At 67.5% G+C, this 57,671-nt stretch carries 46 protein-coding genes and 2 pseudogenes (1 of these 48 running past the window's edge); 31 read left to right on the plus strand and 17 right to left on the minus strand.

Translation table 11 applies throughout. The annotated features are described in order from the left end of the window. Positions 1-954, plus strand: coding sequence for an IS4 family transposase (locus ACGF4F_RS32175; protein WP_393083396.1), 954 nt, complete (start codon positions 1-3; stop codon positions 952-954). Positions 955-1,393: 439 nt separating this feature from the next. Here ACGF4F_RS32175 and ACGF4F_RS32180 read toward each other — a convergent pair whose 3' ends face one another. The 3 genes from ACGF4F_RS32180 to ACGF4F_RS32190 all read right to left on the minus strand — a co-directional run bounded on the left by ACGF4F_RS32180 (position 1,394) and on the right by ACGF4F_RS32190 (position 5,614). Beyond that, entirely contained in the window at positions 1,394-1,879 is a 486-nt protein-coding gene (locus ACGF4F_RS32180; protein WP_393083399.1) for a hypothetical protein, read from the minus strand. An 87-nt stretch (positions 1,880-1,966) separates the two neighbouring features. Continuing rightward, the gene (locus ACGF4F_RS32185) at positions 1,967-4,633 is read right to left on the minus strand and encodes a glycosyl hydrolase (protein ID WP_393083402.1); all 2,667 of its coding nucleotides are present in this window, start codon (positions 4,631-4,633) and stop codon (positions 1,967-1,969) included. 306 nt (positions 4,634-4,939) lie between these two features. After that, positions 4,940-5,614, minus strand: coding sequence for an RBBP9/YdeN family alpha/beta hydrolase (locus ACGF4F_RS32190; RefSeq protein WP_393083405.1), 675 nt, complete (start codon positions 5,612-5,614; stop codon positions 4,940-4,942). On the opposite strand from ACGF4F_RS32190, the gene ACGF4F_RS32195 reads away from it, so the two are divergent. Further along, positions 5,607-5,945 carry a MerR family transcriptional regulator gene (locus ACGF4F_RS32195; protein WP_393083408.1) on the plus strand — a complete coding sequence of 113 codons (339 nt, stop codon included), beginning with the start codon at positions 5,607-5,609 and terminating at the stop codon, positions 5,943-5,945. The genes ACGF4F_RS32190 and ACGF4F_RS32195 overlap by 8 nt on opposite strands. An 82-nt stretch (positions 5,946-6,027) precedes the next feature. On the opposite strand, the gene ACGF4F_RS32200 is transcribed toward ACGF4F_RS32195, so the two are convergent. The 4 genes from ACGF4F_RS32200 to ACGF4F_RS32215 all read right to left on the minus strand — a co-directional run bounded on the left by ACGF4F_RS32200 (position 6,028) and on the right by ACGF4F_RS32215 (position 9,518). Further along, positions 6,028-7,020, minus strand: coding sequence for a DUF1152 domain-containing protein (locus tag ACGF4F_RS32200; RefSeq protein WP_393083612.1), 993 nt, complete (start codon positions 7,018-7,020; stop codon positions 6,028-6,030). A 308-nt stretch (positions 7,021-7,328) separates the two neighbouring features. After that, positions 7,329-7,682 carry a hypothetical protein gene (locus ACGF4F_RS32205; RefSeq protein ID WP_393083411.1) on the minus strand — a complete coding sequence of 118 codons (354 nt, stop codon included), beginning with the start codon at positions 7,680-7,682 and terminating at the stop codon, positions 7,329-7,331. A gap of 369 nt (positions 7,683-8,051) precedes the next feature. Further along, entirely contained in the window at positions 8,052-9,200 is a 1,149-nt protein-coding gene (locus ACGF4F_RS32210; RefSeq protein ID WP_393083414.1) for a hypothetical protein, read from the minus strand. Between the two features lie 6 nt (positions 9,201-9,206). Further along, positions 9,207-9,518, minus strand: coding sequence for a hypothetical protein (locus ACGF4F_RS32215; protein ID WP_393083417.1), 312 nt, complete (start codon positions 9,516-9,518; stop codon positions 9,207-9,209). Positions 9,519-9,588: 70 nt separating this feature from the next. On the opposite strand from ACGF4F_RS32215, the gene ACGF4F_RS32220 reads away from it, so the two are divergent. Together ACGF4F_RS32220 and ACGF4F_RS32225 are read left to right on the plus strand one after the other, a co-directional pair. Further along, entirely contained in the window at positions 9,589-9,900 is a 312-nt protein-coding gene (locus tag ACGF4F_RS32220) for a hypothetical protein (RefSeq protein WP_393083421.1), read from the plus strand. Positions 9,901-10,067: 167 nt separating this feature from the next. Further along, positions 10,068-10,409, plus strand: a complete 342-nt coding sequence (locus ACGF4F_RS32225) for a hypothetical protein (protein ID WP_393083424.1) — start codon at positions 10,068-10,070, stop codon at positions 10,407-10,409. Between the two features lie 294 nt (positions 10,410-10,703). Here the strand turns inward: ACGF4F_RS32225 and ACGF4F_RS32230 are convergent, their stop codons facing one another. From ACGF4F_RS32230 to ACGF4F_RS32240, 3 genes are all read right to left on the minus strand, one after another. After that, complete coding sequence (locus ACGF4F_RS32230) at positions 10,704-11,072, minus strand: hypothetical protein (RefSeq protein WP_393083427.1); 369 nt, start codon at positions 11,070-11,072, stop codon at positions 10,704-10,706. Then, entirely contained in the window at positions 11,063-11,455 is a 393-nt protein-coding gene (locus ACGF4F_RS32235) for a hypothetical protein (RefSeq protein ID WP_393083430.1), read from the minus strand. The genes ACGF4F_RS32230 and ACGF4F_RS32235 overlap by 10 nt, the downstream gene beginning before the upstream one ends. A gap of 82 nt (positions 11,456-11,537) precedes the next feature. Next, positions 11,538-12,140, minus strand: a complete 603-nt coding sequence (locus ACGF4F_RS32240) for a dihydrofolate reductase family protein (RefSeq protein WP_393083433.1) — start codon at positions 12,138-12,140, stop codon at positions 11,538-11,540. Between the two features lie 582 nt (positions 12,141-12,722). On the opposite strand from ACGF4F_RS32240, the pseudogene ACGF4F_RS32245 reads away from it, so the two are divergent. After that, positions 12,723-13,126 (plus strand): annotated as a pseudogene (locus ACGF4F_RS32245) (DUF6928 family protein); the annotation flags it as partial. A gap of 41 nt (positions 13,127-13,167) precedes the next feature. Here ACGF4F_RS32245 and ACGF4F_RS32250 read toward each other — a convergent pair. Beyond that, positions 13,168-13,410, minus strand: a pseudogene (locus ACGF4F_RS32250) (DDE-type integrase/transposase/recombinase); the annotation flags it as partial. A 47-nt stretch (positions 13,411-13,457) separates the two neighbouring features. Here ACGF4F_RS32250 and ACGF4F_RS32255 point away from each other — a divergent pair. Together ACGF4F_RS32255 and ACGF4F_RS32260 are read left to right on the plus strand one after the other, a co-directional pair. Next, complete coding sequence (locus tag ACGF4F_RS32255) at positions 13,458-13,982, plus strand: hypothetical protein (protein ID WP_393083627.1); 525 nt, start codon at positions 13,458-13,460, stop codon at positions 13,980-13,982. A 115-nt stretch (positions 13,983-14,097) separates the two neighbouring features. Continuing rightward, positions 14,098-14,355 (plus strand): hypothetical protein, encoded by a 258-nt coding sequence (locus ACGF4F_RS32260; RefSeq protein ID WP_393083436.1) that lies wholly within the window; start codon positions 14,098-14,100, stop codon positions 14,353-14,355. Between the two features lie 30 nt (positions 14,356-14,385). Here ACGF4F_RS32260 and ACGF4F_RS32265 read toward each other — a convergent pair whose 3' ends face one another. Continuing rightward, complete coding sequence (locus ACGF4F_RS32265; RefSeq protein ID WP_393083439.1) at positions 14,386-15,906, minus strand: DUF4419 domain-containing protein; 1,521 nt, start codon at positions 15,904-15,906, stop codon at positions 14,386-14,388. Between the two features lie 161 nt (positions 15,907-16,067). Further along, complete coding sequence (locus tag ACGF4F_RS32270; RefSeq protein WP_393083442.1) at positions 16,068-17,123, minus strand: hypothetical protein; 1,056 nt, start codon at positions 17,121-17,123, stop codon at positions 16,068-16,070. Positions 17,124-17,441: 318 nt separating this feature from the next. On the opposite strand from ACGF4F_RS32270, the gene ACGF4F_RS32275 reads away from it, so the two are divergent. From ACGF4F_RS32275 to ACGF4F_RS32290, 4 genes are all read left to right on the plus strand, one after another. Further along, positions 17,442-18,437 carry a hypothetical protein gene (locus ACGF4F_RS32275; RefSeq protein WP_393083445.1) on the plus strand — a complete coding sequence of 332 codons (996 nt, stop codon included), beginning with the start codon at positions 17,442-17,444 and terminating at the stop codon, positions 18,435-18,437. 308 nt (positions 18,438-18,745) lie between these two features. Then, positions 18,746-19,084 (plus strand): hypothetical protein, encoded by a 339-nt coding sequence (locus tag ACGF4F_RS32280; protein ID WP_393083448.1) that lies wholly within the window; start codon positions 18,746-18,748, stop codon positions 19,082-19,084. Between the two features lie 186 nt (positions 19,085-19,270). After that, positions 19,271-19,798 (plus strand): SUKH-4 family immunity protein, encoded by a 528-nt coding sequence (locus ACGF4F_RS32285; RefSeq protein ID WP_393083451.1) that lies wholly within the window; start codon positions 19,271-19,273, stop codon positions 19,796-19,798. A gap of 861 nt (positions 19,799-20,659) precedes the next feature. Then, positions 20,660-21,193, plus strand: coding sequence for a hypothetical protein (locus tag ACGF4F_RS32290; RefSeq protein WP_393083454.1), 534 nt, complete (start codon positions 20,660-20,662; stop codon positions 21,191-21,193). Between the two features lie 192 nt (positions 21,194-21,385). Here ACGF4F_RS32290 and ACGF4F_RS32295 read toward each other — a convergent pair whose 3' ends face one another. After that, positions 21,386-21,562, minus strand: coding sequence for a hypothetical protein (locus tag ACGF4F_RS32295; RefSeq protein ID WP_393083457.1), 177 nt, complete (start codon positions 21,560-21,562; stop codon positions 21,386-21,388). 419 nt (positions 21,563-21,981) lie between these two features. Continuing rightward, complete coding sequence (locus ACGF4F_RS32300; RefSeq protein WP_393083460.1) at positions 21,982-22,413, minus strand: YybH family protein; 432 nt, start codon at positions 22,411-22,413, stop codon at positions 21,982-21,984. Between the two features lie 72 nt (positions 22,414-22,485). Between ACGF4F_RS32300 and ACGF4F_RS32305 the strand changes: the two genes are divergently transcribed. Further along, a complete protein-coding gene (locus ACGF4F_RS32305; protein WP_393083463.1) occupies positions 22,486-23,412 on the plus strand; it encodes a LysR substrate-binding domain-containing protein in 927 nt (308 codons plus the stop codon). 50 nt (positions 23,413-23,462) lie between these two features. Here the strand turns inward: ACGF4F_RS32305 and ACGF4F_RS32310 are convergent, their stop codons facing one another. Then, positions 23,463-24,092, minus strand: a complete 630-nt coding sequence (locus ACGF4F_RS32310) for an LUD domain-containing protein (RefSeq protein WP_393083466.1) — start codon at positions 24,090-24,092, stop codon at positions 23,463-23,465. 217 nt (positions 24,093-24,309) lie between these two features. Here ACGF4F_RS32310 and sigJ point away from each other — a divergent pair, with 217 nt between their 5' ends. The 11 genes from sigJ to ACGF4F_RS32365 all read left to right on the plus strand — a co-directional run bounded on the left by sigJ (position 24,310) and on the right by ACGF4F_RS32365 (position 35,637). Further along, positions 24,310-25,191 (plus strand): RNA polymerase sigma factor SigJ, encoded by an 882-nt coding sequence (sigJ, locus tag ACGF4F_RS32315; RefSeq protein ID WP_393083469.1) that lies wholly within the window; start codon positions 24,310-24,312, stop codon positions 25,189-25,191. Positions 25,192-25,887: 696 nt separating this feature from the next. Then, positions 25,888-26,250, plus strand: a complete 363-nt coding sequence (locus ACGF4F_RS32320; RefSeq protein WP_393083472.1) for a hypothetical protein — start codon at positions 25,888-25,890, stop codon at positions 26,248-26,250. Between the two features lie 153 nt (positions 26,251-26,403). Next, entirely contained in the window at positions 26,404-28,443 is a 2,040-nt protein-coding gene (locus ACGF4F_RS32325; protein ID WP_393083475.1) for a hypothetical protein, read from the plus strand. A 936-nt stretch (positions 28,444-29,379) separates the two neighbouring features. Next, the gene (locus ACGF4F_RS32330; RefSeq protein ID WP_393083478.1) at positions 29,380-30,150 is read left to right on the plus strand and encodes an SDR family NAD(P)-dependent oxidoreductase; all 771 of its coding nucleotides are present in this window, start codon (positions 29,380-29,382) and stop codon (positions 30,148-30,150) included. An 80-nt stretch (positions 30,151-30,230) separates the two neighbouring features. Beyond that, positions 30,231-30,548 carry a quaternary ammonium compound efflux SMR transporter SugE gene (gene sugE / locus ACGF4F_RS32335; protein ID WP_393083481.1) on the plus strand — a complete coding sequence of 106 codons (318 nt, stop codon included), beginning with the start codon at positions 30,231-30,233 and terminating at the stop codon, positions 30,546-30,548. A 182-nt stretch (positions 30,549-30,730) separates the two neighbouring features. Next, positions 30,731-31,357, plus strand: coding sequence for a TetR/AcrR family transcriptional regulator (locus ACGF4F_RS32340; RefSeq protein ID WP_393083483.1), 627 nt, complete (start codon positions 30,731-30,733; stop codon positions 31,355-31,357). Positions 31,358-31,423: 66 nt separating this feature from the next. Beyond that, positions 31,424-31,639, plus strand: coding sequence for a hypothetical protein (locus tag ACGF4F_RS32345; RefSeq protein WP_393083486.1), 216 nt, complete (start codon positions 31,424-31,426; stop codon positions 31,637-31,639). 250 nt (positions 31,640-31,889) lie between these two features. Next, a complete protein-coding gene (locus ACGF4F_RS32350) occupies positions 31,890-32,816 on the plus strand; it encodes an ABC transporter ATP-binding protein (RefSeq protein ID WP_393083489.1) in 927 nt (308 codons plus the stop codon). After that, a complete protein-coding gene (locus ACGF4F_RS32355; protein ID WP_393083492.1) occupies positions 32,813-33,667 on the plus strand; it encodes an ABC transporter permease in 855 nt (284 codons plus the stop codon). Before ACGF4F_RS32350 ends, ACGF4F_RS32355 begins: the two co-directional genes overlap by 4 nt. 21 nt (positions 33,668-33,688) lie before the next feature. Continuing rightward, on the plus strand, positions 33,689-34,966 hold the full coding sequence (locus ACGF4F_RS32360; RefSeq protein WP_393083495.1) for a sensor histidine kinase: 1,278 nt from the start codon (positions 33,689-33,691) through the stop codon (positions 34,964-34,966). Further along, positions 34,963-35,637 carry a response regulator gene (locus tag ACGF4F_RS32365; RefSeq protein ID WP_393083498.1) on the plus strand — a complete coding sequence of 225 codons (675 nt, stop codon included), beginning with the start codon at positions 34,963-34,965 and terminating at the stop codon, positions 35,635-35,637. The genes ACGF4F_RS32360 and ACGF4F_RS32365 overlap by 4 nt, the downstream gene beginning before the upstream one ends. A gap of 203 nt (positions 35,638-35,840) precedes the next feature. Here the strand turns inward: ACGF4F_RS32365 and ACGF4F_RS32370 are convergent, their stop codons facing one another. Continuing rightward, on the minus strand, positions 35,841-36,101 hold the full coding sequence (locus tag ACGF4F_RS32370) for a hypothetical protein (RefSeq protein ID WP_393083501.1): 261 nt from the start codon (positions 36,099-36,101) through the stop codon (positions 35,841-35,843). Between the two features lie 544 nt (positions 36,102-36,645). Between ACGF4F_RS32370 and ACGF4F_RS32375 the strand changes: the two genes are divergently transcribed. From ACGF4F_RS32375 to ACGF4F_RS32410, 8 genes are all read left to right on the plus strand, one after another. Then, positions 36,646-39,432 carry a CBM35 domain-containing protein gene (locus tag ACGF4F_RS32375; protein ID WP_393083504.1) on the plus strand — a complete coding sequence of 929 codons (2,787 nt, stop codon included), beginning with the start codon at positions 36,646-36,648 and terminating at the stop codon, positions 39,430-39,432. A 712-nt stretch (positions 39,433-40,144) separates the two neighbouring features. Further along, entirely contained in the window at positions 40,145-42,850 is a 2,706-nt protein-coding gene (locus ACGF4F_RS32380) for an NPCBM/NEW2 domain-containing protein (protein WP_393083507.1), read from the plus strand. 21 nt (positions 42,851-42,871) lie between these two features. Further along, complete coding sequence (locus tag ACGF4F_RS32385) at positions 42,872-44,896, plus strand: NPCBM/NEW2 domain-containing protein (RefSeq protein ID WP_393083510.1); 2,025 nt, start codon at positions 42,872-42,874, stop codon at positions 44,894-44,896. A 34-nt stretch (positions 44,897-44,930) separates the two neighbouring features. Continuing rightward, on the plus strand, positions 44,931-48,737 hold the full coding sequence (locus tag ACGF4F_RS32390) for a glycoside hydrolase N-terminal domain-containing protein (protein ID WP_393083513.1): 3,807 nt from the start codon (positions 44,931-44,933) through the stop codon (positions 48,735-48,737). A 462-nt stretch (positions 48,738-49,199) separates the two neighbouring features. Then, entirely contained in the window at positions 49,200-50,690 is a 1,491-nt protein-coding gene (locus ACGF4F_RS32395; protein ID WP_393083516.1) for a BNR-4 repeat-containing protein, read from the plus strand. A gap of 397 nt (positions 50,691-51,087) precedes the next feature. Beyond that, positions 51,088-53,241: a glycoside hydrolase family 95-like protein gene (locus ACGF4F_RS32400; protein ID WP_393083519.1), complete on the plus strand. Its 2,154-nt coding sequence runs from the start codon at positions 51,088-51,090 to the stop codon at positions 53,239-53,241. Positions 53,242-53,261: 20 nt separating this feature from the next. Then, complete coding sequence (locus ACGF4F_RS32405; RefSeq protein WP_393083522.1) at positions 53,262-55,499, plus strand: alpha-L-fucosidase; 2,238 nt, start codon at positions 53,262-53,264, stop codon at positions 55,497-55,499. A 197-nt stretch (positions 55,500-55,696) separates the two neighbouring features. Next, on the plus strand, positions 55,697-57,671 hold the 5' portion of the coding sequence (locus tag ACGF4F_RS32410; protein WP_393083525.1) for a glycoside hydrolase N-terminal domain-containing protein. Its footprint extends 1,214 nt past the window's final position; the window shows 1,975 of its 3,189 coding nt (coding positions 1-1,975); its start codon is at positions 55,697-55,699; its stop codon lies off the right edge, out of view.

The raw sequence follows: 57,671 nt of genomic DNA on the forward strand, positions 1-57,671 counted from the left end.
GTGATCGACGGAACCACTCTGGTCGTCGCGGACTCGGCGGCCAACACCAGCCGATACACCAAACACCGCTGCACCAACGGCAGCTCCGGCTACCCGCAGCTGCGGCTGAGTGCCTTACTGACCTGCGGCACCCGGTCGGTGATCGATGCCGTGTTCGACCCGGTCAGCATCGGGGAACTCGACCAGGCCCGGACCCTGACCCGCAGCCTGAAGCCCGGGATGCTGCTGCTGGCCGACCGCAACTACTGCGCCGCGGACCTGCTAGCCACCGCCACAGCGACCGGCGCGCACCTGCTAATCCGCGCCAAAGCCAACCGTCGCCTGCCGATGACCCGCCGCCTGAGCGACGGATCCTGGCTGTCGCACATCGGCACCCTGACCATCCGAGTCGTCGAAGCCCGAATCAGCATCACCACCACCGCCGGCAGCCACACCGGCGACTACCGGCTACTCACCACCCTGCTCAACCCCCACGCCCACCCCGCCACCGAACTGCTCCGGCTCTACCACGAACGCTGGGAAATCGAGACCGCCTACCTCGAACTCAAATCCAGCATTCTCGGCGGACGCGTCCTGCGCTCTCGCACCCCCGACGGCATCGACCAGGAAATCCACGCGCTTCTGATCACCTATCAACTGCTACGCACCGCCATGACCGACGCCACAGACAGCCAGCCCGGCACAGACCCCGACCGAGCCAGCTTCACCACCGCCCTCAACACCGCCCGCGACCAGATCGTGCACGCCGCCGGCATCATCACCGGCACCGTCATCGACCTCGTCGGCGTCATCGGCGCCCACGTCCTGGCCAACCTGCTACCCGACCGCCGCCTCCGCACCAAAACCCGCATGATCAAACGCTCGAACAGCAAATACCAAGCCCGCGGACCGAACATCGACCGACGCAGCTACAAAGCCACCACAAGCATCGACATCATCAGTCCCGACCCTTGACAGCTCCCACCCCGCCCTAACTGAACGGCGTTGGACCTAGGTCGGTGGCGACCACCACGGCCTCATCGTTCCCCCAAATGCGGCGCGAACATCCGCGAGCGCAGCCACTTCAATCTTCGCTGGGCCTACTCATCTCGCACCACTGGCCGCCGTCGGCTTGCACGAGGCGCTTCACCGTCTGCCGGGCTTCGTCCTCGGTGCCGAACTCCCAGCGGAGCACCTTGCCTGTCTCGGAGTCGCCTGACCTGGCGACGACATGCCGCCAGACCTCGCGGGCGAGCCATACGTCGCGCCGGGTCAGCCGGCCCAGCTTTTTGTTCCACCAGCGCGCGCCACATGGTGGATCTTGTTGGAGAGACCCAATTCGGCCGCGGGCCGGCCCGGTGGATCACGTCTGCAGCGTGGTGCGGGAGGTGACATTCGTCAGTAACCAGGGTGATCAGCGCGCGCTGTACACGGAAAGCGCGTGATCGGCAGGGCAGCCGGTGGGGCACTGGGCGGTAGTCCCGGTGACGGTCGCCGTGCTGCCCGGGCGAAGGGTTTCGGCCCGCCTCCCGAGCAGCGCCCAGGTGGCGTTGTCGGTGCGGAGCAGAATCCACTCGCCCGTGCGTCCGACAGTGCCGGTGATGGTCCGGCGCCCGGGGAAGAGATCGCCGGTCCGGTCATCGACAGGCGGGTTCGTCGGCTCGGCCTTCCTCGTGCTGTCTGATCGGGGCGCCTCGCTGAAGCCGGGAGTCGATGGCCGGCTCGCCTGCTGAGTCGGTGCGCCCGCGGGCATCGCGGCGGGTGATGCGGTGGCGGTGCTCGAGGTTGCGACCGCAGTCGAGGCAGACCCGCTGCTCGGGGCGCGGCCGTCGGCGCAGCCGGCGACCGTGAGCGTGGTGGTCACGACGGCCGCGGTGAGCAGGGTCCGCGCGCGGGTCATAGTGTTCCGACGGTACGCCCGCAGGAGCGGTTCCGGGCGGCGACAGGCCCGCCCGACCGGGTCGGGCGGGCCTGTCCGATGCCGTCGTTACAGCGACTTCAGCGGCGTCTTCCAGATGCCGCGCCCGTGGGTGGCGGCGTAGAGGTTGCCGTCGCCGCTGACGTGCAGGTCGAACACGGCGGTCAGCGGCAGGGCGTACTTGGAGGCGCCGGAGTTCGCGCCGACGCGCCGCCAGGTGATGCGATCGGGGGTGGCCCGTCGGTCGGCGACGAGGACGCCGAGGTCGGTGCCGACGACGAGCTTGTCGCCGACCACGACCACGTCCGTGGCGGGCACGTCCGGGAACCCGACGGACAGGTCCGTCCAGGCGACCGAGACGCCGGTGGCGGTCTTGGTGAGCTGGCCCCGGTAGACGTGCTTGACGCCGGCGCCCGGTCCCTCGATGAAGCGCCGGTTGAAGCCGTTGAACACGAGGTAGATGGTGGAGTTGGTGGGGTCGTTCGGGTCGAAGGTCACCGCGTTGGGGTAGCGGTTGGGCAGGCCGGTCATGTCGAGCTCGGTCCAGCTGCCGCCCCAGTTGGTGGCCACGCCCCGGGTGAAGCCGGCGCTGTTGCAGTTGGCCTGGCCACACCAGGCCGCCAGGTAGGTGTCCTTGGCCGGGTCCGCCGGTGCGGCCGGGTCGGCGACGGCGTCCATGCCGACGATGAGCCGGGCGCCGGTGCTGTCCAGCGTGTAGAGCGGCTGCCAGCCGTTGGCGTCGTCGGCGGCGGCCTCCGCCGGGGTGTAGGCGAACGCCAGGTCGTGCCGCCAGAACGAGTTGCCGCCGGCCACCCACCGCTCGCTCGCCCCGTCGCGGACGTTCTTCGAGCCGCGGATGACGCGGAACGGCGCGGTGAAGCGGGCGTTGATGTCCGGCACCGTGACGTCGAAGATCGCCCTGGTGGAGCCGTCGCTCTGCCCGCAGTTGGTGGTCAGCCACAACGCCAGGAAGACGTACTCGTCGAGGATCTGGCAGCCGTTGCGCGGGTTGACGATGATGTCGCCCCCGTCGCCGCCGAACGGGCTGACCATCTTCCGCGCCCCGCCGCGCAGCAGCGACCCGCCGTTGTCCTGCAGGCCGCCCGCCACGGCCCAGCCGCGACCGTTCGGGTCACGCCCGGTGCCGACCGAGTAGTACTGCAGCGTGCGCAGGGTGGCGTTGTGGTTGGTCCAGTCGGTGGCGTGCCCGGCCGAGTCCTCCTTGCTGGCCGCCGGGGCGAGCGGCCGGGAGTAGACACCGCCGTCGTTACCGACCAGGACGGTGCCGCCGGAGATGGCGATGGAGTGCTGGTCGGCGTGCGTGGTGGACGGGCAGCCGCCCGACGGGATCGACGGGTCGTAGCAGGGGAACCCGAAGTTCCAGTACGGGCCGATCGTCTTCCACGTCGCGCCGGCGTCTTCGGTCTCGTAGACTTCCTCGAGCCCGACGTAGACGTGCCGGGGGTTGGTCGGGTCGACCTCGACGAAGTTGTTGTACCAGGCCTGCACACCCGGCGGGTAATCCATGAAGGCGCCGATCGCCGATCCGGAGTTCTCCAGCTTGACGGAGTCCGCGATGCGGGTCCACGGGCCGAGCACGCCGTTGGTGGAGTGGTAGACACCGGCCAGGGCGCTCGCGCCGGCGGCGAGCCCGGCCGGGCTCGACTGCACCAGGTAGAGGTGTTCGCCGTCGGCCGAGGCGGCGAACTCGGCGTTGCCGACGTCGGCGTTGTTGATGTCGCCGGTCAGGGTGACCCGGGTGAAGCTGCCCGGCTGGCCGCCACTGGTGGACAGGTAGTAGCCGTTGTAGGCCGCGCCCGAACGCCACGCGGCGTTGATCAGCACGGTCTTGCCGTGCGTGCCGGGCTGGATGAGCACGTCGTTGATGATGTTGTCGTACGGCCTGGTGATGTCCGTGTCGGAGGCGGGGTTGGGCAGGAACAGCAGCTGCCACCGTTCATTGTGCCGCGTCGGGTCGGTCGAGTGCCGCCACAGGCCACGGCTGGTCGCCGCGTACACCCACCCGGCGCCGTCGAACTTCAGCTGGTTGATGCTGCGCGACTCCAGCTCATCCCCGCCGACCCGGTCCGCCTGGGAAAAGCCGCGCGCGGTGCTGGCCTTCCGCAGCCGGTACACCCCGGCTCCGGCGTAGCTGGTGGCGCCGGTGTTCGCCTCACCCGTCGCGTACCAGAGCGTGTCGGCCTTGGCGTCATAGACGAGGTCACCGGTAGACAGGGCGAGGATACCGTCGGAGATCGGCTGCCACGTCCCGCCGTTGCCGAGCTTCTTGCGGAACACGCCCCCGTTCGCGCCACCGGCGAACGTCCAGCCGTTCCCGGCCGCCAGGCCGGTGACCCGGCCCGCCACCACCCCGGCGCCGCCGCCGGAGTTGGAGAACTCCGGGTCGCGGTAGTTCGGGTCGTCGGCGTCGTACGCCTTGTCGGTCACCTCGTACCAGCGCGAGTCGGTGCCGCGTAGACCCTTCAGGTCGGCCAGGGCGTCGCTGTACTCGCCCGCCGCCACCGCCCCGTACGGCGCCATCCGCGCCGCCGCCTCCTGAGAGGCGAAGGTCTTGATCCCCGCCTGCCCGGCGTGCACCCCGGCCACCGGCTTCGGGCGCTTGACCGGCCGATCGTCCGCGTATGCCGGAACACCCGCCGCCACCGTGACCAGCGCCGCGAACCCGGCGACCGCGGCACGCCTCACGCCACCCCGCCGACGTTGCCCAACGATCATGTCTGATCCTTTCCGGATGGGTCCACCGGCGCCGTCATTGGCGCCAGTCCATGTCGGACGCTAGTCATCGAATTGGATCGAGAGAAGCCCGCTGATGGCATGCCTTCGCCGGGGTCCGGCTGCGAACCGGACCCGAACGGTCACCCGAAGGGCCCGTTCGGCTCGCATCCTTGGTCGTATTGCTGATTGGCTCAGCATGTGGAGTTACGGACCGGAGGCGTTCGGGCGGGTTCTGCGGGCGGAAGACCACACCGAGAGTCGTCATGCCAGCCGAGCCTAGACCGCGCCCGCTCGGTATTGCCGAGATCAGTGCGTCGTGAATTCGAGCGTTTCAGCAGTTCCGAGAAGCTTGGCTACCAGGGGCAGGGTGGTAACGCCTTCGCTGTCCAGGAAATGGCCGCCGCCCTTGACGACGTGGACCTGGGCCTGGAGCCGGACGGCCAAGGCAGCGGAGGCTTCGGGCGGGACTATGGCGTCGTCATCGGAGTGGATCACGTGACGGTGGAGGATGTTCGGTACAACCGCTGCGAGGTTCACATCGTCGGCGAGGAAGGTATCCAGGACGGGGAGCACATCGAGTCGGCCGGTGAAGCCCGACACCAGGACCGCGCCACCGAGGGTCCACGGGTGCGGCAGCGCTGCCAGATGGCGCAGCACGGTAATCGCTCCCAGGCTGTGGGCGACGATCCAGGTCTGATCATCAATGGGGCGTAGTGCGGTCCTGACGGCTTCGTGCCAATCGGCTGCGGAGGGCGCTTGGGGCTCCGGCATCGGTACCGCAGTGACGTCGACGCCGCGCGAGGCGAGCAGGTCCCGCAGCCAGGGGAACCAGTGGTTGTCGGGCGTTGCTCCGTAGCCGTGGACGATGAATACCCGCTGGATTGGAACATCGCGCGTGGCCGGTGAGGTTGGGTTAGGCACGGCGAAACCATAAGGGTTCACGTCGGCGTCAAGGTCAAGGCGAGGAGGGCGGATGCGCATCGGGGAGTTGTCCGCGAGCACCGGGGTCAGCAGGCGAGCACTTCGCTACTACGAGGAGCAGGGGCTTCTCGTCCCACAGCGTGAGGCCAATGGCTATCGGGAGTACGGTGATGACACGCCCTTGGTGGTTCGCCAGATCACCGCGCTTCTGGCCTCGGGGCTCAACTCGGACGCCATCCGCCGCTTTCTTCCTTGCGCCCATGGTCCGCGGCCAGAGTTCCAGATGTGCGCCGAGCTGCGGGCGCATCTGGAGCAGCGCCGGGATGAACTGAACCGGCAGCGACGCCAGCTAGCCCTACAGGTAGACAACCTCACGGCGCATCTCGAATGAAGACGCTTGCCAACAATCGAGGCACCTACTTGCGCAAGGTCAGCCCTCGACCAAGCGCACGCTCATGCCGCCGTCCGGGCGTTCAGTGGGGAAACGCGCGGGGGATGCGTGCGCTGAGGAGTTCGTCGCGGAACGCTTGGATGCGGGTGATGACCTGTCGTCTGCCGATGGTGTTCTCGATGCGGTCGAGGTACAGGCATCGGGCGGCGAGTTTGTCGAGGTCGACGGTGAAGTAGATCGCCATCAGCGGGTTGACGAACAGGTCGCCGCCGCCGGTGCGCCGGGTGAACCGGACGTCTCCGAACGCGCCGCTGGTGGCGGCGGCGATCTGCCCTTGGACGATGCTTAGCCGGTCCGGGGTGGCGGCTTGGGCGTCGGCGACAGCGTCGCGGTACAGCGCCGCCTCCCGGCTGGAGCCGGGGATGGAGAGGGCGCCGAGGTAGCCGCCGTCGCGGTCGAGTGCGGCGAGGTTCTCCAGCACTTGGACGTGGTTGACGCCGTCGTAGGCGTCGATGCCGAAGCCGAGACTGGTCACCAGTTTGACCGGCACGTCCAGCGCGGCGACGGCGGCCAGGCTGGTGATGTCCTCCACCGGGGTGCCGAGATCGCTTTCGTCGCCGCGAAGCAGGACATCGGTGCCGCCATCGACCAGCACCACCGCATCGATGTTGAGTTGTTCGACCAGGTACCGGTATGCCGCCCGTAACGGCTGGACGCCGAGCGGCGGCAAGGCGTGCACGGTCGACGGCAGCTCCTGAGCCGCCAGCCACCGGGCGAGCGTCCGTTCGGGGAAGTACCAGTCCGGGCTGGTCGTGTCGGGCTGCACCGCGGCGACGTGCTCCGCTACCCACGCGTCCCGGTCGATCAACTCGAGCTGGGAGAAGGACAGGCTGGCCAGGTGCACCTGAGCGCCGCCGCGCCACAGGGCGAAGGCCAAGGGCAGGCCGGCGTACACGTCGAACCCCCCGCCCGCTCCGGCGATGAGAATGCTCCGCGCCGGAGCCAGCGCGGCAAACAACGGCGGAACGGCCAACGAGAACGCGCCGGGGTCGGCCGGCAGCGCGGCAGGGTTCATCACCGCTCAATGATCAGCCACGCCCATGCCATCCAAGGCCTCGTGGCCCACCGCTACCGGCAACAGCGATCGGGTGCACGCACATGCCGCGATCAGCCCGCTGAGGTGTCGCAGGTCAATTGGCGGACGAGTGTCGCACATCAGTCGACGGAGGACATCTCGAATGTCTCGAATGTCGGGCTGATTTGATCCGTTGCGGATTGCGTTCGATCGATCCGTTACACATCCGACTAGACGATCTTGGTTCTGTGTTGGGGTCTTGTGGTTACATATTGCAGGGCTGGGTGACGATGCTGCGAGCGGGTACTCTAGTCATCCTCGATGATTGGCTCAGCCCAGGCGGCGTGCATGAACTCCGATGTCCAGGAGACGCCGTCCGATTCGCCCATCGTTAGCTTGACGGTGGCGGCGATCAAGTGCTGCCCTGGGGGCACGATGGCGACTCGCCCCCGGACTCGCTTCGCGTGGCGGATGCGGTACTTCAGGCATTCGATGTCTACGACTCCGCACTCCTCACCTGGCTGGTCTAGCGAGGTCGACTCCACGGTCACCGACCAGCCTTCTTTGTGGGCTTTGTAGAGCCACACCTCGAAGGCGCGCTGCTTGCCGTCGCGCTCGTCCACCCGGGCGATGATCTCGACCGGGTCAGTTCGGTTGTCCATCCTTGTCCTTGCCAGTGAGCTGAGAGTGCACCTTAACGGGTTCGCGGAGGTTCGGGTTTGCGGGCTTTGAACCGGGCAATCGCCTTGCTGGTGGTGCGGGGAACCTCAGTGAGGAGTTGGTCGCCGTCGTGGACGCGGAAGGTGCTGCGCTCGGTGTCGCTCGCTCCACCGAGCTGCTGCGTCCACCAGGCGCCAAAGCCGGCAGCCTCAGCGCCACGTCGTTGGGCCGAGGCGTCCGGATTCTCGAAGTACGTGCGCGGGGTGTCGCCGAGATACGCCGCGCCGCTGCACAGTAGCCGACCGCCGGCCACGAGGTGTAGTACGGCGTGGAGGTTGGCTTGGGCCTGCGCAGCGGTCGGCCGGACGCTCTCAGACATCGAGACCTGCCCGTTCGAGGCGTTCGAGCAGGCTGGGTTTACGCGCGTGCACCGCCCGTAGTTCGGCCAGCCGCTGCCGGAATGGCGTGGTGTTGCCGTCGCGTTCGCTGAGGTCGCGCAGATCGACGAGGAGTTGGACGGCCGTGTCGTAGTCACGGGGTTTCTTTGTGCCGATGAGTTCGTTGACTCCCTGCCACGCGGCGGGCTGATCGACTGCGAGGGCGTCGAGGTGCAGTTGCCGGGCGGCGGCTGCGGACCGTTCCTGGCGGATGCGGTCCCGCTCGCGCTGCTTGGCGATCTGGCGTTCCCGTTCGGCGTGGAGATCCGCGGCGGTGGCGAGTAGTTCGCCTGCGGTGCGTGGAGCGGTTGTGGTGGACGTGTCGGGAGGGTGTTCGTCGCAGTACCGGCGCAGCAGCCGACTGCGCAGGTGACCATCGCCGCCGGTGACCAGGTCGGCGAGGATGGCGTCCTTCTCTCGGGCGGGCAGGCCGGCGATCCACGAGCGCAGTTGCGCGGCGGCCGGCTCGACGGCAGTCTGCGCCGAAGCGGCAGCCGCGGCCGCGATCAGATCAGGATCGATGCAGAGGAACTCGGCGACCGCGGTGAGCGAGGCGTCGAGCTTGCTTAGCCCGGCCGGGACGGGCGGCTCGGGCTCCTCGTCGTCGAGTTCCATTGACTGTACGCAGCGCAGCCAGCCCAAGTACAGCAGGCGCAGGTCGCCGGCGGCAAGGCCGGCACGCACCGGGATGATCGAGGCAAGCAGACCGTGCCCGTCGAGGTCCCACTCATCGGTGCCGTCCTCGTCCTCCCGAGACAGGTGCACGATGAGATGCCTGCCGGCCGTCCAGGCGGACGCACTGTCACCCACGCAATAGCCGGCAACGGTGGCGGGCTCGAGCACGTGCTTCGGCAACCGCAACATGAGCTGGCGGGTGCCCCAGTTCGCCAGGTACAGGTGCGCGTCGAAGTACCGCTCCATCAGCTTGCGCGGGTGACCCTTGAAGTCGCCCCACTGGTAGGTGTTGACGAAGCTGGTGGCGGTGATGTCGGCCCGAGTGGACAACGCCCGCAGCTCGCCCTGCTCCCGGTTCGTGAGGGGGCGGTCGACGGCGGTGAACTCGTAGTACTGGTACTCGCTCACCCTGGTCTACCGCCCCGCCCAGTACCGGTAGGCGTCGATCCAGGCAGCGCCGTTCGGTGCTGGTGTGGGCAGCGGCAGGTCGAGCAGGTCGATCTTCTGCCGGTGGCGGCCCCGGGCGCAGACCGCGACGATGCTGTCGACGGTGAGGTCGACCTTCTGCACGATTACCTCCATGCCGAGGACAGTGGTGGTAAACGGCACCGCCAGATGCTCTTCGATCATGGTGAACAGGCCGGTGAGCTGTTCGTCGTCGCCGTACGCGTCGACGGTGGCCTCTTCGATCATCGCCTCGAGCGCCGCATTCCGCTTCGATGCCATCGGCGCAGGATAGCGGACCCGTGCCGAGGTGTTCCGGAGCCCGATATACGAGGATGGTCCGGTGGGTTCGGTGGACGAGTTCGAGGGTCTTCGCCGCGAGCTGCAGCGGGTACGGGCGGAAAACGTCCGGCTGTCACGGCTACTCGAACTGCGCGGTCAGGACACGGCTCCGGCGCCGGAGCAACTGTCCGCGCCGGTCGCTGCGCCGGGGCTGGTCACGATGGCCTCACCGACGGGAGACAAGCTGGCGCTGTTCGCCGACCGGGTTCCACGCCCGCGTCGACGTGTACGCCGTGCGCTGGGAGAACACTCGCACCGGCGCCGCCGGGTGGATGCCCGCCTGCTCGGCGAGGAGGAAGGCTACTTCGGCGACCCGTGGTGAGGATCCGCGGGCCTGCCGGTTTGCCGCAGATGCTTCCGGATCCGCTGCAGCCACGTCTTAAACACCTGAGCCTGGGCCGCTTGCATCCACAACTGACGGTGAGCGCGCATCGGCAGGGACGCACCAGTTGGCTTCGCCCGGCCTGAGGGACCTCGACAGGAGAGGCTGTGACGGGCATTGACGGCAGCGACGTTCGCTTGGAGCCGGAGTCCGGTGTGGTCATCGACGAGCCCTCGGAAGACGCGATCTTCGAGGCGATGGGCGACCGTGACAGCCGCGACAACACGTTCCTGACGATCGAGCCGACTGCCAGTGGCCAGGAGTGGTACGCCACCATTAGCGCCGTTGACGCGGGCGGTGTCGAGATCGAACTGCGCGACGCCAAAACCCGTGAGCACAAGCTGTACGTCTCGAACAACTGCAGCAGGATCGCCACGGACGTAACGATCTGGATTGCGGGTCGTCCGGCATTCGCCCAGCGACACGCGCATCGTCTCGAATCCGGATGAGAGCTGTCGCCGAAGCCACCAGGCGCAGCACCCGGATGGCCTCGGTCGGGTGCCCGGATCTGGCCGCCGATCGTGTGCGCTGCCCGCGGGATTGCGTGAGCGCCTCTGACCAATGACTTCGGCCACGTTCAGCCGGCTGACCTCGCCGGACAGCTCTGTTCGCGGCCGTGCCCGGGATACCGCGTCCAGTCAGCCTGACCGGGAGCCATCGGTCGGTCGTCTGGTAGCGCGAGGCGTTCTTGGCGGTCCCACGCGTGCCGGTTGATCACCCTGAAGATGCGGGTGCGCATGGGACTACGACTGGGTGGCGTCGAGGCGGGCCTGCACGTCGCGCATCTTCTTTCCGAGGTTGACCAGGCTGCGGGCGGCGGCCTTGAGGTCCTTGGATGCGGCGTGCATCGCGGCCAGGTTCGCGGGGTGGGTGTCCGCGTTCGCCTTGACCCAGCGGTCGATGGTGCGGGCGATGTGTTCGGCGAGTTCGGCTTCTTTGGTGACGATGCTGCGGAAGTGGCCGGCGGACTCGGTCCAGTTCCACGGGTGGGGTTCGTGACCGATCCCGGCGGTGTCGAGCTGGTAGTTGGTGTACTTCAGCGAGGTGCTGATGCCGTCGAGCATGTCCCGGACCGTCACGACCCGGCCGCTGGTGTCCCTGGCTATCGCCATCGCCACTCCTCGGATGTTTCCCCGGGGTGGCCGCGCGCGGCGCGGGGGAGGCTGCGCGCGGCCACCGGTTCTGTCAGGTCAGCGGGGGACAAGGTCCGCTCGATCCAGGGCGTGCGCATGCCGGCCAGCTCGCGGCGCATCGTTTCTACCTCGGTGCCGAAGGACACGACGCAGCTGCCAGACATGTTGGGAGCGCCCTGGCAGGCGTGGACCAGCCTGCCGCCGAGAGCCGCGCGCACGAGGATGCTCTCGCGCCGACGCGACTCGTTGAACCAGGTGCCGTGATACAGCTCGTCGAGCACTTCAGCGGTCGCCTTGTCCAGATCATAGACCCCGCCGGTCTCCGTGAAAGCCGCGCAATTTGGAAGCGGACCAGCCTGCATCCTCACCGTCTCCGGCGGTGCCCGCCGCACGGGTGGCGAGGAGTGCGAGGGGCTGTGCCGGGGGATCGCCGGATCGGCGGGGTCAGCCAGCCTTGCGTACGCGGTAGGCGAGGTGGGTGACGCCGTTGCCCTCGACGACACTCGTGGGCCCGTCCAGTTGGACGGGGGTGATCTTCAGGCCGGTGAAGAAGGGGATGCCGTCGCCGAGCAGGACCGGGACGAGGTCGACGTGGACCTCGTCGAGTAGGCCGGCCTCGAGGACCTGCGCGGCGATGGTGCCGCCGTTGACGCCGACCTCCTTGTCGCCGGCGATGGCCTTGGCGGTGTCGATCGCGTGCTCGATGCCGTCGGTGACGAACACGAACGAGTCGCTCTCGCGCTCCCAGCCGTCGGGGACGGTGTGCGTGACGACGACCACGGGTACGTCCATCGGGTGCCGGCCGCCCCAGCCGTGGGTCATGTCGAACAGCCGTCGGCCGACCACCAGCGCCCCGGTCCGTTCGGTCAGCCCGCGCAGGTGCTTGGCGCTCGCCGCGGAGGTGCGCATCGTCATGCCGGGCATGGCCGTCGGCGTCTCGACGTCGCCGTTGTTGTACCACTGGAAGAGGTACTCGAACCCGCCGTGCGACGCGTCGGCGATGTAGCCGTCCAACGACATGGTCGCCCCGGTCGTAACCTTCGTCATCGATCCACTCCCTTGGTCTTCATCGGCCCGCCGATGACCCGGCCGGCCCGTCTCTGCCCAGGGGTCGAACCTGGCGGCGCCCCGTTCGACATCGGGCCGCAGGATTTTTTCGACAGACCTTCTCCAGCGGCACGGCCGGGCTCCTGGGCTGAGGGCAGGCGCACAACGATCCCGGGCGACGACAGCCCGTGCAGAAAGGGGCGGCACCCTGCCTGATCCGCGAGTGCCGCCCCTGGCCTGCGCCCAGCCTCAGCGGAGGGAGAGACGCAAGACGATGAGACTAACGACCGTTTGAAGGTCCGGTAGTTCCCGCGAGGGGAATTCCAGCGATTCGGCTCGCTGCAAACCGACGATCGGCGAGCTGGCCGCGCTCATCGCGGCCCTCGCTACGGCCGCCACCGCGATCACCGGGCTGATCAGCTCGTGCGGTAGCTAGCCCCAGCACATGGCCAGCCGCCCGCCAAGAGCCAAACGGCGGGCGACCGGCCACGGCGAGACAGCGTACGAGGAGGGCCGACTCGGATGCTCGTAGCCAGGTAGTGTGCGGCCGCTTGCCGGAAGCCGAGGACCTGGAGGAGCGACGTGGGCGCGAAGACAGCCCTGCTGGCATTCGCCGATAGAGATATCCGCCCCGCGTTGCGTGGCGCCACCCGCGCAGAGCGAGCCGAGACCGAGATGCTGGTGCGCCGGCTCCACCCGGGCTACGACGTCGAGCCCGCCGCGACGGCACACTGTTCGAGGACATCTATCCGCCAGATGACATCACGTACGCCACGAAGCTGGCCGAGGCCGAGCTGTACTGCGACCGGCGGCTCGTCCTTGACCGCCCGTCTGAGCTGCCGGCACACCTGAGTCAAGCGGGAGCGGGCAGGCGGATCATCATGCACGGGATGCACTCGGTCGTGGACTGGCTCGGTTTCGCGGTCTGGGAAGACGGCGAGCTGATCAGATCGCTGAGCGTGTCGCCCGACGGCGGCATCCAGGAGAACATCGGCGAGCCGTACGGCTTCGAGCTGCCCTACCTCTTGCCGAACCGGTCGGTGAACTGCTTGCCGTTACCGGTCAGGACTTCCTCGGGCACCCCGAACCGTTGCAGGGCGGCGGCGAAGGCCAGGCAGACGGCTCGGCCGGTGGCCCGCCGGACGACCTGGGCGATGACACAGAACCGAGGATGGTCGTCCACCCCGGTCACGACCTTGGCCTCGGTGCCGTCGACGAGCATGATCCCGCCGACGATGTCCATCTGCCACAACTCCATCGGCCGAGCCCGCGCGCCTGGCTGTGCGCGAAGTTGTCCACCTGCTGTAGCTTCCCGCCATGAGGTGGGCTCGTCGGATTGCGCTGGCCGAGATCGTCTGGTGCGCGGGCCTGCTGGCAGCATCGACGCTGGTGGGAGGAATCCCGCTGCCCACACCCATCGTGATGTCGGCATTCCTGCTGGCGCTGCCGATCCTTGGCGTCCCAGTCATCGCAGCCGAACGTCTACAGATCAGGGAGACCGGCAGGGTTTCAGCGGGCGGCTACTGGTTGTGGCGTCTGTTGCGCGAAACGATGTCAGGCCGGTTGCTCATCGCGAGCTGGCTGCTGTTCGTCGGCTTCTGGGTGGTCGGAGCTCTCTCCATGGGCAGCCCGAGTGTGCAGGAGTGGGGTGCCGGAACGTACGCCGCGCAAATCCATGGTCAGTGGACGGTCATCAGTAAGGCCCGATACCTGCCCTTGAAGGCGCAGGGGCAGCGAGTCTTTCTTTCGGTACCGGGGGGCTTATGCGTGGCCGCTGCCGTTCTCTCCACCGCCCTGCTTCGCCGGGAGGAGCGGCGCGAGGCGGTGCGTCCGAAATCGTAGGCCCGCCGGGAGCAGGCGTTCTAAGCATCCCGGCCGGCGGGCCGTTCGCGGACGAATGCACCCGTCGCGGCGCCCTCCGCCTCGCACGGCGAGTGCGGTCGGGTATGAAGGCGCGATGAGCGATATGGGCCAGGTCGTTGGCGCGCTGTTGTCAGCTATCGCAGCCCTCGAGGCCTTCCTCGAGCTTGACTCGCAGGCGTACATGGCTACCAACGCGCTGGAAGAGATCGCCTACCGGCTCAGCGAGATGAGCGACGAGGAGCGGCGCAACTTCGGCGCAGCCATTTCGCGCATCGCGGCCGCATATGACCTGGAGGAGCCGGGCACCGGCGAGTGGGTTCGCAATGTGCCACGGAACCTGGGCCTGGCGTAGCCGCCGTCGTGCCGAGTTGCGGGCGGCGTGTCATGGAATAACCGTGGGTCGGTCCAGATGATCGAGCCGACCGGTTTCCAGGTGGGCGATGTCGCCATCGGAGTCGAGGGCGGCGTCGAGCAGCTGGGCGAGCGAGGTGCCATACACCGGGACGTCGGCGGGCTCGTCGACCAGGCGGAAGCGGCCGTCGAACTCGTCGGACCGTGCGGCCGCCACCTCCTCGACGCGGCAGAGGACCCAGTGGGTCGACTGCGTTTCGTTGTCGAGGGCCGCGCAGACGCTCCGGCCATCGGCAAGGTCAATGATCGTCAAGAGCGACCGGTCCTCGTAGCCTCGATAAACGCGGCGGTGCTCGGCCACCGGCAGCAGCCGCCACGTGTGGAACAGCGTCGCGGAGCCGATGCGCCGGTAGAGCGCCACGACCTCGGCGGGCGCGTCGAACATGAACGTGGGCTGCGGCGGCGTGGTCTCGTGGTCGCGGACGATTCGGTCGATCACGTCGTCGATCTCCACCGCCGCCGGCGCGAGGTACCAGCCGGCCACCGGCCGCAGTCCGCCGTCGTCGTCCTGCGCGACGCCGACCAAGCCGGCGTGCAGGGCCACCGCCCGGTTGTCGCCCACCACCAGATCGTTGACGTTGACGGTCACCCGCGACAACGTCGCGGGCACCTGATCGGTGCGGATGCCGACACCCCGGTAGAAGCCGCGGCCGTCAACGGCCGCGTCGCGCCGCTCGTCGATGGGCAACTCCAGCAGCGGATTCAGCTGGTCCACCACCCCCTCACCACGAAGGTACGGGTACAGGCGCGCGGCCCAGCCGGTGACCACCTCACCGCCGTACGCGTCGACGGGGTTGTAGATCCGCCGCCAGAACGCTACGTCCACCTCGCCGGACGCTGCTCGGACGAACTGGTCGGCGATCGGTGCGAGCGACCGGCACCACGTCTCCAGCCCGAACCCGGCGATCACGTCCACCCGGGCGCGGATCTTCTGCCAGTCCTCCACCGTGCCGGTCAACGTGATCGACGGGATGCCGCACACGCACACCAGCCACAGCGAGAAGTACGGCGAGTAGGCGTCGAGCAAGACAACTCGTCCCGTGAGCCGGTCGACGTCGGTGCTGGTGGAGAAGTCGCACTCGAACAACTCAGCGTCGCTGATCTCGGCGGCGAGCAGCTTGTGGAATGAGTCCACCACGTCCTGCCAGGAGGCCGCGTCCTGCGGCATCGGCCCGTCGACGGTCACGGTGAGCCGCTTGCGGCCGGCGTGGCCCACCAAACGGGGGCGCAGCTGCTCGGCGTGGAGCCGGATGTGCTGGGCGACACCCTGCGAGATGGTCAACCACACCGCGTCGGGGGACAACACCAACGGGCGGTGGTCGGCGAACGCCCGCCCGACGGCGTCGAGCAGCGGATGCACCCCGTCTGGCACGAGCACCGGCAGCGCCGGATCGCCGCCGAACACCAGCGCGTTCCCGAACAGTTCGCCGAGCGGCCGGGTGGGCAGTCCCTCGGCTGCGGGGGTCACCTCGTCGACCCGGAAGGTCACCATGGCGCGACTCTAACGCCTGCTCGCCCGCGCGCGATCCCGCGACGAAGTACCCATCTGCCCCTGTCGTCGCGTTGGTCGTGCCCGGCGTAGTGGGTTGCCGTACCCGATGGGCATGTATCGGCCGAGGGCGTGCGTCTGCTTGTTTGGGGTGAGGCCGGCTGCTACACGAGGCGCTGCTTGATGGCGATCCACTCACGGACCTGGGCGGCGAGGTGCGTGTCCTGGACTTCGTCCAGGTGCCATTGGGCTGCGCTGACCAGATTCTTCGCCTGCCGAAAGTGGCGCATCTGCGTGCGGTCAAGTCCGCCCAGGTCTCGCCGGTCGGCGAGCGTGGCCACCTCGTGCAGCCCGACTGGGATCGCGTCCAGGCAGGCCCGGACGATGTCGTCAGCTGACGGCAGCGCTGCCAGCTCGACCCCCGAGCGGCGCATGTCCGCCGCGAAGTACGCCAGCTTCTCAGCGCTGTCGGCTTCGTTGAACACGGCCCGGGCTTGTCCCTGCCGTAGCAGCCAGAGCTTCAACTCCGCCCAGTCCGTCCGCCGGCCCGACAGGTCCCGCAGCTGCTGGTCGATGACCAGCAGCAGGTACAGCCACCAGTTGGCTCGCTCGCGCGGCGCCGGCTGGCGACGGTCCAGCCACTGCCGGCGCTGATGCTCATCGAGTTGGAGTAGGTGGACCAGCCCGTCCTTGACGGCCTGGCGTTGTCCGCCGAGCCTCCTGGCAGCCACCCGCTCGGGCGGATGGGGCGCGCTGATCGACCAGACGTCACCGGCATCGACCAGCCCCAGGTACCCGGTGGTGGCCACGAGGAGGGATATCCGCGACTCGGCAAGCCAGTACCGCCGGTAGTCTGCATCGGCTTGGTCGGTGATTTCCTGCAGGTGGTAGCCGAGGCGGTCCAACTCGGCGGTCAACCGCATGAACGGCAGCTGCCGGCCGAACGGTCCGTACCGATCCACGAACGCCTCGATGGCGGTGATACTCGCCAGGCGATGCGCCTGCACGATGAAGCCGGTCGCCTGCCAGGAGTCGGATTCGGGGTGCCGCGCCCAGGAGAACTCCACCACGCCGTAGTCACGGCGCATCACGGCGCGGCCCCGGTCCTCCGCGAAGTCCCCACCCAGCGTGCGGGCTACCTCGCCTGGTGAGTCCGTCAGACCCACGCCCAGCACTGCACCGCTGACCACAACGTCGACGAAGAAGTCAAGATCGGCCATCCGGCAAGCGTGGCGAAGTACCGGGTGCAGCACAATCCGCAGCGGATGTCATCCGGCATGCGCAGACCCTACTCGCACGTCTCGCGGACACCCGATTACCCGAGGTCGAGTGCGAAGGATCTGCTGCCGACCCGTGCGTGCAGTCCGCCGAGCGGGCCGGCTTCATGGGCGGTTCTGGGGCGCCCCGTGGACGTCGAGTGCGGGCGCCGTCGCGGTCCGGCTCGGTCGGGCGAAGCGGCTGCCCGCCGTGCTGCGGGCCGGCGGTTGCGTGTCGCCGCGGCACGCATCCAGTCGGACTGCCTGCCTAGAGTCAGCCGCATGTACTTCGTGTGCCGCTGGCGGGAGGAGTCGCCGTTCAGCAAGCGGGTGGTCACCGTGCCCGACGCGACCGTGCTCGACTGGTTCCGCCGCGGCTGGCACCGCAACGACCCGGACGGATGGATCGACAGCGAGTTGGGCAACGTCTACGGCTTGGAGTCGATCTTCGAGGAGGTCAGAAAGCGGAACCTGCCCCGGCCGGAGTCCGTTGACGAACTGCGCGCGCTGCTGAACGAGTACCTGTGGGTGGAGGGTGACGACGAGGGCACCTTCATCCGGCTCGGCGAGCACGCCCTGAGAGTGCGTACCGATGACGACGAGGTGGACCTGGCCTACTACTTCATCGACGATGAGGCCGCCGCCGCGTCGCCCGACCGGCTTGCGTTCCTGCTGCACGACACTTGGCCCCTGCCGGCCAGCACGGCCGCGCCGGGCGCGGTCTTCAGCCATGGCGTACCGGTTCGTACCGTCCGGCTGGCCCCGCCCGAGCCGGAGTCCGTCTTCTCGGTCCGCCTGTGCTGGGCATCGCCCGATACCCATCGGAACCTGGATCTGGTCGGCGCCACAGTCTTTCCCGGCCTGACCCTGCCGGACCTCGCCGCCCACCTGAGCAGCGTTGATGACCCCGGCGTCCACCGCTGGCCGCACGACGCCCGGCTGCTGCGGGCCCTCGTCGCCCCCGGGGAGAACGACGTCGGCCTGGCGCTCGAGCGCTACGCCCGGCTGCCCGGATACGCCCCATCGCCCGTCAGCCTCGACCGAGTGCCCGCGCACGACGCAGCCCACCGGGAAATGCTGGAACTGCTGCTCGCGGAGCGACCCACCGAGTCGCTGATCCGGCTCGACCCGCACATCGCGCAGGTCGCCCGGTACATCGACGGTTTCTTCGGGTTTGACCAGTGGTTCCTCTTCGACACCCAGTGGGCGGCGGCCCACCCGGACCTGGCCCGCTCGCTGCTGCGCTACGCCGCTCACTGGGACCCATACGAGACATAGATCGAATTGGCGACAGACGCTGGTGTGCACCGGGTCGGCCGCCCGGCCTGGTCGGACAGCTCCGGCGAGGACTTCCCGTCGATCCCGTGGGTCACGAGTCCGATGACGACGTCCGTAGGATCTGGGGGGGGGGACGATGTGCATGGCGCAGATCATCGACCTCCGGCATCCGGTCGCCTGACCGGCCTTGCAGCCACCAGCCCTCGCCCTACGTCCGGTCCTCACGGCCGACACAGGCCGGCCCGGATACGAACGGAGCAGGTTGCAGCATGAGCACGAGTGGCGGCCGGCCGCGGTGGCCCGCCGACATGTTGAACGCCCTGCGCCTTGGCCGGCGCCTGGTGACCGAGGTACCCGCCACCGGACCGGGCCGGCGAGCGTTCGTCGACATCCGATCCGTCACGACCGCAGCCGACGCCGATGCGAGGCGGCAAGGCTGGATCCGATCCGAACCTGACCGTATCTTCAAACTAGAGCACTGGGACTACGACGCCGAACAGATTTCCGGCTTCGACCACGACATCGGCGCGACCCTCGTAAAGGCCACCACCGTCACCGGCGAGGCCCAACTCGCCGCGGCCCTCGAAGCATGGAACCTGCGGCCCGAGCAGTTCGTCCACCCCTGGCAGACCGACGATCCGAAGTAGCAGCCAATCTCACTGCGGGAAACGCCGCGCGCCACAGGCCTGACGATTCCTCCACCAGCCCATGGCACCATCACAGCCCTCGACAGACCCGCAGACGCTCGCGACCTGCGCATCGGGCCGTGATGGCCGCCTCGCCTGGGACAGACGCCGAGAGAGCCGGTGGTGGCTTGCTGAGAGAATCGGGGGATGCCGGATGAGCCTCTGTCACCGTGGCCACGGTTCACTGTTGCATACCTGTCAGGCGGTGATCTACCGCCTGATTTGGCTCGACAGTTTCCGCAGCTCATAGTCCCCAGCGCCGGCATCACAGGGATCGCCGCCGAAGACAAACTCCTTCTCGTGACAGCAGTCGATGGAACCGAGCTGGTCCAGCTCGGCCACCACCTCTACGGCCCGGTGTGCCTCGATCCGTCGAACGGCCAGGTGGTCGACCTGGTTACCAACCGAGGTGAAGTCGTCCGTGGCCCGCTTATGGTCAACTCCAGCCTCGACCAGTTCGTCCAGACCACGAGAGCCGCAACCGAGCTGTTCCCGTACCACGATGCCGACCCGGATGCGGATACCGAGGCTGCCGCCGACGCTCTCCGCGCCCAGCTCGAACCGATCGATCCCGCAGCGTGGCAGGTTGACGGCTACTGGGACACGTTCTACTGGGACGTCGCCATAGGCGATTACTCACCGGATCAGTTCGAGCCGCCACCCCCACCGCTGTGACCGTGCCACCAACACACCCGACGTCCGCCGGAGGCGTCCGAGAAGCGGACCGGGGCGAGCGACTCGGCAGCGAGGCGGAGGACTGTCCGTAGGCTTTCGCCCGTCCCCAGAGCCGGCCTGGCACGATGTCGAGCCGAGCTGCGTCCAGTGGTGAGTTGGCGGCGGCCAGTGCGCCAGTGGCCAGCGCGATGATGGGGAGTGCGACCAGGATGGAGCTGACCCACACGCCCGGCACGAAGCAGATCGCGGCGGCGGTGTAGCCGAACGCGGGGACCAGGATCCGGATGCTGGTGTAGCCCCGGGCGAGGGCGCGGTCGGTGAGCCGTCCGGCGAGGACCATGCCCACCAGGGCCGCTACACCGATGATCGGCACCAGACCGCCGAGTCGTCCATACGGTATATATGCTTGCTGACCGAGACCTGCCCCTCCAACTCATGCCATCCCACCCATTCGCCGGGTGACGCTGGCCAGATCGGAGCGACATGGGCTGCTCACACGCTCAGGACTGCCCCCTCTTCCCGCTGCTCAACGCGAGCTTGAGCGCCTGGCGTAACAACTACTGCGACAGTGCCGAGGGTTGGCTGATATGTGCTCGGTACCAGCTGTACAGGAGAGGCCAGCTCGTGCCGATCACGCTCCTGCCGAATGGAGTCGACGCGTTCAACCGCCGGCGGCCCGTACCTGCGGCAGTACCCAGGTCCACTCAACCGGTGAACGCACGCCGCCCGTGGACGTCAGCAACATCGCGAGAGGTATCGGATGGATTACCGGCTGTGGAAAGCGCAGGTGCTGCGGCGCCGACTCCACCGGTAAACCACTCGGATCGGTCAGGCGCGCGAGACAAGGTCAGCGATGCGTGGGTGCTTGCCGTCGCCGATGATGCGAAAAGGCGCGGTGGTGAACGGCTGCACGTGTGGGTGACGAGCCAGGAGAAGCCGTGGGCTGCTCCTTTTCCCATCCCGCAGCCAGGGGAGCCTTCTCACGCCGACGGACCGGTGGTGGTCGCCGTCGCCTGGTTCGAGCCAGCCAGCGCCGCGTGGACGGAAACCCTCACTGGCTCGCGGTGCGAGGCGCACGTGGAGGCGGCGATCCTGTTGGGCCTGTCGCGCTGGACATCGGCGACACATCCGGCGAGGGAGACCACCTGGGGTGTGGGTCTGCACGCTACGGGTCTCGCGTTGCATGACTCGACCGGTCACGTATTCGCCTACGGCGGCGGCGAGATACCGCCCACTTGGACGACCGCCGCGAGGGCGCTGGGCGCCGTCGCCGCCGTCTACGGAGTTGGTCCCTTGCAGCAGGCAGGGCACCCCGAGCCGCTTCCGGCTCAACGGCTCACCGATGCGCGACGCGACGGAACCGTCGCCGCCGCATGGGTGCCACTGCTCGAGTGACAGCCCGAGGCCGCCCCCCTTTGCCCGGCCCGGGTGCCGCAACTCGCGGTCGCCGTCCAACGAGCTGGTCGATGACGGAGGCGAGCATGCCGTGGCACAGCATCTGCTCCCGGTACTGCTCCGGGGGTACCTCCTCGAAGCGCAGCGGTCGCCCGATCGCCTCGGCGATGATCTACACGCGCTCGATCTGGGTCAGCGACTGCGGCCCGGTGAGCACGGGGCCTCCCCGGCGCGCCGTTCGAGCCGGGCGCGGACGGCGACCGCGGCGATGTCGCGCGGATCGACCGGCGCCATCGCGGCGTTCCCATACATCCCGCGGGCGACTGCGCCGTTGCCGGTCTGCGGCGCCCAGGCCAGGTCGTTGGTCATGAACGCGCCGGGCGCACGAAGGCCCACGGCAGCCCGGACTAGGACCGCCTGTTCGAGATGTTGGTGCTGTTCGCCGATGAAATCCGGGGGTCTCGGACAGGACGCTCGCCGATGACAACAGCACGACATGCCGCAGGCCGGCCTGCCGGGCCGCGTCGAGGAACCCGTCGATGCCCGCGAAGGCCGGGGACATCAGGAACGCCCGCTCGACACCGGACAGCGCCGTCGGCAGAGATTCCGGCCGGGCCAGGTCGCCTTGCACAGACTCGACGCTGTCGAGGAAGGAGCGGTCGCCGGGTTCGCGACTCAGGACGCGGTACCTTCTCGTCGACGTCGAGCAGTTCACGGACGACGTTGGCGCCGACGTTTCCGGTGCCGCCGGTAACCAGGATCATGATGAGAGTTCTCCCGTTTCCGGCTCAGGGCTCAAGGTCGACGACTCCGTTGCCGCTCTGGATGTCCAGCGGCACGGAGACGTGGTCGTGGGTGATGAGCCAGGCGCCGCCGGTCTTCCGGAAGCCGTAGGTAACCCGGACCCACATGCCGTTCGTCGCCGTCCCGTTCTTCAACGTGCCGCTGAGGCGGGCGAAGGCGTATCCGAGCGCGAGGTCGTCGCCGAGCACGAGGCTCAGGTCGCGGACTTCGTACGTCGCGCGCTCGAAGACCAAGAACACGTGCGCCCAGTTCTTGAGCTTCGCCTCGATCCCCAGGTGCTGGAGCGGCGGCTCGATGTCGTAGGACACGACGTCCGCGGCGTAGACCTGCTTCAGGCTCTCGAGATCCTTAGCGCCGATCGCTTCGGCGATGGCATCGATCTGGCGGCGGATCGCATCTTCTTCGTGGTTTCCCATGTCGTCGACACTATGACTTCTGGGCTATTCCGTCTAAGAGCAATATTGCAATGACGTTATGCTGGGGGAGGCATGATGGAGCTGAACTCGCTCCGGCAGTTTCTGGTGGTGGCGCGGCTGGAGCACCTGAGCCGGGCAGCCGACGAGCTGCGCGTGGCCCAGCCGTCGCTGAGCCGCACCATCGCCCGTTTGGAGAGCGAACTGGGGATGCCGCTGTTCGACCGGAGCGGACGGCTCCGGCTGAATGCCACCGGCAAGCTCTTCCGCGATCACGTCGAACGCGCCCTGGGCGAGCTCGATGCCGGACGACGTGCCGTCTCCGAAGCCACCAGTGAAGGCCTGGGTATCGTGCGACTGGCGTCGGAGACCTTCCTTACCCTCACCGGGCCGCTGGCGGCGTTCAAGCGCGCGCATCCCGCCGTCGAGATCGAACTCCACTGGTCGTCGTCGGAGGACATGGGCCGCCGCCTGCGCGCCCAGGACGTCGATCTGTGTATCGCCTCGCAGTCGATCCATGCCGAGGGACTGGAGTCGACGCACCTTTTCGACGAAGCGGTGTCGGTGGTCGTACCGCTCGACCACCCGCTGGCGGACCGCACGACGGTGACCGTCGACGAACTCGCCGACCAGCCCTTCATCACCGCCCGCAAGGGACATTGGCTACGCCGGCTCCTCGACCGCCTCTTCGCCACCCACGGCCTCACCCCGAAGATCGTCTGCGAAAGCGACGAGCACAGCGCCATCGCCAGCCTGATCAGCGCCGGACTCGGCATCGGCCTGGTCCCCGCCTTCGCCCGCCGCACCGCCCCGCACGCCCCGCATGCCCCGGTCGCCTGGATCACCGTCGACAGCGCCGACTGCCGACGCACGGTCACCCTCTACTGGGGCACCGACAGCCACCTGTCAGCCGCCGCCCGCTTGATGCGCACCACGATCACCCGCTGGGACTGGACGACCGGCGCGCCACAAGGCGAACGACCCTTTCGCGTGCCGAGGTGACGAACAGCCCCTACGCCGCCTTTCCGCAGCGTAGGGGCTGTTTCTTGCTCTCAGAAACCGATGGCCTCGCGGATCAGCAGGACGGTGCCGCGCCCGGGTTCGGTTTCGGCGTTGAGGATGAGCACGCGGTTGAGGGAGCTGGGCTTTCCGTAGGCATTCAAGGCGCGTTCGTTCTCCAGCGGGAGGCAGTGCTCCTCGACGCGGCGCAGTGCGGCGGGCAGGTCGGGCACGATCTTCTGCGCCCCGACGACCCAGATCGCGCGGGCGGCGGCGCCGGCGTAGCCGGGCAGCTGGCTTCCGCTGGCGGAGCCGGCCACCAGGGAGCCGGTCTCGGTGACCGCGGCGACGCTGCCCACGATGAAGTCGGGGACCGACAGCGCCCGCCAGATCTCATTCCTCTGGGTGGCCCGATTCATGCGCACCCCCCGTGACTTGACCGAGTCGTACCGGCCGCTGGTGTTGATGTCGTCATCGATGCCCGACAGGCGAAGCGTCTCGCTGGCCCCGGTGAACACGGCGGCGCCCTCGGGAATCAGCTCTTGGACGCGGGCACGCGCGGCCGCGGCGCCATCGAGGATCTCGACGACGAAACCGTGTTCCGTCAACGCGGCGGCCACCCGCTCCAGGCGCTGCGCGGGCGCCGGGTCGGTGAAAAGCGATGCCGGAATCGGGGTGGTCATGATGTCTCCTGTTCGCCAGATGAGGTGCTTCATCAGGTCGACAACGCAACCCTCCGGAATGTGAGGCGGCGCGCCCACCTCACGTTTCGGCGCACTGTCTTGTCGGACTGGACAGGGCAGATTCGACCGAGGAGCCTGCGGCACCATGACCACGAGAACCGGGCCAGACACCGCTGATTCAGGGCGGGACCGATCCGAGCCGGACCTGGACGTGGTCATGGGCGAGCGGCGGCAGCTGATCAATCTCACCTACCGGCTCCTCGGCTCCCTGGCCGAGGCCGAGGACGCCGTCCAGGAGACCTACGTCCGCTGGTACGCCATGTCCGCGCAGCAGCGAAACGCCATCGAATCACCCGGCGCCTGGCTGACGACGGTCGCCAGCCGCATCTGCCTCAACCTGCTCGGCTCGGCACGGGCCCGGCGGGAGACCTACGTGGGCGAATGGCTCCCCGAGCCACTGCCCGGACCTGCCGAGTGGACGAGCCTGCGGTCGGGCGGCACCGCTGGCGACCCGGCCGACCGGGTGACCCTCGACGAGTCGGTCAGCATGGCCTTCCTCGTCGTGCTCGAATCGATGACCCCGGCCGAGCGCGTCGCGTTCGTCCTGCACGACGTATTCCGCTACCCCTTCGCCGAGGTGGCCGAGATCACCGGCCGCACCTCGGCGGCCTGCCGCCAACTGGCCTCCTCAGCCCGCCGCCGCATCCGCGCGGCGCAGGCACCCGCGACCTCAGCGGTTCGGAAGGCCGGCATCGTCAGAACCTTCAAGGCAGCATGGGAAGCCAAGGACATCGACGCCATCATCGGCCTGCTCGACCCCGACGCCACCGCGACCGCCGACGGCGGCGGCCTTGCGCTGGCCTTCCTGGACCCCATCGAAGGCGCCGAGCAGATCGCCCGCGCCTGGATCGAGATCGCCAACCGCACGCAAGGCACCATGACGTTCCTGGAACGCACGGTCAACGGCCAGCCCGGTCTGGTGGCCGAGCAGGACGGCGTCACCGTAACGGTGTTCGCGTTCGACGTCGCAGACCACCGGATCAAGCACATCTGGGTCATCCGCAACCCGGAGAAACTCCGTCCCTGGACGACGGGCTGACGTGATGCCGGCTCGTGGTGTCGTGCACTCGAGGCAGTTGCCCCTGAGCGCCGACTGCCCGGCGGCATCGCCTGACGTCCAGCCGGGCTCGCAGCTGATTCCCAAGACCATGTCGGCACCGTCCGGTGGCGTTCGCCTGGTCCTGGTCGTCGAACGCTCGACAACTCGTTCGGTTCCATTCCGTCCGGCCTAGTCCGCCCCGATGGCTCCCAAGAGGGGCTCAGGCTTGCGGCTGCCCACCCATGCAGAATGCACACGAATGCCGGCCGTCGCTGTACTCGGCGATGTAGTGCTCAGTCGAGCGCGCAGTGCCTGTCTCGTGCGGCTGCCCCGTTCTCCGGTCCACCAGGATCGGCGCGTTGCCGGCGACAAGTCGAGGAAGGATCCGGTCTCGATGTACCGCACGGATTGGTAGTACAAAACCCAGCATGGCGGGTACTCCTCCACGTCCGTGATTGCCAGCGCTGGCACACCCGGTACCGAGGACATGCCCCGTAGCACCGCTTCGGCCGTTCTTCTTGCCTCCTGCTCCGTGATCACCCGCACATCATGCCCTTCCACGCCGGCGTGGGCTTAGAAGAAGATCAGGGGTGGCTGGTCAGGTGTCTGCGTGCCTGGTCAGCCCGTCCGTCGTTGTCGGCCAGAGTCGGCCTCAGCGGGACGACTTGGCTGTACGGATGGCTGTACCGTCGCTGCGTGGAGCGCGATGAGTTGATCTCTCTGCTTGCCGGCGAGAGCCCAGTCAACAAGGCGTGTCGTGAGGCCCTTGAGCGGGGAGCGTCCTTCCGCATCTGGGACGACGTCGACGGATTGGTCCCCGCCAACAACCTTGCATCCACGTACCGGCGGCGGGAGGCGATTACCTCGGATCGAGGCATCCCGACGCTCGGGTTCGCGGCGGCTGTCGAGACGCTCCATGCGCTCGGTGAACAGCCCGTGCGACTTGGCGGGGTGACGCAGCTCGACCCTCCCTACTATTTCCAGCTCTTCCTGACAGCCGACGCGGCGTCAGTCCTCGCGTGCATTGGTGTGGATCACAAACATCAAGAGCAGGTTTAGTCTTCGTGACCGGCAGCGGGGCGCCGGTGTCCTGCACGGCCGTTCGATGACCACCTCCATCGACCGTCCGTATTGGACGTTACAGGGCTCCATGGTCTATACGAGAGTTGCCGCAGACAGGACGCCCCGGCGCCTCGATGAGAGGATACGGTCGTGAAATCGGCCTTGCGGAAAATCCAGTCGATGCTGGACTCGGCCTTCAGCACCTTCGATGCTTGGCGCGACCGCGCTGAGGTCCAGCTCGACGCCGCGGCCGACGAGTCACTGCGTACCTGGTTGCGCCTGTTCGCCTTGGTGATGGTGGCCACCGTCGGCGTCGTCGCGTTGCTGCGGCTGGGGCTGACGGCGGCGGTCGGCGGCGGCCCGGTGGCGCGCTGGGTCGCGGCATCCGTCGCGGCGCTGCTGGCATCGGTACTGCTGATAGTCGTCGTCCGTAACGTCATCATCTCGCTGGTCGAGCCGGCTCATCGGCGCTCGTTGCTGCTGGCGTTCCTCACCGCCGCGGCGGCCGTCATGGTGAGCGTCGAGGCGTTTGCCGCCATCACGGCAGCGATGGCCGGCGGGGATGCGGACCTGTGGGCCATCGAGCGGCTGTACATGTGGCACCTTGTCGATTCCGTTCCGCTGCTCGACATCGCGGGCCGGCTGGAGTGGACCGAGCCACCCGTACTCCCAGGCATCGACGGGCGGCTGCTCATCCTCGGCTTCAAGCTGGTCGTGATTCCGCCCTTGGTGCGCGTCGCGGTCGCTGTGTACGCGCTCGTCGAAAGCCGAACCAACGAACGGCGGTATTCGGCCGCGGTGGCGAGCAAGATCGGTGGCCGCCGCATCTTCCGCTTCGTCGAGATCCCGGTCTGGCTGCTTCTGCTGGCTACGGGCGCGGGCACAGTGTGGAGCGTGATAGAGCCGGGAGCGGATGTGGCGATGCCGTGGTTCTCGTGGACCAGCCTCATGCTCGTCGGGACCGTTATTGCCATGATGGTCGCTGCCGCCTTTGGCATCTGGGCCTTTCAGCGGGTCCGCGCACTGCCGGCGGTACTCACGCTAGCGGCGGCCGTCGCCCTGGTGTGGTTCGGCAGCCCAGTGCTTCCCGGGATCGGCGGGCGGGGACCGTGGAGCAAGATCGGCATCACGCTGCTCGTGTGGCTCGTGGTGACGGTGCTGTTGCTGGTGTTCCTTTGGGACGAGGAGGAGCTGCCGAACGACTTGGTGGCCGTGGCGTTCCTGCTCGGGTTCGTAGGAAGCGATGCACCGGCCACGCGATGGCTCACCGAACACGTGACGTGGACGCCTTGGGATTTCCCCGTCGGTCGGGCGATCATCACCGCGTGCTGGGGATTGTCTGCGACCTTTTTTCTTTATCTGATGTGGAGGGTACTGCGGCGCCCCGCGGTTTTGGGCACCAGCGACTGGGCGTCACCATCGAGCGGGCTGCGGGAGGACCTACGCGGCTATGCGCTGATCGGCGTGCACATCGTCATCGCTGCGGCGGCGGTGCTGACCCTGCTGCGTGCCGTTGGCGCCGTTGATGTCCGGGCCGGCGCGACCGATGCCGGCTGGACGAGCGCGTCCGAGTCGCTCGCCGCGGTCACCTGGCACTTGGTCGGCTCGTTTCCCGGTCCCAACATCCCGCAGATCCTGGACTGGCAACTGGCGACCGACTTCGGCGGGCCGTGGGCGGGGCTCGTCATCGTCATCGCGCTGACATCCATCATCGTCTTTGTAGCCTTCCCAATGATCCGTACCATCGTGCTGTGGGCGCGGCTGACCGCGACCCGTCCGAGCACCGCCCAGCCACTGGTCGAGGTACCAGCGGCGATCCTTGGCAACCTCCGGGCGGTCCTGGCCTTCCTGGAGGCGTGGGAAAGGGACCGGGACGGGATGCCCGGCCCGTCGCACCTGCTCCTTTTCAGATGGTCCCCGCCGCCAGCCATCCCCGGCCAGAGGAGGCCGACCGAGGGTGTGCACGACGCGGAGCGCCGACTGGTTGCGTCCGAACTAGACCGTCCTCGGCTGCTGGACCTCCTCGGCGAGCGGTCACCCATCTACATCGCCGCCGACCACGCCATCCTCCGCACCGCAGACGCCTACCGGGCGGCGCTGCGCACCCGGGCCACCACGGGGCAAGCCCGTGAAGCCGTCGACGAGTTCGCCAGCCTGGTAGAGCGCTGGCAAGAAACCTTCAAGGCGTGACACCCGCGCCTGCCCCCCAAAAATACGGGCAGTGGACGTTGATCTCGACGGCGTCCAGGTGGAGGATGCCGCCGAGGCGTTGACGTCTTCGTATGTTGAGGCGGGCCAGCTTGTCCGAATCGGCGATGAGACACCTGCCACGACCAAATCCATGCAGGCCAACCCACCACACTCACGGCATAGATCACCGGAGAGCCGGATGCGGGGAAACTCGCACGTCCGGTTCGGCGGGAGGCCGCGCGGAGAAGGACCCCCACGGGCACCTCGCCGCGCGGCCCACCCAACCCAGACGGCGAAGGCCAGGCCGGCCTGGACCACCGTCAGTTCCGTTCCTGGACCCGGCTGGCACGGTTCGTCGCCCTCGCGATGCTCCGACGGCTACGAGCTGGCCAGGGCGGCCACGGGGGGAGCCGCCCTGACCGGCGATTCCATCACCGTATGGGTGAACACGGCCACCGGTAACCGGTCGAGTCAGCCAGGTGGGCAGCGCGACCAGCACTCTTCGCAGCCGTGCGGAGGGCGACTGGATCAGCTGATCGGTGAGCGGCGCCACACGCCGCAACCGCTTCGTCCTCGCCGGCGCCGTCGTTGTCCTGCTCGTTGCCGGATTGGCGACAGGCGTCGGAACGGTCAGCGGTCAGACGACCGACAGCCGCCTGACGTACACAGCCACATCTGCCTGATCGCCGAGAAGGTCGCCAGGGTTGACGCGACACGGTCGCGGTACTTCGCGCCGACGAGGAGAACCAGCGACGTGTTCGTCCAAAAGGCGAAACAGGACCAGGTGGTCGAGCGTCTGCTCGCCGGCACACCCAACGGCGTGGACGCGCCGTCGCAGCAGACCCGCGATCTCGTGCGCGGGTTCGCCGCTGGCGAGCGTCGGCCTTCAGCCGTCTTCCTCCATGCAGCGAGAATACTGTATCGTTCGGTACAGAAATGCCGAGCGAGCGAGAGAGGAGGGCTCAGGTGACGCATCTGGCCGGCAAGATCGCCCTGGTGACGGGAGGAAGCCGGGGCATCGGAGCAGCGATCGCCGCCCGCTTGGCGCAGGACGGAGCCGACGTGGCGCTGACCTACCTGAGCGCCGGAGAGAAGGCCAAGGCCGTCGTCGCCGCGATCGGGGAGGACGGCCGCAGGGCACTCGCCGTCCAAGCCGACAGTGGAGACGGCGCGGCGGTCGTGGCGGCGGTCGAGCGCGTGGTCGCCGAGTTCGGCCGGCTCGACATCCTGGTCAACAACGCCGGCGTCTTCCCGTATGCGTCGATCGAGGAAGTGTCGACCGAGGAGGTCGACCGGACCCTGGCGGTGCACGTGCGCGGTGTCTACCTGGCCACCCGGGCGGCGGTGCGGCATATGGGCGACGGCGGCCGGGTCATCAGCATCGGGAGCTGCTTCGCCGAGCGTGTCCCGTACGCCGGGGTCAGTCTGTACGCCATGAGTAAGAGTGCGCTGATCGGCATGACCCGGGGCCTGGCTCGCGACCTCGGCCCGCGTGGCATCACCGTCAACGTGGTGCACCCGGGCTCGACCGACACGGACATGAACCCGGCCAGCGGCGAGGGTGCCGACCACGAACGCAGCTTCATCGCGCTGGGGCACTACGCCGAGCCTGCGGACGTCGCGGCCACGGTAAGCCACCTCGCCGGCCCGGGCGGCCGGTACATCACGGGCACCTCGATCGCCGTAGACGGCGGATTTGCCGCCTGAGTCCGTCGTTCACGACCGCCAACCACAGCTGCCGACCCGGCACCAGTGGTTGGCGGCCGCCCACTCCGAAGGGAACACCCGTGGCCTGGATCATTCTCATCGCCGCCGGCCTGCTCGAGGTGGTGTGGGCGACCGCGCTCAAACACACCGAGGGATTCACCCGCTTCTGGCCTTCGGCGCTGGCCGTCTCCACCGCCGCGCTGAGCTTCGTACTGCTGTCGTGGGCCATGAAGAACCTGCCCATCGGGACCGCGTACGCGGTGTGGGTGGGCATCGGTGCCGTCGGCGTGGCCGTCGCCGGAATCGTCGCCCTGGGCGAAAGCGCCTCACCGCAGCGGTTCGCTTTCCTCGCCCTGATCCTCGTCGGGATCATCGGCCTCAAGGCTGTGGAGGGCTGAACCGTTCAGCGGGACCCCGAACCCGACTGCCTGCCGGGCCTCGATTGGCAAAGTCCTCTGCCGCGGCCGGGCAAGACCGACCCGCGCTTCGCCGGATCGGGGAATCCTGTCAGAGTGAAGCAATTACCCGGGTTCACCGGCGCATGGTCAAGCGGTTCAGAGCCAGGAAAGGAGCGCAGACAGTGGGCACGCGAGGACGGCCACGTGCTTTCGACCGGACCGCTGCACTGGACCGGGCCATGCAGGTTTTCTGGGAACGCGGCTACGAAGGTACCTCCCTCACGGACCTGACCACGGCCATGGGCATCGCGTCCCCCAGTCTCTACGCCGCATTCGGAAACAAGGAGGCGCTGTTCCGGGAGGCGGTCGCCCACTACAACGCCACCCACGGCGCCGTGCCGCAACGCACGCTCGAGCAGGCACCGACCGCCCGGGCGGCAATCGAAGCGCTGCTCCAGCACAACGCGTACGCCTACGTGGAGCCCGGGCATCCGACCGGCTGCCTCGTCCTGTTGACGGCGACGACCGGGGCGGTAGAGAACGACCACATCCGGCAGTTCATGGCGGCATGCCGGACGGAGGACCTGGCTATCCTGCAGCGGCGCATCGAGCGCGGCGTGGCCGAGGGCGACGTGCCGCCCGACACGGATTCCGCCGCCCTGGCCCGTTTCATCACAGCGGTGCTCCAGGGCATGTCCGCACAGGCCCGCGACGGGGCCGACCAGACCACGCTGAGCGACGTCGTCGCATACGCGATGGCCGCGTGGGACGCCGTGACAGGTAGGCCGATCGGCGCCGCCAACGGTTGAGCTACGCCGGCAACACGCTGCGTGTCTTCGGCGACGCCAGGTGCCGCGGCGGTGGGGAATGCGTTCGTGTCCACCCTGATCTCGGCGATGATCTCCTGGGCGGAGCGGACGCCGATACCGGTTATCTCATCCAGCTTCTCCACCGCCGGGGCGAAAGGGGCGATCATCTGCGCGATCCGGGCGTCCAGGTCGGCGACGTCGGCGGCGAGCGTGTCGATGCGGCGTAACATGATCGCGCAGATGAAGGCGTGGTGGTCGTCGAAGTGGCCGGCCAACGCCTAGTGGCCGCCCGATGCGAAAGCATCTTTTACATCAACGATCCCGGTCCCGGTCCGGATCGGCCGCTCTGCGGCCAGGTCACGGATGCTACCCGCCCGTACCTCCCGCGACGCTGCCGGCTGTCGGGGTGGTACTGCGGTACTACGCCGGAACCGGGAGATCATTCCGTGGTACCGCCGCCGGAGGGCCTTCGGTCTCTAGCGTTCTTGACGGGACGCCGGAAACGCGGCGGGGTCGAGGCGAGGGATGGTCGATGATCGAGGCACGGCAGCTGACGAAGCGGTACGGCGAGAAGACGGCGGTCGACCGCCTCGACTTCGAGGTGAAGCCTGGCATGGTGACCGGGTTCCTCGGGCCGAACGGTGCGGGGAAGTCCACCACCATGCGCTTGATCATCGGGCTGGACGCTCCGACCAGCGGGTCGGTGACCGTCAACGGCCGGCGGTACGCGCGCCATACGGCGCCGCTGCAGGAGGTCGGAGCGCTGCTGGAGGCGCGGTCGATCCACCCGGGCCGCACCGCGTTCGACCACCTGATGGTCCTCTCCCACACGCACGGTATCCCGCGGCGGCGGGTCGACGAGATGATCGAGCTGACCGGGTTGCAGTCCGTGGCGCGCAAGCGTGCCGGATCGTTTTCGCTGGGCATGGGGCAGCGGCTCGGCATCGCCGCCGCGCTGCTCGGCGACCCGGCCACGGTGATGCTCGACGAGCCTGTCAACGGCCTCGACCCCGAGGGCGTGCTGTGGATACGCAACCTGCTCGCCGGGCTCGCTGCCGAGGGCCGCACGGTGTTCGTGTCGTCGCACCTGATGGCCGAGGTGGCGCTCGTCGCCGAGCACCTCATCGTCGTCGGGCGTGGGCGGCTGCTCGCCGACACCACCGTGCAGGACCTGGTGCGCCAGGCCGGAGGCGACACCGTCACCGTGGCCACCGCGGACCCGGCCCGACTGCGGGCCGCACTGGCCGGCCCGGGCGTCGAGATCACCGGGCGGGCCGGCTCCGAGCAGCTGCAGGTGAGCGGCCTGCCGGCACGGCAGATCGGGCTCGTGGCCGCCGAGCACGGCATCGCCCTGTTCGAGCTCACCCCGAAGCACGTATCGCTGGAGGAGGCGTTCATGGATCTGACGAGGGACGCCGTGGAGTACCACGGCACCGTGACGAGCGGGGTGGCGGCATGAGCACTGTTACGGAAGTTCGCACCGCGGGAGCCGGCGCCGGGCCGGTGTCGCGGCCCGCGTACAAGGTTACTGGGCGGCGGGTGCTCCGCTCGGAGTGGGCGAAGCTGTGGACGCTGCGCTCCACCTGGATCACGCTCGCCCTCGGGCTGGCCGGCCTGCTGGTGTTCGGCAGCATCGCGGCAGTGCGGTACAAGTCGCTGGCCACCTCTGGCGGCACCCGGGCGGGCTCGGGGGAGTTCGTCAACGCGAGCGCGGTGACCCTGACGCTGTTCGGCGTACGGTTCGGTCAGCTGGCGCTCGGCGTGCTCGGCGTGCTGTTCGCCGCGGGCGAGTACTCCACGGGCATGATCCGCTCGACGCTTGCCGCGGTGCCACGCCGGCTGCCGGTGCTGTGGTCCAAGGCCGCCGTGTACGGCGTGGTCGCCTTCGTCGTGGGCGTCGCCGGCGCGTTCGGCGGGTTCCTGATCGTCAACGCCGTCGTGAACGGCACTCCGGCCCACATGTCCCTGTCGGGCAGCGGCGTCGCCCGGTCGCTGCTCGGCGCCGGCCTCTATCTGAGCCTGGTCGGGGTGATCGGGACCGCGCTCGGGATGCTGATGCGCTCGGTGGCCGGGGCCATCTCGGTGCTCGTCGCCACGCTGCTGCTGGTGCCCGGGCTGCTGTCGCTGCTGCCGACCTCCTGGCAGGACAACATCGGGCCGTACCTGCCGAGCAACGCCGGCGAGTCGCTGTACGCGCTGCACCACGCGCCGGGCACGCTGTCCGCGGGGACCGGCGCGCTGGTCCTGCTGGGCTGGACCGTCCTGGCGCTGGCCGGCGGCGCCTACCGCCTGGTACGCAAGGACGCATGACCATCGCAGGGGTTGGTGACGATGAGCCCTGAAGACACCGACCATCTCGCCGCCCATCCGCTGGTCGACCGGCTCGCCGGCCTCGGCCAGCGGCTGCGGCGGCTCGACGCCCGGTGGCCATGGCTGTTCGACGCGTCGGTGGTCGCCGTGGTACTGCTGGTGTTCTGCATTCCCGACCTCGTCCACACCGACGAGCGGCGGGAGCTGCGGGTCCTGCTGAACCATCCGTCCCTGGGCGTCATGGTCGCCCTGCAGCTCGGCCTCGTCCTGCCGCTGTTCTGGCGTCGGCGGGCGTCAACCGCCGCGTTTTACGCCATCGCCGCGGTGTTCGTCCTGCAATGGTCCCTCGGCGTGCTGCTCCGCGCCGACGTCGCGCTGCTCATCGCCATCTATAGCCTCGTGCTGCGGGTCCATCCGGCCCGGCTGCTCTGGGCTGGGCTGACCGTCGCCGCGGCGATGGCCCTGGTCGCGTGGCGGGCCTCCGCCGTCGTGACGCCGTGGGACGCGCTGTTCTTCCTCTACAGCGCCGCTACCGCGGCCGCCGCCCTGGGCTTCGCCATCCGCATCCGTCGGGCACAGCTGGCCGCGCTGCGCGACCGGGCGCAGCGCCTGGAGATCGAGCGCGACCAGCGCAGCCGGCTTGCCGCGGCCACCGAACGCACCCGGGTGGCCCGGGAGATGCACGACGTCATCGGCCACAGCCTGTCGGTGGTCATCTCACTGGCCGACGGCGGCGCATACGCGGTCGGCGGCAACCCGCAACGCGGCCGCGAGGCGCTCGAACTCATCGGCGACACCAGCCGGCAGGCCCTCGCCGAACTGCGCCGGGTGCTCGGCGTCCTGCGCGACGAGACCGAGGCCGCCGAACTCCACCCGCAGCCCGGCGTCGCCGAGATCAACTCCCTCTGCGAGCGCATCCGGATGGCCGGGCCAGAAGTCGTCTACCGCACCGCCGGCAACGTCGACGCCCTCGACCCCGGGGTACAGCTCACCGCGTACCGCATCGCGCAGGAGGCGCTCACCAACGCGCTGCGGTACGCGGGGCCGCACACCGCCCTCGACGTCGGCCTCACCGCCACCGACGGGCGGCTGCAGATCACGGTGCACGACACCGGCCCCCAGCCGCCCAACCGCCCGCCACCGCCGCCCGCGAAACCCGGGCACGGACTCGCCGGCATGCGCGAGCGAGCCGCCCTGTACGCCGGAACCGTCGCCGCCGGCCCGCGCCCCGGCGGAGGCTGGACGGTGCGGGCGATCCTCGACCTGACCCCGCCCGCCACACTCGAAGGCCGGACATGATCACCGTGCTCATCGTCGATGACCACCCCCTGCAGCGGCTGGGTTTCCGCATGCTGCTGGAGAACAACGAGGAAACGGACGTCGTCGGAGAAGCCGGCAACGGCACCGAGGCGGTGCGCCGCGCCGAGCAGTTGCACCCCGACGTGATTCTCATGGACGTACGCATGCCCGGCATGGACGGCATCGAGGCCACCCGACGCATCGTCGCAGCCGGCGACCGGTCCCGGGTGCTCGTGCTGACCACGTTCGACCTGGACGAGTACGCGCACGCCGCCCTGCGCGCCGGGGCCAGCGGCTTCCTCCTCAAGGACGCGCGCCCCGAGGAGCTGCTGGCTGGCATCCGGGCGGTCGCGGAAGGCGACGCCGTCATCGCGCCCGCGCTGACCCGCCGACTGCTGGACCGCTTCGCCGGCCAGCTCGCCGCCAGCTCCTCGCCGTCGGGCCGCACCGACCCGCGGCTGGCCAGCCTCACCGACCGGGAACACGAGATCCTGGTGGCGATCGGCAGCGGCTGGACCAACCGGGAAATTGCCGAGCGGCTCGTGCTGTCGGAGTCCACCGTGAAGACCCACGTCGGCAAGGTCCTCGCCAAGATAGGTGCCCGCGACCGCGTACAGGCCGTCATATTCGCCTACGACCAGGGACTCACCCGACCGAACATCGGCGGCTGACAGTCCATGCGATCCGGCGACCGATCGGGCATGCACACCGCACACGGCAGGCGTAGTCGGGCAGGCCGGACGCGGTGGGTCGCGCGCCAAGCGACGAGATCCGCCTCGTGGTTGGGGCCGGCCCGACATTGTGCGAATTGTGCGTTGAGGTCGACGACCGTAGAACTGGGAGTGCACGTGGGCGCGTCGCCGGCCGGCAGGGTTCAGCCGCATCGGTACGTGTCGGCTTGGCGTGGCTGATCCTTCTCCGGCCGGCTGGCCGCGTGCTGGTTGACCTTGCTGTTCGTCGAGCTGTAACCCCCGTCGACGCACCTCGTTGTGTGCTCCCAGTTCGGCTCCGGCAGCGCCTCGACGTCGTACCGCCGCTGGACTGCCTCACGCTCGCTGTCTCCGCCCGTGAGGTAGTGGTCGGGTACGGCGCCGCGGCCCTGCTCCAACGGTTCGTGCTGGCGCGCGAGGTGCACTGCCTCTCCGCCGTCGACCGCCACGAGAAAGCAGCACGGCCTCCCCGGCGGTGATGACGTTCGGTCCGTGCAGGCCGTCAGGCATGCCAGCAGTATCGGACAGCCGGTTCGCCGGCCCGAAACCCAAGCCATCCGATGAATCGCATTGGCCGCCGCTGGTCGGATGCCTGGCGGTCGGTGGCTGCCTGAAGTCGGAGGCGGCCCTGGCTTACCCCCACGTTCATGGACGGTGCGCGCAGGCTGCCATTTCTGGATGGCCCGCTGCCAGCGCAGCAAAGGCGCCCCGGAGGGGTTGACCGCAGCCATGGACCGTTGTAATCATCGGATGTCTTCGTCCGAAACGTCGATGTAACAGCCGCAAGGCAGCTTACGAAGAGGCGATGCCCCCATGAGACTTCGACCGCCCAACGGAATCCGACCACGAACAATGCCGTTGTGGGCCAGGTGGCGCCTGGTCCTGGCCGCGCTTGTCCTGGCACTGGCCGCCAGCCTCGTTGGCGCCCCAGCCGTTCACGCAGAGGTCCAGCACTCGCGACAGCAGTGGATGCGCGAGTCCACCGCGGGCCTGTTCCTGCACTGGGGAATGTTCACCGCGCCACGTCACCTCGACTGCGCGGATTGGGAACGTGACGTCACCGAGGGTGGTTGGACCCCCGACTACTGGGTCGACGAAGCACGCAAGCTTGGTGCGTCGTACATCGTGCTGGCTACCTTCCACAGCAGGCTGGGCTACGCCAGACCGTGGCCCTCCAAGATTCCGGGTAGCTGTGCCACCGAGCGCGACATCCTTGGCGAACTGGTCAACGCCGGCAAGGCGAAGGGCGTCCGGACCATCCTCTACATGACCGATGATCCGCAGTGGCACAACGAGAATGGCGTAGAAACCCTCGACTCGGCGGCCTACTCGGCGTACAAGGGCCAGCAGGTGGACCTGACCACCCGAGATGGCTTCGGCATGTTCAGCTACGACCTGTTCTTCGAGGTGATGCGGAACTATCCCGACCTGGCGGGGTTCTGGATCGACAACGACAACGCCTACTGGGAGCGGAACCACCTCTACGAGCAGATCCGGGAGATACGCCCGTCCTGGTTGTTGAGCAACAACAACGAGGACACGCCGATCATGGACACGGTCAGTAACGAGCAGAAGACCGGCATGACGCCCTCCTACGACTATCCTCAGGCGGTCTGGACGTCGATGCCGCGGATCACCGAGGCCGACTACAAGCTGCCGACCACCGGCTCCTGGTGGTACGACGGCGGAAACCACCCGGTCGACTTCCGGCTCAGCACGGGTCGCTACATCGCTAACGCGGGTTCGTCGATCAAATCACTGATGGCCGAGACCCCAATGGTGAACGGCAAGTTCCCCCCGCCGCAGGAGGCGTTCAACAACTTCATGGCCGAGTGGGTGCCACCGATCCGCTCCTCGCTGTATGGCACTGAGGGCGGCGGCTATATGTACGGCGGCATGCAGCCCGGCTTCTGGAACGACGGTGCTCATGGCGTCATCACCGTTCAACCCGGCGCTCGGACCCAGTACGTCCACGTACTGACCAGGCCAAGGACCGACCTGGTCCGGCTGCGCGACAATGGCTACCGGGTGACCGGGGTTACCGACCTGCGTACCGGCGAGTCGATGGCCTTCAGCCAGTCCGGCGGCCACCTGACGATCCTCGGCATCAAAAATTGGGATACGTACGACACCGTGTTCGAGGTCCACACGGCCGACCAGCAGTACTTCTATGACCAGTCCACCCTCAAGGCCACCGCGTCGTCCTCTCGCGACGGCCACCCGGCGGGCAACCTCGTAGACGGGAGCTTCGAGGATTACTGGGACAGCAACGCGCAGTTGCCGGTGTCGGTGACGCTGGATCTCGGGGAGCGCCGGCCCGCGCGGTACCTCGCGGTTAACCAGCGTGAATGGTCGCCGACGTACGCGCGGGAGTCATTCGGTCGGCCGGAGGACTCGGCGCGGATCAAGGACTACCGGGTCTTTGTGAGCAACGACGGCGTGCGGTGGGGGGAGCCGGTACGTACCGGCGCGATGCCCAGTGCACGTGGTGTGCAGTTCGTCGACATCGGTGAGCAGCACGCGCGTTACATCAAGCTGGAGGTCCTGAACACCTGGGGCGGCCCGCAGGCACCGACGTTCTACCGCGAGCTGCAGATCGACGAGATCAAGGTGGGGTTCGGCTACCCGAGTTCCGGCCGCACTCCGAGCCCACTGGAGGCGGAATCGCAGGCCCTGGACGGCAACGCGCGCCGAGCGAATTGCTTCGCCTGTTCCGGCTCGTTCCAGGTCGGCGGGCTCGGCGGCGGGCCACAAAACTCGGTCACCTATCGGGATGTGACGGTTGCCGAATCCGGTGACTACCGGCTCCAGTTCGACCACACCGCTGCGGGTGCCGGCACCTCGCTCTCGGCGAGCGTCAACGGCGGCACGGCGATCGCGGTGCCGGTCGCCGCGGACAACGCGGGTGTACCAGCCGCTTCGGCGATCGCCGTACCGCTGCAGGCCGGCACCAACACGATCAAGGTATTCAGCAACGCAGACCAGGGGCCGGGAATCGATCGCCTCGCGGTCGCGCCGTTGCCTCCGACGTCGTACGTCCCGAAGACGACGATGACAGTCGAGCCCTCCGGCCTGCAATGGGTTGGACCCGGGCAGCAGTCGATCAACGTGACCGCCAGCTTGCGGCTCGACGTCGACGACGCGCTCGAGCAGGTCACGCTGGCCCCGACGGTACCCGCCGGCTGGTCGGTCTCCGGCGGCCCTGCGACAGCACCGGTCATCCGGCTCGGTCAGACGCTGAAAGCGTCCTGGACCCTCACCTCACCGCCCGGCCAGAACCTCAGCTCGGCCAAGATTCCCATCAGGGCGTCGTTCCAGACGCTCGGTCGCCAGAAGCAGGTCAGCCAAGACCTGCGGGTGCAGCTGCGCCCAGCCGACCGGGTGTTCATGCGGGAGGCCGAGGACTCGCGGAACAAACTCGGTACTTCCGGCATCACAAACTGCTCGTCCTGTTCCGGGGGCCAGAAGGTACGCAACATCGGCGGCGGCCCGGACGCCTACGTGCTGTTCGAGGACGTCACTGTGGACGCTGCTGGCGAATACACGTTGTTCATCGACTTCACCGTCAACGGCGACCGCTCGTTCTTCGTGACTGTCAACGACGGCACGCCGATCGAGGTGCCGGTGAGCGGTGTCGGCAACAGCACCTCCTACACGACCTCCGTTCCGGTGACGCTTCGGGCGGGCGCCAACAAGATCAAGATCCACAATGATGAGAACTCCGCTCCTGACCTCGACCGGTTGTCCCTGAAGTAACCGTCATCTCGGCTCCACCCGAATGTCGATGCCCTGGTTAGCACCCGGAACGGATGCGACCAGGGCATCGGCATCTACAAACCTCTCGGTCGTCGAGCTCGGGCGCCGGTCAGTCGGCACGCCGCAGCCTCAACGGCAGCGCCCGCAGCACGGCGTGGCGGATATCCTGCCGGCCTGCAGGAACTGTTGCTTCCAACTACCGATCGACGTCTCTGACGTCGTGTTCCTACGCGCCGCTTCCGCGATCGTCGTCTCCGCAGACAGGACAGACAGCACGACCGGACCTGGTCCTCCACCGGGAACGTCGGCGGACGGCTCATCGATTCTCCATGAGCCTGCTGGCCCAATACATCGGATCTAAACGAATCTGAATACTTGATTCGACCCGTTGCGCCCGTTAGCCTGGGACAACACCTCCGATGTATCCAGAAATCTGCAGAGGAACCAGCTTCCCGCCGAGACGACCACCTGCCGGCGACCGCAGCGCCGATGTTCGGCAACATCGACAGCCTGCGCGAACCGGGGCCGGCCCGCGCCGTGCAAAGGTCGCCGGCCAGCGGCGGAGGTGAGCACCGACCGCCGCTGGCACTTTCCGCTGATAGTTGCGGCCCGGACCGCTGACAACGGCTGCTCCGCCGAAGGCAGCGGGACCGATCGCACCGATTTCGGGTCTGGCAGGAAAGCCAGAACCGGAGACGCCTGGAGGATCTCCATGTTCGGTAGGAACCACAGGCACCGTCGGCTGCTGACGAGCGTCAGCACCCTGCTGGTCGTCGGCCTCGCCGGGGTGACCGGCCCTTCGGTGGCCGCCCAGGCAACCGAGGCCGCCGAACTGTCGTCGGTGACGGTGCAGGTCGGAAACGCAAGCCTGCCGCTGGACGGCAGCACGCCCCTACAAATCAGCGGCACCATGAGCGACGGGGCCGCCGCCGATCTCGATGAGGCGCATATCTCCGTCAGCAGCAGCAAACCCACGGTCGCCGCGGCCAGCATTGAGGGAGCCTCGGGCACCGTGCAGGCCGGAACAGTGACACCTGGCGAGACCACCCTGACCGCCACGGTCACCCTCCGCGGAACCACCGCCACCGGCCACCTCGACGTGACCGTGCTGCCGGAGCCGGCCCGGCCGTTCCGGCACGACTACCACCAGACCCTGACCATGAAGATGTTCATGGCCGACAACAAGGGTCGGGTGTCCCTGACCTTCGAACAGGCGCTCGAGGTCATCAGGAAGGTCGACAACCTGACCCGCGGCATCCCAAAGATCTATTACCTCGTCGGCTGGCAGTACGACGGGCACGACACCGGCTACCCCGCCTGGGACGTGGTCAACCCGAGGCTCAAGCGCCCCCAGGACGAGACGGCGCTGGAAAGCCTGCGCTGGTTGATCCAGGAGGCGCGACAGTACAACACCACGGTCAGCTTCCACATCAACATGCTCGACGCCAGCGCCGCCAGTCCGCTCTGGGACACCTACCGAAAGGCTGACGTGATCGCCCGCAACAAGGACGGGTCGCTGCGCGAGTACGTCTGGGGCCACCCGATCAGCTACACGCTGGAATGGGAAGCCGGGCTGACGCAGAAACGGATCGACAAGCTGTTCGAGATGGTCGACATGACCGAAATCGGCACCGTCCACGTCGACGCCTTCCACCAGTACATCCCCGGCTACGGCACGGAGCCGATCAGCCCGTACCACGGCATCACGACCGACCAGGAGGTCGCGACCCAGAAGAAGATCATGCGCTACTGGCGGGACCGCGGGGTCGACGTGACGTCGGAGTTCGCCTACAGCTACCGCAAGGATCCGCTGCTCGGCCTGCAACCCATGTCGTGGCACTTCCGGGGCGTCGACCAGATGAAGATCCCCCCAACCCTGCACATCGGCGGCGCGGGCGGGGACGCCAGATTCGGCACCAGCATGCAAGGTGAGTCGATCATCAAGCGTGACCCGGCGAAACTAGGCGGGTTCCTGGACGAGTTCGCCAGGACCACGCTCGTCTGGTACTACCTGAATCGGCTGGACCGGCTGTCCGACACCGGCGGCGTGGTCACCTTCTCCGACGACGTGACCAGCCGCTACGTCGACGGCCGTCTCCGGATCACCCGTGGCGACCTGGTGCTGCGCGACGGCGACGACGTCTTCACGCCGGCCCTGTGGAACAACCGGCACCGGGAAATTGTCGCCTACTCGGCCGACGGGTACCACGCCCGGACGTGGCGGCTGCCCGCGGACTGGCACGGCGTGGGCGCGGTGGACGTCTACCGGATCGGGCTCGACGGCCTCACCCGGATCCAACGCCAGGCGAAGGTCACCGACGGTCGGATCACCCTCAGCCTGCCCGCGGGTACCGCCGTCAGCATCGTTCCCGCCCACACCGACGTCGGCGATGCCGACACCAGCGGCCCGCACGCCTTCGCCGCCCGGGCGCCGAAGGACAACGACGTATCCGTACCGCCGGCGCACGTGCGTTTCCAGTGGACGCCGTCGTACCAGGCGGACCGTTACCGGCTGATCGTGGCCGAGGACGAGCGGTTCCAGTCGGTGGTGGTCGACCAGACGACAACGGACACCGCGCTGGTGGTGCCCCGGCTGGAGCCGGGGACCGTCTACCACTGGAAGGTCGACGCCACCACCACGGCCACCGGTGGCAGCATCACGGTTGACGGGGCGCCGTTGACCTTCCGTACCGCCGTCACCGAACCGCCCGCCCAGCCGGCCGGTGTCACCGCCTACCGGATGTCGGACGATTCCGTCTTCGTCGCCTGGCGCGCCGTGCCGGGCGCCGCGACCTACGCCGTGCAGCGCCGCGCCGCCGGCTCCGCCTTCACCACGATCGCCGACGGCGTCACCGGCAGCAGCTACCTGGACCCCACCGCGTCACGCAGCAACGGGCCGTTCGAATACCGGGTGGTGGGGGTCAACGACCTCGGCGCCGGCGAGCCGAGCGCGGCGGCCGTCGAAGCGGCGGTCGACCTGTCGTCAGCGGTGTACCTCAGCGACCTGAACTGGGAGTCGGCCAGCGTCGGCTGGGGCACGATCGGCCGAGACAAGGCCATCTCCGGCGGGAACATCCGGCTCGGCGGCACCCGGTACGACAAGGGTCTGGGCGTTCACGCCACGTCGGAGGTCGTCTACCGGCTGGGTGCGAGCGACCGGCTCTTCAGGGCGGTGATCGGCGTTGACGACGCCAAGCGCGGCTCGCCGGCCACCGTGGTGTTCCGCGTCTACGGCGACGGGGAGTTGCTGTACGACAGCGACGTCATGCGCGGCGAGCCGTACTCGACGCCGCAGCAGGTCCTTGTCGACGTGTCGGGGCACGACACGCTCCGGCTGGAGGTCTCCGACGCCGGTGACGGCATCAACAGCGACCACGCGGACTGGGCCGACGCCCAACTCCTGTCGTTCACGTCCTAGCTCGGACCCAGGGAGGCCACCATGAGGAAAGTGACCCGTGGCGCGGCGCGCCCCGCCGTCACTGCCGTACTGCTGGGTGGACTGGTGACCGCGCTGCTGGCGACGCCGGTGCCCGCTGGCGCCGTCCGCGCCGCCGGCGCCGCCCACTGGCAGGCCCGTGCCGAGGCCGCGTTCCAGAAGCTCCCGCTGCTCCCGACCCCGCCCATGGGGTGGAACAGCTGGAACAAGTTCCATTGCAACATCACCGAGGGCCTGATCCGGCAGACCGCGGACGCCATGGTCGGCTCCGGCATGAGGGCGGCGGGGTACGAGTACGTCAACATCGACGACTGTTGGATGGCGCCGGAGCGTGACGAGAACGGCTACCTGCAGTCGGACCCACAGCGGTTCCCCGGCGGCATCAAGGCGCTGGCCGACTACGTGCACGAGCGCGGGCTGAAGCTGGGTATCTACTCGTCGGCGGGGACGAAGACCTGCCAGGGTCGGCCGGCGAGCCTCGGTTACGAGGACAAGGACGCGCAGCGGCTCGCGGAGTGGGGCGTGGACCTGCTCAAGTACGACAACTGCAACAACCAGGGCGTGCCGGCCATCGAGCGCTACACCGTAATGGCCGAGGCGCTCGCCGCGACCGGCCGCCCGATCGTGTACTCGATCTGCGAGTGGGGCGCCAACCGGCCGGGGGAGTGGGCCGCCGAGCTGGGCCACTACTGGCGGACGACGGGCGACATCAGCGACAACTGGGGCAGTGTCGTGTCCATCCTCGACCAGCAGGTGGGGTTGGAGAAGTACTCCGGCCCGAGCGCCTGGAACGACCCCGACATGCTCGAGGTCGGCAATGGCGGCATGTCGACGACGGAGTATCGGTCACACATGAGCCTGTGGAGCCTGCTCAACGCGCCGTTGATCGCCGGCAACGATCTGCGCAACATGAACGCGACGACACTGGCGTCGCTGGCCGACCCCGACGTCATCGCGGTCAACCAGGACTGGGCGGGCGTCCAGGGGTACAAGATCGCCGACGAGGGTGACCTCGAGGTGTGGGCCAAGCCGCTCTCCGACGGCGGCGCGGCCGTCGTCCTGTTCAACCGCGGCCCTTCGGGCGGACAGGTGTCCACCACCGCCGCGGAGCTCGGGCTGCCCCCGGCACCGGCGTACGCCATGCGCGACGTCTGGTCCGATGCCACCACCGAGACCACCGGCGACGTCCGGGCCTCCATCCCCTCGCACGGCTCCCGGATGTTCGTGATCCGCCAGTCTCGGCCGGCGCAGTACGAACCAGCGACCTTCCTCGACGTCCGCACCGATACCACCGGGTACGTCGACGCAGGCGCGACGTTCACCGCCAGCGTCGACTTCACCAACGACGGCGTCACACCGGCCCAACGCGTCGAGGTCGGGCTGGACGTGCCGGACGGCTGGTCCGCGCGGGCGCAGGACCCGACCCGGTTCGACATCGTGCCGCAGGGGCGGACCGTCACCGCCAGCTTCACCGTCACCGCCCCGACCGACGCCAGCAACGGCGCCTACCCCTTCACCGCGTCCGCGAGCTACCGCACAGTCGCCGGCGAGCAGCGCCAGACGCCGGGGTACGGCGGGGTCACCCTCGCCGAGACTCCCCGCGGCGAGCGGTGGATCAGTGACCTTCACCCGCTGGCCGCCCACGTCGGCTGGGGTCGCCTCGGGATCGACAAGAGCGTCGACGGCAAACCGATCAAGATCGCCGGCGTGACCTACGCAAAGGGGATCGCCACCCACGCGCCCGCCGAGGTGACCTACTACCTGGGCGCCAACTGCAGCCGCTTCACCGCCGAGGTCGGCATCAACGACGAGACCCGCGGACGGGGATCGGTCACCTTCGGCGTCCTCGGCGACGGTCAGAAGCAACTCGCGGCCACCGAGGTGATCCTCGGCAACCAGCCGGCACAGCACCTCGACGTGGACGTTTCCGGCGTGCACGTGCTGACCCTGACCACCGGCACCGGCCCGGACAACAACAACTACGACCACGCCGACTGGGGTGGCGCCAAGGTCTACTGCGCCGACTGATGGCGGCGTCCCGCCGAACCGAATGGAGGGCACCATGAGCCACGCACCACCCTTGGCCACGTCGCAGCCCGCGCGCCGTCCCGCATCCCGGGTGGCGGCCCTCGCGGCCACGCTGGCGGCCGCGCTGCTCGCTTGTACAGGGCTAGCCCATGCCTCGACCGCTTCAGCCGAAGAGAGCACGAGCTTCCTCACGGGAACCGAATCTAAAGCTCTGAAGCTGTGGTATGACGAACCAGCGGCCGACAGTAACGACGGCTGGGTGGACAGTTCCATCCCCATGGGAAACGGTTACATGGGGGCCAATCTCTTCGGCGGCACCAAAACGGACCGGATCCAGATCACCGAGAACAGCACACAGGACTCGAACAATACCATCGGAGGCCTCAACAGCTTTGCCGAAGTCTATATCAACTTTGATCATAACGAGGCGAACAAGTACCGGCGGGAGTTGGCACTAAACGAGGGTGTGTCTCGTGTTCAGTACGAACATGATGGAGTCGAGTACAGCAGGGAGTACTTCACCAGCTATCCCGACAAGGTCATGGTGGTCCGCCTCAGGGCATCCGACGCGGAAAAGCTGTCGTTCACCCTTCGCCCCACCATCCCGTACTTGACTGAATATCGTCAGCAGCCCGGCGACAACCGTGGCAAGAGTGGCACGGTTGTGGCGAAGGATGACACCATTACGCTCTCCGGCGTCATGCAGTACTACAACCTTCAATTTGAAGGGCAGTTCAAAGTCGTTCCTGACGGCGGAACTATGCAGGCGCACAACGATGGAGCCAATGACAACGGCACAATCTCCGTGTCCGGTGCCAATAGCGCCGTCATCCTAATCGCCGTAGGCACAAACTATAGGCTCGACAGCCAGGTAATATCCGCCGAGAACAGGCTGGACAAACTCAAGGGATTTCCGCATCCCCACGCCAAGGTAACCAAGTACCTGGCCGACGCCTCAGCGAAGTCCTATGACGAGCTGCTAGCCGCACACCAGGCGGACTACACCGAACTTTACGACAGGGTCAACTTCGATCTCGGTTCGCAGGTGCCGGCCGCCCCCACTGATGAGCTTGTCGATGCCTATCGCAATGGTGACTCGAACCCATACCTTGAAGAACTCGCATTCCAGTTCGGGCGCTACCTGTTGATCTGTTCCTCGAGGGCAGGCACGCTGCCGCCCAATCTCCAAGGAATTTGGAACGCATATCAGGATCCGCCGTGGAGGTCAGGCTACTGGCACAACGTCAACCTCCAGATGAACTACTGGCCGGCCTTCTCCACCAACATGCCCGAGCTGTTTGAATCCTACATCGGCTACTACAACACGTACCTGCCGCGGCAGAAGAAGTACGCCACCCAATATATCGAGCGGTACAACCCTTCTCAGCTCGACCCCGGCGGAGACAACGGATGGTCCATGGGTAACTCGACGTGGCCATACAACGGCTCCGGAAAGTCGTCTCATTCTGGCTTTGGCACTGGGGCATGGACCGCGATGCTGTTCTGGGACTACTACGACTACACTCGCGATAAGAAACTTCTCGAGGACGTCGTTTACCCTGCCATGTACGGCCAGGCGAACTTCCTGTCCCGATTCGTGCGAGCCCACGATGGCTATCTACTGGCAGATCCATCGGCCTCTCCCGAGAACGCGGACAGCCTGCAGTCGATTGGCACCACCTTCGATCAGCAGATGATTTACGAGAACCATCGCAATACTCTGATGGCTGCAGAGGTACTCGGTCGTTCTGATAATGTCCTTGACAAGTTGAGGGGCCAGCTACCTCTCCTCGACCCCATAAAGATTGGTAAGTCCGGACAGATCAAGGAGTACCGCGAGGAGGAATACTACGGTGACATCGGTGATCCCGCTCACCGCCACATCTCCCATCTTCTTGGTCTCTATCCTGGGCAGTTGATCAATGCCTCGACTCCTGCATGGCGAGACGCCGCCAAGGTATCACTGACCAAGCGCGGCAGGGTCGGCGGCACAGGCTGGGCCCAAGCGGAAAGAATTGGCACGTGGGCACGAGCTGGAAACGGAGATGAGGCGTACTACTTCTACAACTATCTCATCAAGAAACACCTGATGCACAACTTGTTCAACAACCATCGAGACTCCTACACAAACAAGCTGTTTCAGGTTGATGGAAACTTCGGTGCCACCGCAGGTGTAAGCGAAATGCTCCTGCAGAGCAACGACTATGTCGTGGCACCGTTGCCCGCTTTGCCGAAAGCGTGGGCAGACGGCAGTTACCGCGGAATGCTCGCACGTGGCAACTTTGAGGTCTCAGCACGCTGGTCCGGCGGCCAGGCCGATCAGTTCGACATCCTCTCCAAGGCGGGCGGCCCCTTGACTTTGCGGTACGCCAACATCAAGGACGCGGTTGTCAAGACGTCCGACGGCCAGGACGTGAGTTTCGTCGCGAAAGGTCGAGATCAAATCAGGCTTGAGACCGCCAAGGGGCAAACTTACGTCATCACCTCCATTCCGGCCGAGAAGCCTGTTTCGGCACCTTCTGGTCTGAAGATAGACTTCGATCTGAAGGACATGGTCAAGCTTTCGTGGACGGGCAGCGACGATGCCGCTACGTACAGCATCTTTCGCGCGGTCGGAAGCGTGCCGGAGTATGAGCTGGTCGCGTCGAATATTACGAAGACCAGTTTCATCTACCAATCAGCCGATCTTGAGAAGATTGACCAAGCTACGTTTCGGGTCACCGCAGTGGCATCAGACGGGCGCGAAAGCGACGGAGCGACCACGGTAAGGCTGCTGCCGGACGAAGCCAACATGCGTGCGCTGCGCATCGATGGCGACGTGATTCCGGTGGATTCCGGAGATGGCGAGAAAGACGGTCTTTCTGCCGCCGAGGGTTCGTACACCGTGGGGATCACCTGGCGATCGGGCTTGCTCACAGAGATTCGTCTTGCCCCGAGCACGGACGGGGTGGCCACGCTGCGGAACGAGATGTTCAGCGCGCCCGTGAGGGTCTACCGCGCAGACGGGCGGCCGGCGGATCACCGTATCGACGGGGACACGCTGACGCTGCCCACCCGGACCGGCCAGGAGTATCGGATCGTGGCCCAGGCGGTGGTGACGGTCGATGAGCCCGCGGCAACGCAACTCCCGAACTCATCCGTTCCGATGTCGGTCACACTTCGCGCCGAGGACCAGCTGACCATGCCAGCGACGCGGGTGCGACTGGAGGTCCCGGCCGACTGGAGGACTGACCCGGAGTCGGTCAGCCTCAAGCCGATCCGCCCCGGTGGTTCGGCGGCTGCCAAATTCACCGTCAATATCCCGGCGGGGACCCCCGACGGCCGGTACGAGTTGACCGCTGTGGTCGCTTCAGACGAGTGGTCGATTCAGGTGCCGGTCCAGGTCGAGGTGTTCTGGCCCAACCTCGCGCGGGGCAAGCCCGCCACGCAGTCAAGTCTGCGTTCCGGAGGAGTGCCAGTACGTGCCGTGGACGGAAACACCAACGGTGTGTGGAGTGGCGGTTCGGTGACGCACACCGAGTTCACGGACCAGCCATGGTGGCAGGTCGATCTTGGTCGGAGCCAACAGATCGCGCAGATACGGATCTGGGGCCGTACCGACTGTTGTGTCGATCGACTGAGTGACTACTACGTGCTGGTGTCGGATGAGCCATTCGTGTCCGGTTCGCTCGACGAGGTCCTGGCTCAGCCGGGCGTTCGGGCCTACCACGAGGCCGATCCGCCAAGGCCGGTCGCTCACATCGATGTCGGCCGCACCGGCCGCTACGTCCGCGTCCAACTCGCTGGCAACAACGCCCTCTCGCTGGCCGAGGTCCAGGTCTTCCCCGGCCGGCCCCAGTAAGTCCGCCGCTGCCGACCGTAGTTCGGTCTGTCGTTGCTGCAGACAGGCCGCCGTAGGGTGATCTTGAAGTTAGGCAAACAAGATCATCCTACGGCGGTCGCGAGGACCGGCGCAGGCGTTTTAGCACCGTGGTCCGGTGGTTACCTGGAGCACGGTCACGAAGACCGGTCACGGTCGAAGAGCCGGTACCGGCGCGGTGGCAGAGATTGGATGACTAGTGGCCATCGAACCGCTCCTTTAGTGCGGGGCCGGGGGTGCCGACGCCATGTACTTCAATGACGGAGAGCAAGAGAAGGCAGCGCCGACAGGCTGAAGTGTCGGCTGGCCCAACGGCGAGGGGGAGTCGGCCAGCCTCTTGGGATGATCGGCCGGGCCCCTTGACATCAGATGTATCCAGGGAGACAGTGACCCGCATCAACGCGTTCAGACCTGTTGACTCGCCATGCTCACAAAGGAGGGGACGTGTCCCACCGTCGTATCGGCAAACCCGACCTTGCGGCCGTTGCCCCGGCCCGCCGTACTCTGCTCCGGCGGGTGCTCGCCGAATGGTCCACGCTGTCGGTGGCCGCGCTGCTGATTGCGACCGTGGCGACAGTCCCCGGTCAGGCGCTCGCCGGTGCGGCGCAGGCGGAGCCGCCGGCGGCAACGCCGGTGCCGCCAGAGCGGCTTACCGTGATGACTCCGGCCACCGCAGTGGCCGCGCGCTCCGACCGCCGGCCGGTCGCCGGCGGCCTTTACGACGCGCGTGCCAACACCACGTTCATCTCCTGGTCCGGTCAGTACGAGGACAACTTCGTCCAGGCGTACAACCACGTCACGGGAGCCTGGTCGGCACCGGTGCGGGTCGGCGAGGGCGGCAACGATTCCCATAACTACCCGACCATGGTGCAGGCCGATGATGGGCATCTGCTGGTTTTCCGGGGCCTGCACAACAAGGAGCTTTGGGTGGCCCGCTCGGCCCGCCCGCACTCGATCGACGGCCCGTGGACGGACACGATCATCCCGGAAGGCTTCGGTGCCACGTACCCGATGCCCTTCAAGACGGCCAGCGGCGAGATCTTCGTCTTCATCCGTGAGACGGCGCGCGACTTCGATCGGTCATACCCGACCGATACGCGGCCGATCAAGTATGTGCGGTCCACCGACAACGGGCTCACCTGGCAGACCTCGGCGGAACTGACCGGTGACCGGTGGGCGATCGCGCCGACGACGCGCGCCGACAACATGAACGAGGTCTACATCGGCCAGCTACGGTACGAGCCGCCCCGCAACGGCCGCCCGGAGCAGGTGCAGATCGTCTACACCCTCGCGGGCGGCGGGCCCGAGGGCCATCTCCACGACCGGTACCACAAGAACATCTACCATCTCTCGTTCAGCCCGAATGATCTGCGCTTCCGCGCTGCCGACGGGCACGACCTCGGCACCAGCGTGGACGACGCCGAGCAGGAGCAGCACCTGAAGGTGGCGGAGACCCCACTGCAGACCACTAATCCCCGATCGCCCGACTACATATCGTTGGTCGGCAGCAGCTTCGACGGCACCCCCTTCGTCCTGTGGATGCAGATTGACACCGAAGGCGTGCTTCGGGATTACACGGGCGTGTGGACGGCGGGCGGCTGGGACACCAGGGAGATCGCCACCGGGGTACGTGTCCGCGACATGTACCAGGCCGGACCGCTGAGCTGGCGCGTGTACGCCACGATCGAGGGTTCCAAGAACGGGATATCAACATTCCTGCTCTACGGCGGCACACAGTGGAAGCCGGAGTCGGTGATCCCGACCGCGAAGGCGGTGCAGCGCATTGAGGTCCTCAACGGTTTTCGTGACCCGGCGCGCATTCTCGCCACGGGTGCGAGCAGCGACCGAGACGTCTCGGTAGCCGACGGAGACATCTATGTCATCGGACGAGCAGTCGGGCCAAAACCGTGCGAAGACTCGACCGATGGCTGTTGACCACCCGCTTCGTTGATTCAGGCACCGGCGCCGGCCGGCTGCCGGCCGCCGCACGCGGTCCGGGCAGACGTCGGATCTTAGGAAGATGAATGCTCGATCCTGTCTGGATTGAGGTGCCACGCTCCCCGGAATCCATCCGATGCGTCTGGTTTGATGCGAACCCTTCCGACGAGTCGATCTTCAACGACGATCGAGCACAGCGCCATGAGCGAGGAGGAACCCGATGGCGGAGATATCCCGACGAGCGCTTCTGCGTGGCACATCAGCCGCGCTCGGTGCGGCGACACTGGGCACGGCGTGGTCGGCGGCATCGCCGGTGGCATGGGCCAGTGACAACTCGGCGGATGGCACCGTCTACGAACACATCGCGCGCGATGCGGACATGCGGTGGCGGCGGATGCCCGACAGTTGGCAGAACGGCCCGTTTCTCGGTAATGGATTCCTCGGGGTGCAGCTCTACCGGGGCGCGCAGGGCAACGTACTGAAGTTCATGCTCAGCCACTCCTACGTGCAGGACCAGCGGAACCAGTGGGAGGCGGCCGTCGGACTGTCCCGGCTACCGATCGGCTACCTCACCTTGACACTCGCCGGGCCGGTAACCGATGTGGACTGGCGGCTGGACCTGTGGAACGCGGAACTGACCGGCACCGTGACCACCACTCAAGGCAGCGTCACCTTCTCCGCGCTGGTGCACAACAGCCGCAGCCTGCTCCTGGTGTCGTTGACGCCCAGCATCGGCGAGGAAACGGCCGAGTGGGCCTTCCATCCGCTGCCGTCGTACACGACGCGGACGATCCGGCGCCCACCCGAGTACGTCGGCAACCCCGACCCGACGATCGGCATAGCCGATTCGGTGCACTACGCGCAGCAGCCGCTGCTCGCCGGTGGCGGATACACCACCGCCTGGGCGGAGAAGCGCAGCGGCACGCAGCGGATGCTCGTCGCCACCGTGGCCTACAGCTTCCCGCACGCTACCTCTACCGACGAAGCCGTCCGCAACGTGCGGCAGGCGATGACCGCCAACCCCGACGCCCTGGTCCGCACCCACCGCAACTGGTGGAACCGGTACTACACCCGCAGCCTGGTATCAGTGCCCGACAAGCATGTGCAGCGCTTCTACTGGAGCCAGCTCTACAAGATGGCCTCGGCCACCCGCGCCGACGCGCCCGTGCTGGCCATCTGGGGGCCGTGGTTCCCGGAGAAGGGAAACAGCTGGACCGCGGTGTGGTGGAACACGAACGTCCAGGCCGCCTATCAGCTGATCAACGGCTCGAATCACCTTGAGCTCGATTCTGTGACCACAACCTTCCGCCGTTTCGAGCACAACCTGGAACTGTCGGTCGAGCCGGAATACCGCGACGGGGAGACCTACGCGCTGTCCCACCCCGGCGATCGGATGCTGCGACCGGGCGGCACGAGGACCGTCGGCATCCCCGGGCAGCAGGTCACCGACCAGACTGGCAACCTGATCTGGGCATTGCACAACGTCTGGCTCAGCTATCAGCACCACCTGGACCAGCAGGTGTTGCGAGACGTGCTCTTCCCGATCCTGCGCAAGGCGGTGAACTTCTACGCCCACTTCCTCGCGGACGGATCCGACGGCCGCCTGCATCTGCCGACGACCCGCTCTCCGGAGTACGCCGACGCGGCCGACTGCACATACGACCTTTCCCTGATCCGGTGGGGCTGCACCACCCTGATCGACTCCGCGCAGCAGCTACGGATCGCCGATCCGAAACTCGGCCAGTGGCGCGACATTCTCGACAGGCTGGTGCCGTATCACCAAAATGCCGACGGCGTCATGATCGGCGACGGGGTCCCGCTGGCCGAGTCGCACCGGCACTACTCCCACCTACTCTGGCTCTACCCACTGCAGGAGAAGCGGTGGGACCGCCCCGATGACCGGGAGATCATGTGGCGTACGTTCGGCCACTGGCGGAGCATGCAGCACCGCTGGCACGGCTACAGCTATGCGGCGGCCTCATCGATGGCCTCGGTGATGGATTCACCGGAGGAGGCCCTTGACTTCCTGACCTTCTTCCTCGATGGCAACATCGTCGACAGCACCCAGCTCACCCCGAACACCATGTACCGCGAAGGCAGCAACTTCGCCATCGAGAGCCCTCTGGCCGCCGCCCAGTCGGTGCTTGACATGCTCGTGCAGAGCTCCGGCGGCGTGGTCAAGGTCTTCCCGGCCGTATCCGGCAGATGGCCGGACGCGTCGATCGCCGGACTCCGCACCCAGGGGGCGTTCCTCGTCGACGCCTCGCGCAGCGACGGCCGTACCGACTGGGTCCGCATCCACAGCGAAGCGGGCCAGCCGCTGCTGCTGCAGCACGGCATCGACGGTGACATCGACGTACGGGACGAACGTGATCGGCCGGTGCCGTGGCGGGCGCAGGGCCGCGCCACGATCTCGCTGCAGCTGCCGGTAGGGGCGAGCGCGGTTATCACTCGACGCGGCAGCAGCCCGGATCTGGCGCCGCGCGACGTCGCCCCGCTCGGCGACGCCCCGGTCTTTGGCCTGCCACAGCCACCAGTGAGTCGCTGACCAAAAGGAGGTGCCTTCCCGTGCGTAAGACCCCCATCTCGATCGCCTTCACTACGCTGGTCACGTTGTCGCTGGCCACGCCGGTGGCGGCGGCGAATCCGTCCGCACCGATCCTGACCACGTCGCAGACCCAGGCCAGCGCCGAGCCGGACTACGAGCCGACGCCGGAATCACTCAACCGGCATCAGGCGCCCCGCTGGTTCGATGACGCGAAGCTCGGCTTCTTCATCCACTGGGGCCCGTACTCGGTGCCGGCCTTCGCGCCGAAGAGCGGTGGTCGGGCGTACGCGGAGTGGTACTGGAGCGAGATGAACAAACAGACCGCCCCGACGCACCGCCACCACGCCGACACGTACGGCGAGGATTTCCCGTACGACCGATTCATCGAGCAGTGGAAGCCGGACAAGTTCAAACCGCAGGACTGGTTGGACCTGTTCGTCGAAGGTGGAGCGAAGTACTTCGTACTCGTCTCGAAACACCACGACGGCGTCGCATTGTGGGACACCGCCACCACCGACAGATCCACCGTCGCGCTCGGACCGCACCGTGACCTGGTCCGGGAGTTGTTCGATGCCGCCGAGGACTATCCGCTGAAGAAGGGGCTCTACTACTCGCTGCCCGAGTGGTACCACCCTGCCGGGGGCCGCGAACGGAACGGCCCGATCAACCCGTACACCCGCGAGCCGATCCCGTACACCGGGTACAAGCCGGTCCACAGCTACGTGATGGACCACCAGTATCCGCAGATGCGCGAACTGGTGGACCGCTTCGACCCAGACATCTTCTGGTGCGACCTCAACGGGCCGAACAACAGCAACGAACTGATGGCCTACTACTTCAACCAGGCCAAGAACCGACCGAGTCCGAAGGACGTGACCGTCAACAACCGGTGCGGCAACGGGATCTCCGACTTCACCACGCCGGAGTACCGGGTGGAAGCCGACATCAACCCACAGAAGTGGGAGGCGACCCGCGGCCTCGGCAAGTCCTTCGGCTACAACGCCGAGGAAGGCCCGGACGACTACCTCAGCGCCGATGAACTCATCGACAGCTTCGTCGACATCGTCAGCAAGAACGGAAACCTGCTGCTGAACCTCGGACCGAAGGCCGACGGCACGATCCCCGAGGTGCAGGCCGAGCGCGTACGGGCACTCGGTTCCTGGCTGAAGACCAACGGCGAGGCGATCCACGGCAGCACCTACTGGAACCACGCCGAGGATGCCCGCAGCAACGTCCCGGTGCGCTACACCGTCAAGGACGAAGCCCTCTACGTGACCGCACTGCAGTGGCCGGGCACCGAGTTGACTCTCTCTGACGACCTGCCACTGGCAAACAACAGCACGATCACTCTACTGGGCTCGAACGGGCGGGCCCTGCCCTGGCGAAAGAGCGACGACGCGGTAACGATCTCCATGCCCGGTGACGGCGCGTCCGCCACGACCAGCACCCACGCGTACACCTTTAAGATCACCACCCCCGAGGTGCGGCAGGTGCTGCGTACGAAGCTGGACGCGCCGAAGAACACCGAACCGGGGCTGCCGTTCACGACGAAGCTGACGGTAACCAACCCGTCGAAGGTGACGGCCCCCGACGGCCGCCTGGCCCTGCAGGTACCGCCGGGCTGGTCGGTGACTCCCGAGCGGACAGTAGTGAAGGAGCTTCCCGCCGGCGCGTCACGCACCGTCGAGTTCCAGGTGCGACCAACGGCGAACACCGAGCCGGACCGCTATACGCTCACCGCAAGCGCCTCCTTCGGCCGGACCACGTACCAGGTCCACAGGTCGCTCCTGGTGGGCTTCGACTACAACCTCGCGCTCGGCAAACCCACCAGCCAGAAGAGCCTCTACCAGGGCAGCAACGGGAACCCCGAACGCGCAGTGGACGGCAACACCAACGGCGTGTGGAGCGGGGGGTCGGTCACCCACACCGCTCAACCCGAGTCCGAGGCATGGTGGCAGGTCGATCTCCAGCAGAGCTACCAGATCGGCGAGATCGCGTTGTGGAACCGCACCGACTGCTGCTCCACACGGCTGAGCAACTACTACGTCTTCGTCTCCGATACGCCGTTCACCAGCGACTCGGTGGCCGGGACGCTGGCCCAGCCGGGCGTGCGGGCCTTCCATCACCCCGAGACCGCCGCGAGCCCCACTCGCATCCCCGTCGGCATGACCGGCCGCTACGTACGGGTGCAGTTGACCTCGGCCAGCGATCCGTTGTCGCTCGCCGAAGTGGAGGTGTTCGGTCGGCGCCCGAGCTGAGCTGCCGGCCTGGATCGCCCGCGCCGTTCGACCGAACTCGGCCGAACGGCGCGGGCAATCTGCTCGTGGTGCTGCGACGCGCCCCCCAAAGATCAGATCATTCGTCGCTCGTTCTTGCATCCGAACCCTTGCCGATGTCCATCGATGCCGGATAGTGTCCCGAGACACATCGGATGTCTGTGGCTATGGGGGTTGCGATGCGCAAGCGAGCACTAGCCGGCCTGCTGATCACCGTGATGTGCGCGAGCCTTGGCGTCTCGTCTGCGCAAGCCAGTCCGGCGCAGGCACTGTCGCTCGGTGCCGGGGCGAGCGTCGCCGCCGAGGGCGATTCGGAGCTGCGCCTCTGGTATGACCAGCCCACCCCGGACACTGACAACGGCTGGGAGACCCGGTCCCTGCCCATCGGCAACGGCAACATGGGCGCGGCGGTGTTCGGGGGAGTGCGCTCCGAGCGGCTGCAGTTCAATGAGAAGTCGCTGTGGACCGGTGGCCCAGGGGTGAGCGACTACAACTTCGGCAACTGGGCATCGCCGCGCCCGGGGGCACTCGACGGGATCCGGCAGCGAATCTGGGACGAGGGTGCGATCTCCGAGAACGATGTGCTGAAGGCACTCGGCTTGCCGTCGGACTCACCTCGCCACCGCCGATTCGGCGCGTACCAGAGCTTCGGCGACGTGCGGCTGGACTTTCCCCGCGCGTCAACGTCGGTCACCGACTACCGCCGGGATCTCGACATCTCCCGAGCCGTCGCAGGTGTCTCCTACGTCGACAACGGCATCCGGTACACGCGTGAGTACTTCGCGACCTCCCCTGACGGGGTCATCGTGTCGCGGATCAGCGCCGACCGGCCCGGACAGATCGACCTGACCGCGCGGGTGACCGCGCCGACCAATCGCTCGCGCGCGGTGACCGCGAGTGCCGGCCGGATCACCATGACTGGTGCGTTGGACAGCAACGGGCTGCGGTACGAGTCGCAACTGCAGGTGGTCAACCAGGGCGGCAGCCGGACCGACGGATCGGACGGCACGGTGAGCGTCGCCGGCGCGGACAGCGTGCTGTTGATCCTCGCGGCCGGGACCGACTACGCCAACAACTACCCCACCTACCGCGGCACCGCTCCCCATGAGCGGCTGACCGCCGCCGTCGACAGTGCCGCCGCCAAGGGATACGCCGCACTGCTCGCCGACCACCAGGCGGACTACGCCGCGCTGTTCGACCGGGTCAGCCTTGACCTCGCCGGGAAGCTGCCGGACATCCCGACCGACCAACTGCTCGGCCAGTACGGCCGGGGATCCGCGTCAGCCGACCGGGCGTTGGAGGAGTTGTTCTTCCAGTACGGCCGCTACCTGTTGATCGCCTCGTCGCGGCCCGGGTCGCTGCCGGCAAACCTGCAAGGCGTCTGGAACAACCTCGAAGCCCCGCCGTGGCAGTCCGACTACCACCTCAACATCAACCTGCAGATGAACTACTGGCCGGCCGAGATGACCAACCTGTCGGAGACCGCCGAACCGCTCTTCGACTACATCGACAGCCTGCGGGAGCCCGGCCGCGTCACGGCTCGACAACTCTACGGAGTGGAACAGGGCTGGGTGGCACACCACGCCTCCAACATCTACGGCTGGACCGGGGCCTGGGACCACCCGGCCTACTTCTTCCCCGAGTCTGGCGCGTGGTTCTCGGATCAGCTCTACGACCACTACCGTTTCACCCTCGACGAGCGCTATCTGCGTCAGGTCGCGTACCCGGTGATGAAGGAGACCGCACAGTTCTGGCTGGAGTCGCTGCAGACCGACCCTCGAGACGGGACCCTGGTATCGACGCCGAGCCGCTCGCCCGAACTCGGTCCCGCGACCGCCGGCGCGTCGATGTCCCAGCAGATCCTCTGGCATCTGTTCACCGACCTCCACGAGGCCGCCACGATCACGGGGGACACCGCGCTCGTGGCCAAGGCGGACCAGGTGCTGAAGGACCTCGATCCGGGGCTGCGGATCGGCTCGTGGGGGCAACTGCAGGAGTGGAAGATCGATCGCGACGACCCGAAGGAGACGCATCGGCACGTCTCCCACATGTTCGCGCTGCACCCGGGCCGGCAGATCTCGCCCCGCACCACCCCGGAGCTCGCCGAGGCGGCCAAGGTGTCGCTCAATGCGCGCACCGACGTGGGTACCGGTT

It is taken from the genome of Micromonospora sp. NPDC047740, assembly GCF_043204735.1.
Taxonomy (GTDB): Bacteria; Actinomycetota; Actinomycetes; order Mycobacteriales; family Micromonosporaceae; genus Micromonospora.

Excerpts from the sequence above, each read along its gene's own strand:
- ACGF4F_RS32380 (WP_393083507.1), top strand. The coding sequence starts at position 40,145 with ATGTTCGGTAGGAACCACAGGCACCGTCGGCTGCTGACGAGCGTCAGC.
- ACGF4F_RS32390 (WP_393083513.1), top strand. The coding sequence starts at position 44,931 with ATGAGCCACGCACCACCCTTGGCCACGTCGCAGCCCGCGCGCCGTCCC.
- ACGF4F_RS32300 (WP_393083460.1), bottom strand. The coding sequence starts at position 22,413 with ATGGGAAACCACGAAGAAGATGCGATCCGCCGCCAGATCGATGCCATC.
- ACGF4F_RS32365 (WP_393083498.1), top strand. The coding sequence starts at position 34,963 with ATGATCACCGTGCTCATCGTCGATGACCACCCCCTGCAGCGGCTGGGT.
- ACGF4F_RS32310 (WP_393083466.1), bottom strand. The coding sequence starts at position 24,092 with ATGACCACCCCGATTCCGGCATCGCTTTTCACCGACCCGGCGCCCGCG.
- ACGF4F_RS32350 (WP_393083489.1), top strand. The coding sequence starts at position 31,890 with ATGATCGAGGCACGGCAGCTGACGAAGCGGTACGGCGAGAAGACGGCG.
- ACGF4F_RS32185 (WP_393083402.1), bottom strand. The coding sequence starts at position 4,633 with ATGATCGTTGGGCAACGTCGGCGGGGTGGCGTGAGGCGTGCCGCGGTC.
- ACGF4F_RS32385 (WP_393083510.1), top strand. The coding sequence starts at position 42,872 with ATGAGGAAAGTGACCCGTGGCGCGGCGCGCCCCGCCGTCACTGCCGTA.
- ACGF4F_RS32230 (WP_393083427.1), bottom strand. The coding sequence starts at position 11,072 with ATGGCGATAGCCAGGGACACCAGCGGCCGGGTCGTGACGGTCCGGGAC.
- ACGF4F_RS32255 (WP_393083627.1), top strand. The coding sequence starts at position 13,458 with ATGAGGTGGGCTCGTCGGATTGCGCTGGCCGAGATCGTCTGGTGCGCG.
- ACGF4F_RS32200 (WP_393083612.1), bottom strand. The coding sequence starts at position 7,020 with ATGAACCCTGCCGCGCTGCCGGCCGACCCCGGCGCGTTCTCGTTGGCC.
- ACGF4F_RS32270 (WP_393083442.1), bottom strand. The coding sequence starts at position 17,123 with ATGGCCGATCTTGACTTCTTCGTCGACGTTGTGGTCAGCGGTGCAGTG.
- ACGF4F_RS32400 (WP_393083519.1), top strand. The coding sequence starts at position 51,088 with ATGCCCGACAGTTGGCAGAACGGCCCGTTTCTCGGTAATGGATTCCTC.
- ACGF4F_RS32265 (WP_393083439.1), bottom strand. The coding sequence starts at position 15,906 with ATGGTGACCTTCCGGGTCGACGAGGTGACCCCCGCAGCCGAGGGACTG.
- ACGF4F_RS32215 (WP_393083417.1), bottom strand. The coding sequence starts at position 9,518 with ATGGCATCGAAGCGGAATGCGGCGCTCGAGGCGATGATCGAAGAGGCC.
- ACGF4F_RS32180 (WP_393083399.1), bottom strand. The coding sequence starts at position 1,879 with ATGACCCGCGCGCGGACCCTGCTCACCGCGGCCGTCGTGACCACCACG.
- sigJ (WP_393083469.1), top strand. The coding sequence starts at position 24,310 with ATGGGCGAGCGGCGGCAGCTGATCAATCTCACCTACCGGCTCCTCGGC.
- ACGF4F_RS32295 (WP_393083457.1), bottom strand. The coding sequence starts at position 21,562 with ATGACCAACGACCTGGCCTGGGCGCCGCAGACCGGCAACGGCGCAGTC.
- ACGF4F_RS32330 (WP_393083478.1), top strand. The coding sequence starts at position 29,380 with ATGCCGAGCGAGCGAGAGAGGAGGGCTCAGGTGACGCATCTGGCCGGC.
- ACGF4F_RS32195 (WP_393083408.1), top strand. The coding sequence starts at position 5,607 with ATGCGCATCGGGGAGTTGTCCGCGAGCACCGGGGTCAGCAGGCGAGCA.
- ACGF4F_RS32285 (WP_393083451.1), top strand. The coding sequence starts at position 19,271 with ATGCCGGATGAGCCTCTGTCACCGTGGCCACGGTTCACTGTTGCATAC.
- ACGF4F_RS32305 (WP_393083463.1), top strand. The coding sequence starts at position 22,486 with ATGATGGAGCTGAACTCGCTCCGGCAGTTTCTGGTGGTGGCGCGGCTG.
- ACGF4F_RS32235 (WP_393083430.1), bottom strand. The coding sequence starts at position 11,455 with ATGCAGGCTGGTCCGCTTCCAAATTGCGCGGCTTTCACGGAGACCGGC.
- ACGF4F_RS32355 (WP_393083492.1), top strand. The coding sequence starts at position 32,813 with ATGAGCACTGTTACGGAAGTTCGCACCGCGGGAGCCGGCGCCGGGCCG.
- ACGF4F_RS32190 (WP_393083405.1), bottom strand. The coding sequence starts at position 5,614 with ATGCGCATCCGCCCTCCTCGCCTTGACCTTGACGCCGACGTGAACCCT.
- ACGF4F_RS32280 (WP_393083448.1), top strand. The coding sequence starts at position 18,746 with ATGTTGAACGCCCTGCGCCTTGGCCGGCGCCTGGTGACCGAGGTACCC.
- ACGF4F_RS32375 (WP_393083504.1), top strand. The coding sequence starts at position 36,646 with ATGCGCGAGTCCACCGCGGGCCTGTTCCTGCACTGGGGAATGTTCACC.
- ACGF4F_RS32205 (WP_393083411.1), bottom strand. The coding sequence starts at position 7,682 with ATGGACAACCGAACTGACCCGGTCGAGATCATCGCCCGGGTGGACGAG.
- ACGF4F_RS32240 (WP_393083433.1), bottom strand. The coding sequence starts at position 12,140 with ATGACGAAGGTTACGACCGGGGCGACCATGTCGTTGGACGGCTACATC.
- ACGF4F_RS32360 (WP_393083495.1), top strand. The coding sequence starts at position 33,689 with ATGAGCCCTGAAGACACCGACCATCTCGCCGCCCATCCGCTGGTCGAC.
- ACGF4F_RS32260 (WP_393083436.1), top strand. The coding sequence starts at position 14,098 with ATGAGCGATATGGGCCAGGTCGTTGGCGCGCTGTTGTCAGCTATCGCA.
- ACGF4F_RS32275 (WP_393083445.1), top strand. The coding sequence starts at position 17,442 with ATGTACTTCGTGTGCCGCTGGCGGGAGGAGTCGCCGTTCAGCAAGCGG.